Genomic DNA, 57,671 nt, shown 5'->3' on the forward strand with positions numbered 1-57,671 from the left:
CAGGCTGGCACCATCCAGCCCGTCCGGCGTTTGAGGACGAGCGCGTTCAGCGCGATGCGGGGGTTCGGGGGCGGAGCCCCCGAGGATGGGACGGGTAGGGGCGGCGGGGGCGAAGAAACACCACGCCAAACCGTCCTACCAGCCACCCCCACCACTCCACCCCGGACAAACAACCCCACCCCCTCCCCGCCCTACCGTGTACCCATGACCTCCACGCCGCCCGTCACCCACGCCTTCTGGCTCGCCGGCCGTCAGGCCGCCGGCGAGACCACCTTCGACGTCACCTCCCCCTGGGACGGACGCCTCGTCGGCAAGGTCGGCGTGCCGACCGAGGCCCAGGTCGAGGAAGCCGTCGCCGCAGCCCACGCCGTCCGCGACGAGTTCGCCGCCACCCCGGCCCACGTCCGCGCCGCCGCCCTCGACCACGTCAGCCGCCGCCTCGTCGAGCGCACGGAAGACATCGCGCAGCTCATCTCCGCCGAGAACGGCAAGCCGATCAAGTGGGCCCGAGGCGAGGTCGGCCGCGCCGTCTCCGTGTTCCGGTTCGCCGCCGAGGAAGCCCGGCGCTTCAACGGCGGCGAGGCCCAGCGCCTCGACACCGACCTCGGCGGACAGGGCCGCCTCGCCCTCACGCGCCGCTTCCCGAAGGGCGTAGTCCTCGGCATCGCCCCCTTCAACTTCCCCCTCAACCTCTGCGCCCACAAGATCGCCCCCGCCATCGCCGCCGGCGCCCCCATCATCCTGAAGCCGGCCCCCGCCACCCCCCTCTCCGGCCTCGTCATCGGCGAACTCCTCGCCGAGACCGATCTGCCCGCCGGCTCCTGGAGCATCCTCCCGGTCGCCAACGACCGCATGCCCGCCCTCGTACAGGACCCGCGCCTGCCCGTGATCTCCTTCACCGGCTCGGAGAAGGTCGGCTACGCGATCATGGACTCCGTGCCGCGCAAGCACTGCACCCTCGAACTCGGCGGCAACGGCGCGGCGGTCGTCCTCGCCGACTACGCCTCCGACGCCGACCTCGACTGGGCGGCGACGCGTATCGCCACGTTCTCCAACTACCAGGGCGGCCAGTCCTGCATCTCCGTGCAGCGGGTCATCGCGGACGCCTCCGTGTACGACCGTCTGCTGCCCCGGATCGTCGCCGCCGTCGAGGCCCAGGTGACCGGCGACCCGGCCGACGGCGCCACCGACGTCGGGCCGCTGGTCAGCGAGGACGCCGCCAAGCGGGTCGAGACGTGGGTCGACGAGGCCGTGAAGGCCGGCGCCAACCTTCTCGCCGGTGGCAAGCGTGACGGTGCCTCCTACGCGCCGACCGTCCTCACCGACGTACCCGCCGACGCCACGATCTCCTGCGAGGAGGTCTTCGGGCCGGTCCTCACCGTGCAGAAGGTGGACGGCGAGACCGCGGCCTTCGCCGCCGCCAACGACTCCAAGTACGGCCTCCAGGCAGGGGTGTTCACCCATGACCTCCAGGCCGCCTTCCGTGCCCACCGCGCCCTGGAGGTCGGCGGTGTCGTCATCGGCGACGTGCCCTCCTACCGCGCCGACCAGATGCCGTACGGCGGTGCCAAGCAGTCCGGTGTCGGCCGCGAGGGCGTCAAGTTCGCGATGGACGACTACACGTACGAGCGTGTCCTCGTACTGACCGGCCTTGCCCTCTAGCTAATGGGAACCGTTTTCACATACACTCACCGATGACGCGAACGCGCCGTCAAGAAAGGGCCCGGCACCGATGCCTTCCGGTGCCGGGCCCCTTCCATGCCCTCTTCCATGCCCCTTTCCATGTGCCGACCGCTCCGGACAGGCCTCAGCCGGAGAAGCCGACGTGCGCCAGTCGCAACGGGCCGCGCAGCCTGACACGTACGTCGCGCACGCCGTCGATCGTGAGCGCCGCCCGCCCCGTCGTGTAGTCGTACGGGCCCTCGGTCGGCGTCGGTGTCAGTGCGGCCACCACCGCGCGGTCGTCGAGTACGACCTCCACCTCCACGGCTCCCTCGCCCGCCGTCGTCACCGTGACCGCCGTGACCCCCGCCCCGAAGTCGCAGTCCCGGTAGAGGAGTTCGGCCTCTCCGTTCCCCGTGGGCGTCACCGCGTCGCCCGACACCTTCGTACGGTCGACGATCCCGGCGCCGCTCTGCTCGTCGAAGTCGGCCGCCGCCAGGCCGAGTTGGCGGACCGGACGGGGCGTCGACGGCGTGCCGGTCACCTGGACCGTCGTACGAGCGCGGATGTCCTCGCTCGACGTGCCCGCCAGGAGTTCGTACGAGCCCGGGGCGAGGCGCCGGCCGCCCACCGCCACGTCCCAGAACTCCAGGCAGCTGAGCGGGAGTTCGAAGGACATGGCCGCCGATTCTCCCGGTGACAGGGTGATTCGGCGGTGGGCCACCAGCTCCCGGCGCGGGCGGGCGACCGGCGAGTCCGGCGCCTTCGTGTACAGCTGCGCCACCTCGTCCGCCGTGACCTCCCCGGTGTTGGTGACCGTGAACGACACCCGCAGGGTCGTCTCGTCGTCCGCCGTCTCGGCCGTCAGGTCGCCGTACGCGAACGTCGCGTACGACAGGCCGTGGCCGAAGGGGAACAGGGGGGTGCCCTCGAAGTAGAGGTACGTCTGCTGGGCGCCGATCACGTCGTAGTCGAGCAGGTCGGGGAGGTCGGCGTCGTCCGCGTACCAGGTCTGGGGGAGGCGGCCCGCCGGTGAGACGTCGCCCGCCAGGACGCGGGCCAGCGCCGTGCCCGCCGCCTGGCCGCCGTGCGCGGTCCACAGGGCCGCCGGGAGGTCCGTGACGTCCACCGCGTACGGGTATGCCGAGGTCAGGGTCAGGATCGTTCGCGGGTTCGCCTCGCGGGCCGCCGTCAGCAGGCGCTGCTGGTGGGCGGGGAGGTGGAGCGTCGTGCGGTCCTCCGTCTCGCGGCCGTTGATGTGCGGGTCGTTGCCCGCGACCACCACGACCACGTCCGCCCGCGCGGCCACTCTCTTCACCGACTCCTCACCCTGCTCGGTGACGATCAGGTTGAAGATCTCCGGAGACCTCTCCTTCTCGTCGGCCTCGTCGGCAACCTTTACGCCGTCGGCGGCGACGGAGACGTAACGACCCGTACCGACATGCCTGAGGAGGTGGTGGTTTTGAGACGAATTAGGGGAGTTGTGGGGCTCCAGGCGGAATGTTTCCTGGACCACCCAGCCGCCGGGCTGGTCCGCCGATGCCCGTACGTAGCCGTCCTCCGCGACCGAGAGATACCGGCCGTCGGGGGCCCGCAGCGTCAGGACCCCCTCGCCCCAGTCGATCAGCGCGAACTCGGTGCCCTCGGCCTCGGCGGTGAGCGGGGGCAGGTCGGTGCGGCCCGCGAGGAGGGCCGGGTCCAGCGCGCCCTCGGCGCCCCGGGCGACGTCCGGCGCGTCCTCGGCGGGCGGTACGTGCAGGAACGTACCGGCCGACGTCCGCAGCCGTACGCGGTCCACGCCCTCGGCGAACTCGACGCGCTCGGCGCCGAAGCGCTCGTACAGGGCCTCCAGCGGTGTCGAGCGGTGGATGAGAGTGCCGCTGTACCAGTCGGCCTTGCACTCGTCGGCGAGCAGGCCGACGACCGCGATCCGGGTGTCGGCGGCCAGGGGGAGCGTGCCGTCGTTCTTCAGCAGGACGATCGCCTGCTCCGCCGCCTCCTGGGCGAGGGCGCGGTGGGCCGGGGTGTCGAAGTCCTTGGTGTCGGCGTACGGGTCGTACTGCGGGTCGAACTCGCCCAGGCGGAAGCGGACCGAGAGCTGGCGGCGGACCGCCCTGTCGATGTCCGCCTCCGTCAACAGGCCCTGGGACAGGGCTCCTTGGACGCGGGCGATGATTTTCGTGGAGTCCGTTCCGTGGTCCGTGAAGCTGTCCACGCCGGCGATCAGCGCGGCGGCCGTCGCCTCCTCGTGGGTGTCGAAGTAGTGCTCCGAGTCGACCAGGTTGGAGGGCGCGGCGGCGTCCGAGCAGACCAGCAGATCGGCGTCCGTCCAGGCGCGCAGATGCTCGCCCAGGAGCGGCGAGACATGGTTGGGGCGGCCGTTGACCAGGTTGTACGCGGGCATCACCCCGGCCACCGCACCCGCCTCGACCGTCTCGCGGAAGGCGCGCAGGTCGTACTCGTGCAGGACGCGCGGGCGGACCGAGGAGGAGGTCGTGTCGCGGTTCGTCTCGTTGTTGTGGGCCAGCCAGTGCTTGAGGACCGGGGCCGTACGCCAGTACGCGGGATGGTCGCCGCGCAGGCCGCGCGTGTACGCGGTGGCGATCGCCGAGGTCAGCTTCGGGTCCTCCGAGTAGCCCTCCTCGTTGCGGCCCCACAGCGGGTGGCGCAGCAGATTGACCGTGGGCGCCCAGACGTTGAGGCCGACGCGGTCGTCGCGGGCGCGCATCGCGCGGACCTCCTTGGACACCGCCTCGCCGACGCGGTGCACGAGTTCCTCGTTCCAGGTCGCGCCGAGACCGACCGCCTGCGGGAAGACGGTCGCCGGGCCCATCCACGCCACGCCGTGCAGCGCCTCCTGGCCGGTGCGGAAGGCGGCGATGCCGAGGCGCTCGACGGCGGGCGCGAACTGGTGCAGGAAAGCGACCCGTTCGTCGAGGGTCAGGCGCGACAGCAGATCGTCGATGCGCTTCGCGGTCGGCAGCTGCGGATCGCGGAATGGCGGCGAAGACGGCGTTTGTGCGGTCACGTGGGATTCCCTTTGCGATGGAGCGGCGCGGCACTTTCGAAGCGCTTCGATGCTCATTCGACGTGGGGGTGGGTGTCAAGAGACCCAGGCGCAACAACTCCGTTTCCCTCCCGTGATGTCAAGCGGCATACGGGGGTGGTTCGGACCGCCGGGCAGGGCCTCACACCTCGGAGGAATCTTGGGGCCGACCCTTGTGCACCCTCAGGTGTTCACTTAACCTCGCAGCAACATCGAAGCGCTTCGACTAACTGGGAGCCACCGGGAGCCCCTCCTGGAACGCCATCCGGGAAGAGCAGTCCTCCGCAGTCATCCGAGGACTCCTTCGTCTCGGCCAGTCACGCCAGTAACACACAAGACACCGCAGCCGACGGCTCCACCGCCGGGTGTCCTGGTGCGCCATGAAGGGTTGACGCAATGACGCCGAATGCCTCCTCCGCCTCCTCCGCACCGAGCCGGAGAAGCTTCCTCGCCTCCACGGCGGTCGCCGCCGCCGCGGTGGCGGGCGGGATGCCGCTGCTCGCCGCCTGCGGTGGCTCCGGCGGCGGTTCCAAGGACGGCACCACCTCGGGCAAGGACGCGAAGAAGATCCTCCCGACCTTCGTGGCGCAGAACGTGGTGACGCCCGACATCCCGTCGAAGAACGGCTCGTCGATCGGCTTCAGCAGCAAGCTGGACCTGGCCACCCTCAAGACCTCGGTGCCGCAGAAGCTCGGCAAGGGCGGCAGCGTCAAGATCATGTCGCCGTTCTGGGGCACCCCGCCGAAGGGCGACAACCCGTACTACTCGGCGATGAACGCCCTGACCGGCGTCGACGTCTCCTGGCAGAACCAGGACGGCAACACCTACGACGAGAAGCTCGGCGCGGTCCTCGCCTCCAGCGACATCCCGGATGTCGTCGTCATCCCCGGCTGGAACATGGGCGGCAAGATACCCAGCGCCATCAACAGCAAGTTCGCCGACCTCGGCCCGTACCTCTCCGGCGACGCGGTCAAGGAGTTCCCGAACCTCGCGGCCATCCCGACGGAGGCCTGGCAGCGCTCGATCTTCGGCGGCGCCCTGCGTGGACTGCCCATGCCGGCCTCGTACGTCGTGAACATCGTGCCGTACTACCGCCAGGACATCTTCGAGGCGAAGGGCTACGAACTCCCCACGTCCGCCGACGAGTTCCTCGCGCTGGCCAAGGAGATCACCAACGCCAAGGCCAAGGTCTGGGCGTGCGACGACATGAAGTGGACGGCGTTCAACGTCTTCGGGGTGCTCTCCGGTGGTGAGAAGTCCCTCGGCTGGAACCTCGTCGACGGCAAGCTGGTCTACCGCGTCGAGACCCCCGAGTACCTCGAAGCCCTGGAGTGGACGCGGAAGTTGTACGCCGCCGACGTCGTCCACCCCGACGCCAAGGCGCAGAACCAGGGCGACTCGGGCCTGCGCTTCACCTCGGGCGAGGTCCTCATCTTCAACAACGACATCTCGACGTGGTGGGGCAAGACGGCCGAACAGGCCACCCAGAACAAGGAGTTCCGCATCGGGGGCATGGACATCTTCGGCCACGACGGCGGAGACCCCACCCTGTACGCCGTCCAGCCCGCCGGCATCTTCGCCTTCGTCAGCAAGAAGGCCTCCGAGAAGACGATCCGTGACGTCCTCGCCGTCGCCAACGTGACCGCGGCCCCGTACGGCACCAAGGAGTACATGCTCACCAACTACGGGGTGGAGGGCACGCATTACTCGGTGAAGGACGGGGTGCCCACGAAGAACGACAAGGGCAACCAGGAGGTCACCAACGCCTTCGTGATGGTCGCCAGCCCCGCCTCGACCATCGCCCACCCCGACTTCCCGGACATCGCCAAGGCGCAGGTCGAGTGGCAGCAGCGGATGGGCGCGTTCACGAAGAAGACGCCGTTCTTCGGCATGCAGGTCGTCGAGCCGACCCGCTGGACCAACCTCTCCAACGACTTCGAGCAGCTGGAGGACGACATCGTCCGCGGCCGCAAGAAGATCAGCGACATGCAGCAGGCGGTGTCCGACTGGAAGAGCCAGGGCGGCGACCAGCTGCGCGACTGGTACCAGAAGCTGCTGGACACCAACGGCGCGGCGAAGTGACCCGGAGCTGAGGCAAGGAGACGGCCGTGTCCCACAGCACGGTGCCTCGCGGCGGTTCCGAGGCAGAGAACCAGAAGAAGCAGAGGACGGCCCGGTCGGCGGCCCGGACGACGGCCGGGAAGGTGATCGGGATCGGGAAGCAGGCCGGGACTTCGGAGACGTCCGGTGACGCTTCCGCCGGGTCCGGTGCATCCGGCGCACCCGGGCCCGCTCGCCCCTCGGGCAAGCTGCGCCTGCGGCTACGGCTCAGACGCGACCGTACGCTCCTGCTGATGACCGTGCCCGCGCTCGCGCTGGTCCTGGTCTTCAACTACATCCCGATCCTGGGCAACGTCGTCGCCTTCCAGGAGTACGACCCCTACGTCAGCGACAACGGCTTCGTCGCGATCTTCCACAGCCCCTGGGTCGGCCTCGAACAGTTCCAGCGGATCTTCGAGGACTCCGCGTTCTGGGACGCCGTACAGAACACGCTCGTCCTCTTCTCCCTCCAGCTGCTCCTCTTCTTCCCCATCCCGATCCTGCTCGCGCTGCTCATCAACAGCGTGATCAGGCCCCGGATCCGGGCGGTCTCCCAGGCGATCCTCTATCTGCCGCACTTCTTCTCCTGGGTGCTGGTCATCACCGTCTTCCAGCAGATCTTCGGCGGCGCCGGCATCATCGCGCAGACCCTGCGACAGCACGGGTACGAGGGCTTCGACCTCATGACCGACCCCGGGATCTTCAAGTTCCTGGTCACGGCGGAGGGCGTCTGGAAGGACGCCGGCTGGGGCATCATCGTCTTCCTCGCCGCGCTGGCCTCCGTGAGCCCCGACCTGTACGAGGCCGCCGCGATGGACGGCGCCGGCCGCTGGCGCCGCATGTGGCACGTCACGCTGCCCGCGCTGCGCCCGGTGATCGCCCTGCTGCTGGTGCTCCGCGTCGGTGACGCCCTCACGGTCGGCTTCGAACAGATCCTGCTCCAGCGCGACGCGGTCGGACCGGGCGCGGCGGAGGTCCTCGACACCTTCGTGTGGTGGAACGGCGTACGCAACCAGGACTTCAGCTACGCCGCCGCCGCGGGCCTGGTCAAGGGTGTGGTGAGTCTCGGTCTGGTCCTCGCGGCGAACAAGGTGGCCCATCTCATGGGCGAGCAGGGGGTGTACAAGAAGTGAGCGCCACGACCGATGAACGTCCCCGTGCCGCAACCGGGCGGAGTACGGCGGCCCCGAGCCGCTGGGCCGCCCCGCCCCGTCCCGCCTGGGAGGACGAACCCAGCAAGGCCGGGCTCGCCGGCAAGGGCATCGTCCTGGTGGGCGCCTGCCTCGGGGTCCTCTTCCCGCTGTGGATCGTCGTCGTCACCAGCCTGTCCACGAAACAGACCATCACCGAGGCCGGCGGTCTCGTGATGATCCCCAAGGGCATCACCTTCATCGCCTACCAGGAACTGCTGAGCGGCGGCCAGGTCACCCGGGCCAGCATCGTCAGCCTGGGCGTCACCCTCGTCGGCACGCTGTTCTCCATGACGGTGTCGATCCTCGCGGCGTACGGCCTCTCCCGCGTCGGCTCGGTGGGCCACCGCTGGATCCTGATGACGTTCCTCGCGACGATGTTCTTCGGCGCCGGCCTCATCCCGACCTATCTGCTCGTGCAGTCCCTGGGCCTGACCGACACGTACCTCGCACTGATCCTGCCCAGCGCGATCAGCGTCTTCAACATCCTGGTCCTGCGCGGGTTCTTCATGGGGATATCGCCGGAACTCATCGACAGCGCGCGTATCGACGGGGCCGGTGACTGGCGGATCCTGTGGACGATCGTGATGCCGCTGTCCCGGGCCGTCATCGCCGTCATCACGCTGTTCTACGCGGTCGGTTACTGGAGTGCCTGGTTCAACGCGTCGATCTATCTGAGCGACCAGGACATGATGCCGCTGCAGAACGTGATGATCCAGCTGGTGCAGAAGCAGGAACCTCCGGTGGGGATGGGGCAGGCGATCAAGACGGGGCAGCTTTCCGCCCTTGCCGTGCAGATGGCTGTCATGACGTTGGCGTTGGTGCCGGTGGCTGTGTTGTCGCCGTTTGTGCAGCGGCACTTCAAGAAGGGCATGTTGACCGGGGCGATCAAGGGCTGACGGTCGGTTTTCTTCACGGACCGGGGTGCCTCTTGCGGTTCGTTGGTGGCTGCGGGTGCGTTGTGGTTGATCGCGCAGTTCCCCGCGCCCCTATCGGGCGCGTTTTCCTCCCCCTCTCTTTTCAGATCGAGGTAAGTCATGTCTTCGTTGCGGCCTAGTAGACGTGCCGTTCTTGCTGCTACCGCTGCCGTTGCTGCGGTCTCCGCTGTACCTCTCTCCGGTACGGCGGCCCAGGCAGCAGCTGCTCCCGCCTATCGGTGGCGTACCGCCGTCATCGGCGGCACCGGATTCGTCACCGGCGTGCTCTTCCACCCCTCCGTCCGCGGTCTCGCCTATGCCCGTACCGACATCGGCGGTGCTTATCGGTGGGACGAGCGGGCCGGGCGGTGGATCGCGCTCACCGATCATCTCGGGTGGGACGACTGGAATCTGCTCGGGGTGGAGGCCATCGCCGTCGACCCGGCGCACCCCGACCGGGTGTATCTGTCCCTCGGTGCCTACGCCCAGTCGTGGGCCGGAAACGGTGCCGTTCTGCGGTCCGAGGACCGGGGGGCGACCTGGGCGCGTACCGATCTGGGCGTGAAGCTCGGGGCCAACGAGGACGGGCGCGGTGCTGGTGAGCGGCTGCTCGTCGACCCGCGTGACAGCGACACCCTGTGGCTGGGCACCCGGCACGACGGGCTGCTCAAGTCGACGGATCGAGGCGCTACTTGGGCAGCCGACAGCGCCTTCCCGGCCGTCCCTAGCGCGACCGGGCAGGGCGTCACCTTCCTGGTCGCCGTCGGCCGTGCCGTCTACGCCGGGTGGGGCGACGGTGACGGCAACGGGACCGCCGGTACGGCCAACCTGTACCGCACCTCCGACGGCACGACCTGGGAAGCGGTGCCCGGGCAGCCCGTCGGCGCGACCTCCGCCAAGGTCCCGATCCGCGCCGCCTACGACCGGCACACCCGCGACCTGTACGTGACGTACGGCAACGCGCCCGGGCCCAACGGCCAGTCCGACGGCAGCGTGCACAAGCTGCGCACCACGAGTGGCCGTTGGACGGACGTGACCCCGGTCGAGCCGGGCGGGACCACCGCCGACGGCTCCGCCGACACCTTCGCCTATGGCGGAGTCGCCGTCGACGCCTGCCGGGCCGGCACCGTCGTCGTCTCCACCAACAACCGCTGGGCCGACATCGACACCCTGTTCCGCTCCACGGACGGCGGCCGTACCTGGACGTCCCTCAAGGACGCTGCTGTGTTCGACGTGTCCGAGACTCCTTTCCTCAAGTGGGGTGGTGACAAGCCGAAGTTCGGCTGGTGGATCCAGGCTCTCGCCATCGATCCGTACGACTCCAAGCACGTGGTGTACGGGACCGGCGCGACCCTCTACGGCACCCGTGACCTCAAGTACTGGGCCCCGCAGATCCGCGGCCTGGAGGAGACGTCCGTGCGCCAGCTGATCTCGCCCCCGGTCGGGGAGGCGCACCTGCTCAGCGGACTCGGGGACATCGGCGTGATGTACCACGAGCGGCTCACGGCGTCTCCGTCGCGCGGCATGGCGTCGAACCCCGTGTTCGGGTCGGCGACGGGACTCGCCCAGGCCGCGGCCAAGCCGTCGTACGTCGTCCGGACGGGGTGGGGCGACAACGGCAACGGCGCCTTCTCGAACGACGGCGGGCGGAGCTGGGCGCCCTTCGCTGCCCAGCCCGACATCGCCAAGAACGCACCGGGGCCGATCGCCACCAACGCCGACGGCAGCGTGCTGCTGTGGACCTTCGTGCACTGGGACGGCACGAAGTACCCAGCCCACCGCTCCACGGACAACGGCACGACCTGGTCCGAGATCTCCTCCGTTCCGAAGGGCGCCACGCCGGTCGCCGACCCGGCCGACCCGACGCTCTTCTACGCATACGACACCGACACAGGAACGCTGTACGCCAGCACTGACAGTGGCCTCTCGTTCACTGCGCGTGCGGGCGGGCTGCCCTCCGGCGACAGCCAGTTCGAGCTGGTCGCGGCCCCCGGCAGGTCCGGTGACCTGTGGCTGAGCGTCAAGTGGAACGGGCTCCACCGGTCCACCGACGGCGGCGTCACCTTCACCAAGGTCGCCAGCTGCTGGGCCTCGTACACCCTCGGGTTCGGACGCGCCGCCGAGGGCGCCGCCTACCCGGCGATCTACCTGGTCGGCTCCACCGAGACCATCACCGCCGTCTACCGCTCCGACGACGAGGCGAAGACCTGGACGCGGATCAACGACGACGCCCATCAGTGGGGGTGGACCGGCGAGGTGATCACCGGCGACCCGCGCATCCACGGCCGCGTCTACCTCGCGACCAACGGGCGGGGCATCCAGTACGGGGAGCCGGTCTGATGCCGAACCTCAGCGACGCCACCCGGGGGCGCATCCTCTTCGGCGGCGACTACAACCCCGAGCAGTGGCCCGAGGAGACCTGGCCCGAGGACGTCCGGCTGATGAAGGACGCCGGCGTCAACTCCGTCACCCTCGGCGTCTTCTCCTGGGCGAAGCTCGAACCCCGGCCCGGGGCACGGGAGTTCGGCTGGCTGGACCGGCTGATGGACCTGATGCACGACAACGGCATCGGTGTCGTCCTCGCCACGCCCACCTCCTCGCCGCCGCCCTGGATGGGCCGGCTGCACCCGGAGACCCTGCCCGTCGCCGAGGACGGCCGGATCGAATGGTGGGGCGGGCGCCAGCACTTCGCGCACTCCAGCGCCGCCTACCGCCGCTACGCCGCCGCCATCACCGAGGACCTGGCCGCCCGCTACGGCGGCCACCCCGCCCTCACCATGTGGCACATCAACAACGAGTACTGCACCTACGACTGGGGCGACGAGTCGGCCGCCGCCTTCCGCCGCTGGCTCCAGGAGAAGTACGGCACGCTGGACGCCCTCAACACCGCCTGGGGTACGGCCTTCTGGAGCCAGGGCTACGGCGACTGGTACGAGATCCTGCCGCCGCGTCTCCCGCACTACATGCGCAACCCCACCCAGGTACTGGACTTCAAGCGCTTCACGTCCGACGCGCTCCTGGAGTGCTACCTCGCCGAACGTGACATCGTCCGCCGCCACACCCCGCACCTCCCGGTCACCACCAACTTCATGCCGATGTGGGCGGGGCAGGACGCCTGGCGCTGGGCCGAGGAGGAGGACGTCGTCTCCGTCGACATCTACCCCGATCCCCGCGACCCGTTCGGTGCCCAACAGGGCGCGCTCGTACAGGACATGACGCGTTCGCAGGCGCGCGGTCCGTGGATGCTGATGGAGCAGGCGGCCGGTCCGGTCAACTGGCGGGGCGTCAACCATCCCAAGCCGCGCGGCCTCAACCGGCTCTGGTCGCTCCAGGCGGTGGCACGCGGCGCCGACGCCGTCTGCTACTTCCAGTGGCGCCAGTCCCGGCAGGGCGCCGAGAAGTTCCACTCCGGCATGGTCAGCCACGCGGGTGAGCAGGGGCGCACGTTCCAGGAGGTCAAGCAGCTCGGCGCCGAACTCGCCGCCATCAGCGGTGAGGTGACGGACAGTCACACCGGCAACGACATCGCCGTGCTTCATGACTGGCACGCCTGGTGGGGCGGTGCCCAGGACGGGCGGCTCTCCTCCGAGGTGGATCACCCGCAGGTCGTACGGGCCTGGCACCGGGCCCTGTGGGAAGCGCACCTCGCGACGGACTTCGCCCACCCCGAGCACGACCTCTCGGCCTACCGGCTCGTCGTCGTACCGCAGTTGTACCTGCTCACGGACGCGGCGATCGACAACCTCGTCGCGTACGTACGCGACGGCGGCACCCTCGTCTGCGGCTTCCTGACCGGAGTCGCCGACGAGGACGACCGGGTACGCCCCGGCGGCATGGACGCGCGGCTGCGCGAGCTGTTCGGGCTGCGCACCCTGCACGAGTGGTGGCCGCTGGACGCCGGTGAGACCGTCGAAGTGGACGGCTTCCGGGGCCAGTTGTGGTCCGAGGAGCTGGAGGCCGACGGCGCCGACGAGGTCACCCCCTACAAGGGCGGCGAGCTCGACGGGCTCCCGGCGGTGCTGCGCAAGGGGCGCGCCTGGTACGTTTCCACGCTCCCCGAGCCCGACGCGCTCCGGGATCTCCTCGCCCGGATCGGCGCCGACGCGGACGTCCGGCCGGTGCTGGAGGGGCTGCCCGACCGGGTCGAGGTGGTCCGGCGAGGTGAGTTGCTCTTCCTCCTCAACCACGGCACCGACCCCGTGACCGTCCAAGTGCCCGGCGTGCACCGGGACTTGCTGACCGGGGACACCGTCACGGACGCGATCCGGCTCGGCCGGTACGGAGTGGCGGTGCTGAAGCCATGACGACCGGCGGACCCGTCCAAGGCACCCGGGAACCACGAACCGGCGGACCCGTCCACGGCACTTGGGAGCCACGCCCCGCCGCCCGCTGGGAGGACGGCTACCTGAGCGGCAACGGCCGCCATGGCGCCTTGGTGTTCGGCGACCCGGACAGTGACCGTGTCGTCGTCACGCACCACACCCTCGTCCGCCCGAACGGCAGCGAGCACGCACGACCACCACAGCTCGCGGATCAACTGTCCGCCCTCCAGGACCGGTTGCTGGCCGGGGACACCACGGCCGCCGAGAGCTTCACCGACGGGCGGGAGCTGCAATGGGTGCAGCCCTTCCACCCGGCGTTCCAGGTCCGGCTGAGGGGAGGCGCGCCCAAGGGGGAGCAGCGGGACTACCGGCGATCCGTCGACTTCACCACCGGGGTCACCGAGGCCGCGTGCGAGGGCTGGCACAGCCGGGTCGTCGTGTCCCGCGCGGACGACGTCATCGTCCAGTACGTCACCGGCGGCACCCGCACCAAAGCCGGCACTGCCCCCGGCCTCACCCTCGACATCGACCTCGACCACCGACTCCCGGGAGCCCCGGCCGAGTTGGGCGTCGGCCAGAGCGTGGTGCGCACCCCCGAGGGCGCCCTGCTCACCCTCCGCGCCCGCTACCCCGACAGCGACCGCGCGTACACCGGGGTGACCCTCGTCGTCCCCACCGGCGGCGGTACGACCCTCACCCCGCCCGGCGTCCGGGTCGAGGGCGCGGAGTCCGTGCTGCTGCTGACGCGAGTCGTCCGGCACGTCGGCGAACTGGACACGGCGGAGCACACTCGCGCCCTGCGTGAACTGCTCCCGGACGCGGACGACGAGCAGCCGTCGGGAGAGCGGACGTACGACCGCCTCCTCGCCCGCCACACCCCCCTCCACCGCACCGCCTACGACCGCGTCACCCTCGACCTCGCCGCCGACGACGCCGAACGCGCCCTGTCCGGCGCCGAGTTGCTCACCCGCACCAAGAGCCCCGCCCTCCTGGAACGCCTCTTCGCCGCCGGCCGCTATCACCTGCTCTCCGCCAGCGGGATGTTCCCGCCCCGCCTGGTCGGCCTGTGGACCGGCGACTGGGGCACGGCGTGGGCGGGAGCGTTCACCAACGACGCCAACGTCAACCTCCAGACCGCATCGGCTGCGGCCGGTGCCCTCCCCGAAGTCACGGAAGCGCTCGCCTCCCTGATCCATAGTCAGCTCGACGACTGGCGCGAGAACGCCCGCACCGTCTTCGGCGCGCGGGGTGTCATGGCGCCCGCGCACACCGACGGCGAGTCCGGGCTGACGTACCACTTCAGCCGCGAGTATCCGCTGCACCTCTGGACGGCCGGCGCCGACTGGCTGCTCAAGCCGCTCGTCGACCACGACGACACCCGCGGCGAGCAGGACGCGCGCACCGCACACGCCCTCGCCGAAGTCGCCCTGTTCTACGAGGACTTCCTCACCCGGACCGACACTGACGGCCACCTCGTTGTCGTCCCCTCGTACTCGCCCGAGAACCGTCCGGCCAACGCGAGCTGGGGCGCGATCAACGCGGCGATGGACCTCTCGGCGGCCCGGCACGCCCTGCTCACCGCCGCCAGGTACCACCCGGAACGGGCGGATCGCTGGCGTGCCCTCGCCGGCCGGCTCCCGCCCCACCGGATCAACGCCGACGGCGCGCTCGCCGAATGGGCCTGGCCGGGACTGGACGACACCTACGACCACCGCCACCTCAGCCATCTCTACGGTGTCTGGCCGCTCGACGAGATCAACCCGTACGACACCCCCGACCTCGCCGCAGCCGCGTACCGCGCCCTCCAACTCCGGGGCGCCGAGAACGACTCGGCCCACGGCCATCTGCACCACGCCCTGATCGCGGCCCGCCTCCGCGACGGCGAACGGGTCACCCACGCCCTCGGCCAGGTGCTCGACGGCGACTTCTTCCACCCCTCCCTGATGAGCGCGCACTACCCGGAACGGGACGTCTACAACGCGGACGCCGCGCACACCCTGCCGGCGGTGCTCATCGAGGCGCTCATCCAGTCGACCCCCGACCGGCTGGTCCTCCTGCCCGCGCTCCCGGCGGCCTGCCCGACCGGCCAACTCCGGGGCGTACAGACGCGGTTCGGCGCGGAGGTGGACCTCGACTGGGGACCGGGGCGGGGCCGGGCCGTCGTACGCCCCACCCGGACCCACCGCATCGACCTCAGGACTTCCTCCGGCGCACGCACGCTCGACCTCGTCGCCGGAGAAGACCGCGTCCTCGAACTGGGGCCGCGGTAACCGCACCAAGGAACAGCGCAGCCGACAACAGCAGACAACCCCCCCCACCACCCGCATCTCCCCCCCACCCATGGAAGGAACGGAACCCCATGGCAACAAGCACCCGCACCCGTACCCGCACTCGCACGCTGAGCCGGATCACCAAGGTCCTGCTGGCCCCCGCTCTCGCGCTCGGCGCCACGATCGGTCTCGCCTCCGCCCCCGCCTCGGCCGCCGTCTGGAACTCCTGCGACCAGTGGGGCAACACCTCGCTGAACGGCTACACCCTCTACAACAACATCTGGGGCTCCGGCGCCGGCAGCCAGTGCATCTGGGCCAACTCCGGTACCAACTGGGGAGTCTGGGCCAACCACCCGAACACCGGCGGCATCAAGTCGTACCCCAACTCCAAGAAGGTGATCAACAAGACGATCACCTCGCTCGGCTCGCTCTCCAGCAGCTACAACGTCACCGTCCCGTCGTCCGGCGCGTACAACACGTCGTACGACATCTGGGACACCGACTACGACTACGAAATCATGCTCTGGGTCAACTACAACGGCGCCGTCGGCCCGTTGGGCACCTCGCAGGGCAACGTCACCCTGGGCGGCCACACTTGGACCGTCTACAAGGGCAACAACGGCGCCAACGAGGTCTTCTCGTTCCTGCGTACGTCGGACTCCACCTCCGGCACCGTCAACGTCCTGCCGATCCTCAAGTGGATCAAGGACACCAAGGGCTGGTTCGGCAACGAGACCATCGGTGACGTGCAGTTCGGGTTCGAGGTCACCTCGTCCTCCGGCGGCCTGGACTTCACCACCAACAACCTGACCGTCAGCAGCAGCTGACGATCCGACAGGGGCCGGGGCCGGTCGTGCCGTTCAGGCGCGGTCGACCTCGGCCCGCAGGGCGTTGTAGTCGGTGAAGGCCGCCTCGACGTCGGCCTTGCTGAGGCCGTAGCGGGCCAGGTCGTAGCGGTGGGGGCGGCTGCCCCTGAGGTGGGTGGAGACCGTGGGAAGCCGGGCCGCGTCCGCCTCCGTCCAGTCGGCTCCCACGGCGCCGTAGAGCTTCGGGGCGCCCGCGGCGGGGTCGGTGCCGAGCCAGGAGTACGGCACGTCCACCACCGCCTCGCGCGGGAACCCGGCCCGGGCCGCGAGCCCACGCCGCACGGAACGGCTCAGCAGGTCGAGCCAGGTGGCGCCGAGGGCGTCCAGATCGACCCTGCGCCGGGAGAGGGCCATCCCGCACTCGACCAGACTGCAGAACGAGGCCACGGCGGTCGCCGGGTCGCGGTGCGTCCACACGAGGGTGGCGTCGGGGAACACGCTGAGCAGGGCGTCCAGATTCCCGGTGTGCATGGGGGACTTGAGGATCCAGCGGCGCCGCTGCCGGCCGTACTGGAGCACCTGGAAGCACTCCTTGAGATGGCGGTAGTCGGGGACGAAGTCCCGCGTGAACTGCTGGGCGTGGTACTCGGGCAGCCGCGCCTGGGACAGCGGCACCAGGGCGTGCGGCAGCAGGAAGGTGTCCTCCTCGGGGCCCTCGGCGGTCATGGGGTGGATCTCGCGGAAGCGCGGCGAGAGCAGATAGGTACCGTCGAGCATCCGGCGCGCGGCCGATACCGCCTTCTTCCGCTCCCGGGCCGACGGTTCGAGACCGGGGGCGAGCAGTTCCCACAGCCGAGGGCATCGGTGTTCGTCGGAGAGGGACAGCACGCCGTGGGTGAGCGTGGTGGCGGTACGCGGAAGACCGACCACGAACACCGGCTTCTCGACGGTCTCCTGAGCGATGGCGGGGTTCTCGGCGATCAGCCGCCCGATCCGGGCCCGGTTGGTCAGATGCCGCCGGACATGCGCCTGCGCCGACTGCCAGCCGACCGGCGACAACTCCTCGTCGCTCGCCCACTCCCGCAACAACGCCCGGAAGCTGTCGACGAACCACTCGTCCCCGTCCACCAACTCCGCCTTCTCGGCGATCCGATCGAAGACCCGATCCGGATCCCGCCGAGAACCGAAAGCGGGCCGCAGCACCAGATTGGCCAGCGTGAGGGGGAGGGGAGCAGCAGACACGGGACGGGGTTCCTTTCCGCCGGGGACAGGGAAACACGCCGAACTAGTGTGCGCCCCAGAGGGGCGCGGGGAACTGCGCGACAAGCCACGAAGCATCCGTACTTGCCCGCGAGCCGCACCCCCCCGATAGGGGCGCGGGGAACTGCGCGACAAGCCACGACGAAGCCGCACCCGCCCACGAGCCGCACCCCACCCCCCCCGAAGGCGCCCCCACCCACTACTCGGCGATAGGCAACCGAGCCCCGTCCCGCAAGAACACCGGAATCCGATCCAACGGCGCATCCACAGTCACCGCCACCCCGCCCTCATACACCTCACCAGTCCACGCATCCGTCCACCTCACCCCCGCCGGCAAATAAGCCGTACGAGCCGTCGCCCCCGCAGTCAGCACAGGCGCGACCAACACATCAGGCCCGAAGAGATACGAGTCGTCGACCGACCAGGCCGCCGGATCGTCCGGGAACTCCAGGAACAGCGGCCGCATCACCGGCAACCCCTCCTCATGCGCCTCACGCATCACCCGCAGCACATACGGCTTCAGACGCTCACGCAACCGCACATACCGCTCCAGAATCGCGCCCGCCTCCTCCCCGTACGACCACACCTCGTTGGGCCCGCCGGTCATGTCGGGACCCAACGGCATCCCCGGGTCACGGAACCCATGCAGCCGCATCAGCGGCGAGAACGCGCCGAACTGGAACCACCGGACCATGACTTCGCGGTACGCGGGATCGTCCGGGTCGCCGCCGTGGAAGCCGCCGATGTCGGTGTTCCACCAGGGGATGCCGGACAGGGCGGTGTTGAGACCGGCCGCGATCTGGCGGCGCAGCGTCGGGAAGTCGACGCCGATGTCACCGGACCACAGGGCGGCGCCGTAGCGCTGACTGCCCGCCCACGCCGAGCGGTTGAGGCTGATCACCTCGTCCTCGCCGGACGCGATCAGGCCCTCGTAGAACGTGCGGGCGTTCTCGACCGGGTACAGGTTGCCGACCTCCAGGCCGGGGCCCGCCCAGTACCGCAGGTTCTCCGGGAAGCCCGGCTTCAGCTCCGGCTCGCAGGCGTCCAGCCAGAAGGCCGTGATGCCGTACGGGGCAAGGTAGTTGTCGCGGATCCTCGACCAGACGAACTCGCGTGCCTCCGGGTTCGTGGCGTCGTAGAAGGCGACCTGGACGGTGGAGGCGACGCCCTTGTCCGGCCAGTCGGCGTGCGCCATCGGGCCGTACTGTGTGCCGATCAAGTAGCCGCGCTGCTCCATGAGTTCATGGTTCTCGGAGAGCGGCGACACCGAAGGCCACACGGAGACGACGAGTTTGACGCCCATCTCCGCCAACTCCTCGACCATGGCGGCCGGGTCGGGCCACTCGGTCGGGTCGAACTTCCAGTCGCCCAGATGCGTCCAGTGGAAGAAGTCGCACACGATGGCCCGCAGCGGCAGCCCGCGCCGCTTGTACTCCCGTGCCACATCGAGGAGTTCGTCCTGGGTGCGGTAGCGCAGCTTGCACTGCCAGAAGCCCGCCGCCCACTCCGGCAGCATCGGCGTACGGCCCGTCACCGCGCTGTAGCGCCGCTGGGCGTCGGCCGGCTGCCCGGCGGTGATCCAGTAGTCGATCTGCCGGGCCGAATCCGCCACCCAGCGCGTCCCGTTGCCCGCCAGCTCCACCCGCCCGATCGCCGGGCTGTTCCACAGCAGGGTGTAGCCGCGGCTGGAGGTGAGCACCGGCACGGACACCTCGGCGTTGCGCTGCACCAGGTCCAGCACGACACCCTTCTGGTCGAACAGACCGTGCTGGTGCTGGCCGAGGCCGTACAGCTTCTCGTCCTCGTAGGCGGCGAACCGCTGCTCAAGCCGCTGGTAGCCGTTGCCGACGGCCGTGTAGAGGCGCGAGCCCGGCCACCAGAAATGCGCCCGCTCCTCGGCGAGCAGCTCGGCCGAGTCGTCGGTCCGCAGGAAGCGGATCAGACCCTCGGCGCTCACCTCGACGGTCAGCGCGCCGACCGTCAACTGCCCTTGCCCGTCCTCGATCTTGACGGTGTACGCCGTCGAGGGCGGCTCGTCGAGCAGGGCACCCGGCAGCCCCTCCAGGACCGGCCCGCCGAGCCGCGTCCGGACCCGGACCGCGTCCGGACCCCAGGGCTCTATCCGTACGGTCTCCTGACGGCCGCTCCACTCCAGCGCGCCGTCCCGCTCACGGAACGTGCCGACGGTGGGGGAGGACTGCGCGAGGCTGACCGCGCCTGACGGGGGCCGGGTTTCGGCGGGCTGGTTCACGTGGCGGCTCCTGAAGGAAGGAGTGGGGGAGGGGTGCCAGGACAGGCAGGGGTCCCCAACGGCCCCGAGACGGCGGGGGTATTGGGTATCCAGGTGCAATTCAGTGCTGGTAGCTGCGACGGACGTCACAGCTGTGTCTGGGTGTCACAGCCGCGGCTGCGGCTCAGGAAACGACAGGCGCCGGCCCCGTACTGGCCCGGACCGTCAACTCGGGTGCGATCAGCGCGACTTCGTCGCCCCCTCGCCCGTCGAGCTTCGCCATCAGCAGTTCCACCGCGCGCCGCCCCATCTCCTGCGCGGGAATGGCGACGGACGTCAGCCGCACCGAGGCCTGGGTGGCGACATGGTCCGGGCAGACGGCGATGACCGACACGTCCTCCGGCACCGCCCGCCCCTGCTGGCGCAGCAGCGCGAGCAGCGGTTCGACCGCCGACTCGTTCTGCACGACGAACCCCGTGGTGCCCGGCCGTTCGTCGAAGATCCGGGCCAGGGTCACGGTCATCGCGTCGAACCCGCCCTCGCACGGACGGTGCAGCACCCGTACCCCCAACTCCCGTGACCGGGACCGGAGTCCGTCGAGCGTGCGCTCGGCGAAACCGGTGTGCCGTTCGTAGACCGCGGGCGCCTCGCCGATGACAGCGATGTCACGGTGCCCCAGCCGCGCCAGGTGCTCGGCGCACAGCGCACCCGTGGCCCCGAAGTCGAGGTCGACGCAGGTCAGGCCCTCGGTGGCGGCCGGAAGTCCGATGAGTACGGACGGTTGGTCCGTGCCGCGCAGCAACGGCAGCCGCTCGTCGTCGAGTTCGACGTCCATCAGGATCATCGCGTCGGCGAGCCCGCTGCCGGTGACCCGGCGCACGGCGTCGGGACCCTCCTCGCCGGTGAGCAGCAGGACGTCGTACCCGTGCGTGCGGGCGCTGGTGGCGACCGCGATGGCGATCTCCATCATCACCGGCACGTACATGTCCGTACGCAACGGGACCATCAGGGCGATGATGTTGGAGCGGCTGCTCGCCAGCGCCCGGGCGCCCGCGTTCGGGTGGTAGCCGAGCTGTTGGATGCTCTGCTCGACCCGCTGCCGGGTGCCCGCGGAGATGGACCGCTTGCCGCTGAGGACATAGCTCACCGTGCTCGCCGAGACTCCGGCGTGCTGGGCGACCTCGGCGAGGGTGACCATCCAGCTCTCCAAGCATTGTGTGAAGCGCTTCGACAGTGCGCGTAACGGATAACGGCGACGGATACCGGCGAGTGAGGGTGGAACGACAGTAACCCCACCGGGGGTGGGTGTCCATATGTTGTCGAAGCGCTTCGACGAGGTTTCTCGGAACTCTGTCGGGTCTCTCCCGGATGTCTCTCGGAGCTTTCTCGAAGCTTTGTCGGCCAGCATGGCAACTTTCCCACCCCACGGCGGCCACTGAGGAGTGCTCCGCGAATCGTCGCCCGGAAGGACCCCCATGCAACACCGCAGACCGCGCCTCTCGAAGAAGGCGAAGACCTTCGCCTCCGCCCTGGTCGCCCTCGCTGCCGCCGCCGGCGTCACCGTCGCGCAGGCGGGCGAGTCGAGCAAGAAGTGCGCGGCCTTCGACACCGTCACGCTCGGCAAGTACTACGTCAACAACAACCTGTGGAACCAGGAGAAGGCCGTCGGCTCCCAGTGCGTCTGGGACAACTCCCGGTCCGGCTCGACCATCTCCTGGGGCACGAACTACAGCTGGGCCAACAGTGCCACCGGCAAGGACTACGACGTCAAGACGTACGCCAGTACGGTCCTCGGCTGGCACTGGGGCTGGAAGACCGACAAGGCCGCCACCCAGCTGCCGATCCGCGTCGGCGACCGCAAGCCGGTCAGGACCACCTGGGACTTCACGGTCAGCTCGAACCCCGGCGTCATGAACGTCGCCTACGACCTGTGGCTGCACACCAAGAACACCGCGGACTGGCAGGACCAGCCCACCGACGAGATCATGATCTGGCTCAACCGCCAGGGCGGCGCGGGTCCGCTCGGCACCAAGACCGCGAGCGTCAGCCTCGGCGGCGCGATGTGGGACATCTACGAGGGTGACATCGGCTGGAAGGTCCACTCCTTCGTCCGCCGCGCCAACACCACCAAGGCCACCCTCAATCTCGACGACTTCACCCAGGCCCTGGTCCGCCGCAAGCTGCTCACCAATGACAAGTACGTCTCCGGCATCGAGGCGGGCACCGAGGTCTTCAAGGGCACGGGCCGCCTGGACAGCAAGGCCTACTCGGTCGACATCGGCTGACGGGCGAGGGGTGTGCGGGGGCTGTACGGCCCCACCGGCCGCGCGAGGACTGGTGGGGTCGCCCGTAATCGGGTACCAACGATCGAGTAGCACCGATCAGTAACGTACGGTCCCCAAGATCCCGATTCGCGGCGAGGTGTGCCTCATGTCCGCAAGCCCAGTCAAGCCCTCAGTCAAGCCCTCAGCCAAACCCACCGTCACCGAGCGGGAAGCCCGTCAGGTGGCGGAGGCCGCCCGGGAGCAGGGCTGGCGAAAGCCCAGCTTCGCCAAGGAACTGTTCCTCGGCCGCTTCCGGCTCGACCTCATCCACCCGCACCCGCTCCCGCCCACCGAGGACGCGCGGCGCGGCGAGGAGTTCCTCGCCGAGCTGCGCGACTTCTGCGAGACGAAGATCGACGCCGCCCGCATCGAACGCGAGGCGCTGATTCCCGACGAGGTCGTCAACGGGCTCAAGGAGCTGGGCGCCCTCGGGATGAAGATCGACACCAAGTACGGCGGCCTCGGCCTCACCCAGGTGTACTACAACAAGGCCCTCGCCCTGGTCGGCTCCGCGAGCCCGGCGCTCGGCGCGCTGCTCTCCGCCCATCAGTCGATCGGCGTACCGCAGCCGCTGAAACTCTTCGGCACCCAGGAACAGAAGGACGAGTTCCTGCCGCGCTGCGCCCGCACCGACATCTCCGCGTTCCTCCTCACCGAGCCGGACGTCGGCTCGGACCCGGCGCGGCTCGCCACCAGCGCGGTGCCGGACGGCGACGACTACGTCCTGGACGGGGTCAAGCTGTGGACGACCAATGGGGTCGTCGCCGACCTCCTCGTCGTCATGGCCCGCGTCCCGAAGTCCGAGGGCCACAAGGGCGGCATCACCGCGTTCGTCGTCGAGACCGTCTCCGAGGGCGTCACCGTCGAACACCGCAACGCCTTCATGGGCCTGCGCGGCCTGGAGAACGGCGTCACCCGCTTCCACCAGGTGCGGGTCCCGGCCGCCAACCGGATCGGCCCCGAGGGCTCGGGCCTCAAGATCGCTCTGACGACCCTGAACACCGGCCGGCTGTCGCTGCCCGCGATGTGCGTCGGCGCCGGGAAGTGGTGCCTGAAGATCGCCCGGGAGTGGTCGGGCGTACGGGAGCAGTGGGGCAAGCCGGTCGCGCTGCACGAGGCGGTCGGCGCGAAGATCAGCTTCATCGCGGCCACCACCTTCGCCCTGGAAGCCGTCCTGGACCTCTCCTCCCAGATGGCCGACGAGAACCGCAACGACATCCGCATCGAGGCCGCCCTCGCCAAGCTGTACGGCTCCGAGATGGCCTGGCTGATGGCCGACGAACTCGTCCAGATCCGCGGCGGACGCGGCTTCGAGACCGCCGAGTCGCTCGCCGCCCGCGGGGAACGCGCGGTCCCCGCCGAACAGGTGCTGCGCGACCTCCGGATCAACCGCATCTTCGAGGGCTCGACGGAGATCATGCATCTGCTGATCGCCCGCGAGGCGGTCGACGCCCATCTGTCGGTCGCGGGCGACCTCATCGACCCGGACAAGTCCCTGTCGGACAAGGCGAAGGCGGGCGCGAACGCCGGTGTCTTCTACGCCAAGTGGCTGCCGAAGCTAGTCACGGGCGCGGGTCAACTACCCGGCTCGTACGCCGAGTTCAAGCACGAGGTCGACCTCTCCCCGCATCTCCGGTATGTCGAGCGCAGTGCCCGCAAGCTGGCCCGCTCCACCTTCTACGCCATGTCCCGCTGGCAGGGCCGGATGGAGACCAAGCAGGGCTTCCTCGGCCGGATCGTCGACATCGGCGCCGAACTGTTCGCGATGAGCGCGGCCTGCGTACGGGCCGAACTCCTGCGCGCCCAGGGCGAGAACGGCCGCGAGGCCTACCAACTCGCCGACGCCTTCTGCCGTCAGGCCCGTGTCCGCGTCGAGGAACTCTTCGGCCGCCTGTGGACCAACACGGACGACGTCGACCGCGCGGTGGTCAAGGGCGTCCTCGCCGGCACGTACACCTGGCTGGAGGAGGGCGTCGTCGACCTCTCGGGGGAGGGCCCCTGGATCGCGGACGCCACACCGGGCCCGACGAAACAGGAGAACGTCCACCGCCCCATCCGCTGACACCTGCCCAACGGCGTTTCTTTTCCCGGGAATTCACTGTCGTCCCCGGCGTCATTCTGTTGCTTGCCACACCGAAGAGGCGCGTCAACAATGGAAAGAATGGCGAACGGGGACGGCATCATATGCGCCGAGGTGCGGGGAAAAAGATCGGTGAGGAATTCGGTCGTGGATTTCCGGGGCTGCTGACGCATGCCCGTCGGCAGCTCGTAGAGGCCGATCTGGTGGGCGCGTTGAGGACCGTACGCAACGAAGTGCTGCCCCTCGCCGAGAAGTTGCGCGCGACCCAACCGGCCACTCTCGACGTGCACCGGGACGAGCTGGCGGTGCTCCTGAACGACTGCGCGCTCGCCGTGGTCGACGGCGAACCGAGGGCTCCGCTGCCCACCTTCGACCCGCCGTTCGTCCGGCGGATCGACGTCCGGGACGTCGACGGTCTGCTCGACGCCGGACGGCCGGGCGAACGGCCCGTGATCCAACAACTCTTCCGCAGCGCGACGGAGTACGTGAAGGACCCCGTACTGCGCGAAGTGATCAGAGCGAATCAGCAGGGCGTCCACATTCTCCAGCGGGCCAACCACTGGATCAGCATGCTGACGGACGCCGTGTAAGCGGAGTACCGGATGAACAGCTCGGTGTAGTGGGGGTAATTCCAGTGCCGGCTCTCGGACTCGACAACATCACCGGCCGCATCATGCGGGCCGGCGAGGGGCGGGTGCTGCGCAGGCTGCAGCGCACCGCCGAACAGGTGGCATCCCTCGAAGGAGACTTCGAGTCCATGACCGACGAGGAACTGGCCGCCGTGACCCCGGAGTTGAGGGAGCGCCACGCCGCCGGAGCCAGCCTCGACGAGCTGCTCCACGAGGCCTTCGCCGCCATGCGCGAGGCCGCCCGGCGCACCCTCGGCATGCGTCACTTCGACGTCCAGGTGATGGGCGGCGCGGCCCTGCACGAGGGCAACATCGCCGAGATGCACACCGGCGAGGGCAAAACCCTGGTCGCCACGCTCCCCGCCTACCTGAACGCCCTGTCCGGCAAGGGAGTTCACCTCGTCACCGTCAACGACTACCTGGCCCGGCGCGACGCCGAGTGGATGGGCCGGGCGTACGCGTTCATGGGCCTGACGGTCGGTGTGGTCCGCTCCGAGTCGACCCCGGCCGAGCGGCGGGCGGCGTACGCCTGCGACATCACGTACGGCACCAACACCGAGTTCGGCTTCGACTACCTGCGCGACAACATGGCCTGGTCGAAGGACGAACTCGTGCAGCGCGGCCACCACTTCGCGATCGTCGACGAGGCCGACTCCATCCTCATCGACGAGGCCCGCACCCCGCTGATCATCTCCGGCCCCGCCGACCAGGCCACCCACTGGTACGAGGCGTTCGCCCGGATCGTGAAGTCCATGCGGGGCACGGCCATCCAGGAGGAGCAGTTCATCAGGCTGGAGGACAAGGAGCGCCTGAAGGAGCTGCGGGCCGCCTACGACTACGAGTTCGACCCCAAGAAACGCACGGTCGCGATCCTCGACCGGGGCGTGGAACACGTACAGGACCAGCTCGGCATCGACAGCCTCTACGAATCCGACCACACCCCCCTCATCGGCCACCTCAACAACGCCCTCAAGGCGAAGGAGTTGTTCCGCAGGGACCAGGAGTACGTGGTCGTCGAGGGCGACGTCATGATCGTCGACGAGCACACGGGCCGTATGCTCGCCGGCCGCCGCTACAACGAGGGGCTGCACCAGGCGATCGAGGCCAAGGAGGGGGTCCGGGTCAAGGAGGAGAACCAGACCCTCGCGACCGTCACCCTCCAGAACTTCTTCCGCCTCTACGACAAGCTCTCCGGCATGACCGGCACCGCGATGACGGAGGCCGCCGAGTTCCACCAGATCTACGAACTCGGCGTCGTCCCCATCCCCACCAACCGCCCGATGGTCCGCACCGACCGGTCCGACCTGATCTACCGCACCGAGGTCGCGAAGTTCGAGGCGGTCGTCGACGACATCGCCGAGAAGCACGAGAAGGGCCAGCCGATCCTCGTCGGCACGACCTCGGTGGAGAAGTCCGAGTACCTCTCGCGCCGGCTCGCCAAGCGGGGCATCCGGCACGAAGTGCTGAACGCCAAGCAGCACGACCGGGAGGCGACGATCGTCGCCCAGGCGGGCCGCAGGGGCGCGGTCACGGTCGCCACCAACATGGCAGGACGCGGTACGGACATCATGCTCGGCGGCAACCCGGAGGCGCTGGTGGCGGCCGAGCTGCCCGAGGACGCGAGCCCCGAGGACCGCCAGGCGGTGCTCGACCGGGTGGCCGCCGAACGCCAGGAGGTCACCGACCTCGGCGGCCTCTACGTCCTCGGCACCGAACGCCACGACTCCCGCCGCATCGACAACCAGCTCCGGGGCCGCTCCGGCCGCCAGGGCGACCCCGGCGAGTCCCGCTTCTACCTCTCCCTCCAGGACGACCTGATGCGCCTCTTCCAGGCCCAGCTGGTCGACCGGGTGATGTCGGCGGCCAACCTCCCCGAGGACGTCCCCATCGAGAACAAGGTCGTCACGCGTGCCGTCGCCTCGGCCCAGGCCCAGATCGAACGCCAGCACTTCGAGTCCCGCAAGGACGTACTGAAGTTCGACGAGGTCCTCAACCGCCAGCGCACCCTGATCTACGCAGAGCGCCGCCGCGTCCTGGAGGGCGGCGACCTGCGCGAACAGCTCCACCACTTCATGGACGACACCGTCCGCGCCTACGTCCGCCAGGAGACGGGCGAGGGCTTCCCGGAGGAGTGGGACCTGGACCGCCTCTGGGGCGCCCTCCGCCAGCTCTACCCGGCGAAGCTGACGGTGGAGGCCCTGGAGGACGAACTGGACGGCCTCGCCAACCTGACGGCCGACCACCTGGCCGACGCGGTCGTCGCGGACATTCACGCCCGCTACGACGACCGCGAGCGGGAACTCGGCGCGGACACGACCCGCGAGCTGGAACGCCGAGTAATGCTGTCCGTCCTGGACCGCAAATGGCGCGAACACCTGTACGAGATGGACTACCTGCGCGACGGCATCGGCCTGCGCTGGACCCTCGGCCGTGAACCGATCGTCGAGTACGAGCGCGAGGGCTACGACATGTTCGGCGCGATGACCGACGCCATCAAGGAGGAGTCGGTCGGCTTCGTCTTCAACCTGGAGATCGAAACGACCCCGACCGACCTGCAACCGGACCCCCACCGCACCGACTCCCTCCACTTCACCGCCCCCACACTGGACACGGCGGATGGAGTGGTGGAGCGGGACGCGCGCAAGCGCCCCTGAGGGGCGCGGGGAACTGCGCGACAAGCCCCCACGCGCCCGCAGCCAAAGAACTACCTATCCAGCGAAGCGCTCAGCACTTCTTGTCACTGGGATCACTGGTCGTCCACTTGCAGTCATCCACCTTCGACCCGTTCGCTCTGGTCAGAATCGCCGTGTCACTGGTGTTGTTCCAGACATACCAACCCCGCTTCTGGAACTTGGTCGCCGCCGTATCCGTCCCCTTGCCCGTACGGATCTTCATCGTCTTGCCGGCACCGATCTTCAGGTTGCCGAACGTGTACTTGTGATTGGCGACGTCCTTCAGAATCCAGCCCTTGAGCGAGATCGCCGCCGAGCTGGTGTTCTTGATCTCCACCCACTCCCCGTTGAGGGAGGCGTTGGAGCCGTTGTCCGAGCCCGGACTGTCGAACCACACGTGCCGGATGACCACACCCCCGGCCGCCTCGGCCGGAGTGCTGAGAACCGCGCCGGTCAGGGCGACCGCGCCCACGAGCGCGGGCAGGGCTGTACGTCGGATGTGCATCGAGATCCCCCCAGGATTTCGTCCACGACTGACCGGTCGTCCACCGGTCAGGCCAGAAGAGATATCACATGATCTGTATGTCGGTTTCACTTATGGACGCTCACCCGAGGGACGCACTGTCCTCACTGTCGGTGGTTGCGGCCACAATGGAGAGATGACCGACAGTCCAGCCCCCCTCGCAGACCCGCACCTCGTCTTCGACCCCGTCGCCGGAGACGGCCCGCGGGATGTGGCGATCCTCGGTTCCACCGGGTCGATCGGCACCCAGGCCATCGATCTCGTGCTGCGCAACCCGGACCGCTTCCGGGTCACCGGGCTCTCCGCCGCGGGCGGCCGGGTCGCGCTCCTCGCCGAGCAGGCGCACCAGCTGCGCGTACGCACGGTCGCGGTCGCCCGCGAGGACGCCGTACCGGCCCTGCGCGAGGCGCTGAGCACGCGGTACGGCGCCGGGGAGCCGCTTCCCGAGATACTCGCCGGACCGGACGCGGCCACCCACCTCGCCGCCGCCGACTGCCACACGGTGCTGAACGGCATCACCGGCTCCATCGGCCTCGCCCCGACCCTCGCCGCCCTGGCGGCGGGCCGTACCCTCGCGCTCGCCAACAAGGAGTCGCTCATCGTCGGCGGCCCACTGGTCAAGGCGCTCGCGAAGCCGGGCCAGATCATCCCGGTCGACTCCGAGCACGCGGCCCTGTTCCAGGCCCTGGCGGCCGGCACCCGGTCCGATGTGCGCAAGCTCGTGGTCACGGCGTCCGGCGGCCCCTTCCGCGGCCGTACGAAGGCACAGCTGGCCGACGTGACGGTCGAGGACGCCCTCGCGCACCCCACCTGGGCGATGGGCCCGGTGATCACGATCAACTCCGCGACCCTCGTCAACAAGGGCCTGGAGGTGATCGAGGCACACCTCCTCTACGACATTCCCTTCGAACGCATTGAGGTGGTCGTGCACCCGCAGTCGTATGTCCACTCGATGGTTGAGTTCACGGACGGATCGACACTGGCCCAAGCCACGCCCCCCGACATGCGCGGCCCCATCGCGATCGGCCTCGGCTGGCCGGAGCGCGTACCGGACGCGGCACCCGCGTTCGACTGGAGCAAGGCGTCGACGTGGGAGTTCTTCCCGCTCGACACCGAGGCGTTCCCGTCGGTCGGCCTCGCCCGGCACGTCGGGCAGCTCGCGGGCACGGCTCCGGCAGTGTTCAATGCGGCGAACGAGGAGTGCGTGGAGGCGTTCCGGAGCGGCGGACTGCCCTTCAACGGGATCATGGAGACCGTGACGAAGGTGGTCGAGGAGCACGGCACCCCTCGTACGGGAACTTCCCTGACCGTCGCGGACGTCCTTGAGGCGGAGTCGTGGGCACGGGCGAGGGCCCGTGAAGTGACACGACAGACGAAGACGACCAAGACACAGCAGCAGTCGAAGACCCAGCAGACGAAGGCAGAGCAAGCCATGGCGACCGCGGAGGCCCGTGCATGACGACACTGATGATGATTCTCGGCATAGTCGTCTTCGTGATCGGCCTGTTGGTGTCGATCGCCTGGCACGAGCTGGGGCATCTCTCCACGGCGAAGCTCTTCGGCATCCGCGTACCGCAGTACATGGTCGGCTTCGGCCCGACGATCTGGTCGCGCAACAAGGGTGAGACCGAGTACGGCATCAAGGCGATCCCGTTCGGCGGCTACATCCGCATGATCGGCATGTTCCCGCCGGGCCCGGACGGCCGTATCGAGGCCCGCTCGACCTCCCCCTGGCGCGTGATGATCGAGGACGCGCGCGCCCAGTCCTTCGAGGAGCTGCTGCCGGGCGACGAGAAGCGCCTGTTCTACACACGCAAGCCGTGGAAACGGGTCATCGTGATGTTCGCGGGCCCGTTCATGAACCTGATCCTCGCGGTGGCGCTGTTCCTGACCGTCCTGATGGGCTTCGGCGTCTCCCAGCAGACCACCAGCGTCAGCTCGGTCTCCAAGTGCGTCATCGCCCAGAGCGAGGGCCGCGACGACTGCCGCAAGACCGACGTGGCCTCCCCGGCCGCCGCGGCCGGCCTCCAGGCGGGCGACAAGATCCTCTCCTTCGGCGGGGTCCAGGTCGACAACTGGAACAAGCTCTCGGACGAGATCCGCGCCAACCCCGGCAAGGACGTCGCGATCGTCGTCGAACGCAAGGGCGAGCAGCTCACCCTGAACGCGAAGATCGCCACGAACCAGGTCGCGAAGAAGGACTCCAGCGGCCAGATCGTCGAGGGCCAGTACGTCACGGCCGGCTTCCTCGGCTTCAGCGCGGCCACCGGCATCGTCCGCCAGGACTTCGGCGACTCGGTGACCTGGATGGGCGACCGCATGGGCGAGGCCGTCGACTCCATCGCGAGCCTGCCCGGCAAGATCCCCGCCCTGTGGAACGCCGCCTTCGACGGCGGCGAACGCGAGGCGGACTCCCCGATGGGCGTGGTCGGCGCGGCCCGCGTGGGCGGCGAGATCTTCACCCTGGACATCCCGCCGACCCAGCAACTGGCGATGGCATTGATGCTGGTGGCGGGCTTCAACCTGTCCCTCTTCCTCTTCAACATGCTCCCGCTGCTGCCGCTCGACGGCGGCCATGTCGCGGGCGCGCTGTGGGAGGCGCTGCGCCGGAACACGGCGAAGGTGCTGAAGCGCCCGGACCCGGGTCCGTTCGACGTGGCGAAGCTGATGCCGGTGGCCTATGTGGTGGCGGGCATCTTCATCTGCTTCACGCTCCTCGTCCTGGTGGCGGATGTGGTCAACCCGGTGCGCATCTCGTAGCCACACAGGGTTCGCCCCGGAGTTCGTGACGGCCGGGCACAGTGGGAGGACCCCACGGTGCCCGGTCGTTCCCCAATGAGTGGGTTTACGTGCGGGATGTGCTCGGGCTTGGGCGGGTGCCGTAATCTCGAAGCTCGGAGCCCGCTGTTCCCGGGACCGGACCTTGAACCACAACTTGGGGTTGCACAGCAGATGACTGCGATTTCTCTCGGCATGCCGTCCGTTCCGACCAAGCTCGCCGAACGCCGGAAGAGCCGGCAGATCCAGGTCGGTTCGGTGGCCGTGGGCGGAGACGCGCCGGTGTCGGTGCAGTCGATGACGACGACGCGTACGTCGGACATCGGCGCCACGCTTCAGCAGATCGCCGAGCTGACGGCGTCCGGCTGCCAGATCGTGCGGGTGGCGTGCCCGACGCAGGACGACGCGGACGCCCTGGCGACGATCGCGCGCAAGTCGCAGATCCCGGTGATCGCCGACATCCACTTCCAGCCGAAGTACGTGTTCGCCGCGATCGAGGCGGGCTGTGCGGCGGTGCGGGTGAACCCCGGCAACATCAAGCAGTTCGACGACCAGGTCAAGGAGATCGCGCGCGCCGCGAAGGACCACGGCACGCCGATCCGCATCGGCGTGAACGCGGGCTCGCTCGACAGGCGGCTGTTGCAGAAGTACGGCAAGGCGACGCCGGAGGCGCTCGTCGAGTCGGCCCTCTGGGAGGCATCCCTCTTCGAGGAGCACGACTTCCGGGACATCAAGATCTCGGTGAAGCACAACGACCCGGTGGTCATGGTCAACGCCTACCGCCAGCTCGCGGCTGCCTGCGACTACCCGCTGCACCTGGGTGTGACGGAGGCGGGCCCGGCGTTCCAGGGCACGATCAAGTCGGCGGTGGCCTTCGGCGCGCTGCTGAGCGAGGGCATCGGCGACACGATCCGCGTCTCGCTGTCCGCGCCGCCGGTCGAGGAGATCAAGGTCGGCAACCAGATCCTGGAGTCCCTGAACCTCCGCCAGCGCGGCCTGGAGATCGTGTCGTGCCCGTCGTGCGGGCGCGCGCAGGTCGACGTCTACAAGCTGGCCGAGGAGGTCACGGCGGGCCTGGAGGGCATGGAGGTCCCGCTGCGCGTCGCGGTCATGGGGTGCGTGGTGAACGGTCCCGGCGAAGCGCGGGAGGCGGACCTCGGCGTCGCCTCCGGCAACGGCAAGGGGCAGATCTTCGTGAAGGGCGAGGTCATCAAGACGGTGCCCGAGTCGAAGATCGTGGAGACGCTGATCGAGGAGGCGATGAAGATCGCCGAGCAGATGGAGGCGGACGGAATCGCCTCGGGCGAGCCGTCGGTGTCCGTGGCGGGCTGATTTCGCCCCCGCCGCCCCTACCCGTCCCATCCCTGGGGGCTGCGCCCCCAGACCCCCCTTTCGGCCTGAACGGCCTCGTCCTCAAACGCCGGACGGGCTGGGTGGGAAACCCGGCCTGGGGTGGACGGGCGGTGCCTCTCGAACGGCGGACAGGTTGAGCCACCCAGCCCGTCCGGCGTTTGAGGACAAGGCCCCGTTCAGGGCCGGAGCGGGGGTCTGGGGGCGGCAGCCCCCAGGGACGGCCACCAAAACCGACGGTTCCGACAAGGCAACGGCACCGGATACAGGGCGGCGCCGCTCAGCTTCCGCAGGTACAGTGCGGAGATCAGCAGACCGCATGGTGAGGCCCGCACGTGTTGACGCAGACCACCTCCCGGGTGCTCGAACCGGGCGACCTGGACGCCGCACTCGCTGTCCTCGGCCGCGAGCCGGTCGCGAACGCCTTCGTGACCTCCCGCGTCCAGATCGCGGGCCTCGACCCCTGGCGCCTCGGCGGCGAGATGTGGGGCTGGTACGAGGACGGCATGCTCACCAGCCTCTGCTACGCGGGCGCCAACCTCGTCCCGATCTGCGCCACCCCCCGCGCCGTACGCGCCTTCGCCGACCGCGCCAGGCGAGCGGGCCGCCGCTGCTCCTCCATCGTCGGCCCCGCCGAGGCCACCACCCAGCTGTGGCGGCTCCTCGAACCGAGCTGGGGCCCCGCCCGGGAAGTCCGCCGCCACCAGCCCCTCATGGTCACCGACCGGCTGCCCGACCCCTCCCTCATCGCCCCGGATCCCTACGTCCGCCGCATCCGCAAGGACGAGCTAGAGACGATCATGCCGGCGTGCGTGGCGATGTTCACCGAGGAGGTCGGCATCTCGCCGCTCGCCGGTGACGGCGGCCTCCTCTACCAGGCCAGGGTCGCCGAACTGGTCGGCTCCGGCCGCTCCTTCGCCCGCCTCGACGAACACGGCAGGGTCGCCTTCAAGGCCGAGATCGGCGCCGCGACCTCACAGGCCTGCCAGATCCAGGGCGTCTGGGTGGCCCCCGAATACCGGGGCCAGGGCCTCGCCGCCCCCGGCATGGCCGCCGTACTGCGCTACGCCCTCGCGGACGTGGCCCCGGTCGTCAGCCTGTACGTGAACGACTTCAACACCCCCGCCCGCAGGACGTATCTGAGGGTGGGCTTCCAGGAAGTCGGCGCGTTCATGAGCGTCCTGTTCTGAAACGACCCGGGTAGTCCGAAACAACCCGAGTCACCTGGGCGCACGGGCCTCAGCCACATCCGCCGCGCACCAGCGAAGCACCCTCCACACCCCCTGTAGTCTCCCGACATGCCGCGCTTCCCCGGTCATGGCCGCCATCACTCCCGCCCCCACGACGTGGTCGTCGGCCCTCTCGACCTCACCGCCCGGGTCGACGAGGCGCTCGCCGTCCAGGCCGTGGCGTTCGGACTCGGCGCCGACGAGGTCGCCGTACGCAGGCAGATCGTGTTGCGGCACCTGACCTACCCCGGCGCCCGCGCACTCGGCGCGACCACCCCCGACGGACGGCTCGCGGGGTTCGTCTACGGCATGCCGAACGACCGTACGCACTGGTGGTCCACCGTCGTCGAGCCGTATCTGCGCAGACAGGGCCACGACGGCTGGCTCGACGACTCCTTCGTGATCACCGAGCTGCACGTCCACCCGAGCTTCCAGAACGTCGGTGTGGGCCGCGCCCTGATCACCGCCATCACCGACAGCGCCGCCGAGCCCCGCTCGATCCTCTCCGCGATCGACACCGACAGCCCGGCCCGCGGCCTCTACCACTCCCTCGGCTACGAGGACCTGGCCCGCCAGGTCCTCTTCCCCAGCGCCCCGAAGCCGTACGCGGTGATGGGCGCCCCGCTTCCCCTGCGCAGGCGGTAGCGGGACCGTCCGGTCGATTTCCACAGCCCCGCACCCCCCGGCTAACCTCCTGCCATCACCCTTACGCAGCAGGAGTCGAGAATCATGGCCCAGGCCCAGGTCCAGCGCATGTCCCGTTTGATGGTCAAGACACTGCGTGACGACCCCGCCGACGCCGAGGTGCTCAGCCACAAGCTGCTGGTCAGGGCCGGTTATGTGCGCCGTACCGCCGCCGGACTCTGGTCCTGGCTGCCGCTCGGCAAGAAGGTCCTGGCCAATGTGGAGCGGGTCGTCCGCGAGGAGATGGACGCCATCGGCGCCCAGGAGGTCACGCTCCCCGCGCTGCTGCCGAGGGAGCCGTACGAGGCGACCGGTCGCTGGGAGGAGTACGGCCCCGAGCTGTTCCGCCTCAACGACCGCAAGGGCGGCGACTACCTCCTCGGCCCGACCCACGAGGAGATCTTCACCCTCCTGGTCAAGGACCAGTGCTCGTCCTACAAGGACCTGCCGGTGATCCTCTACCAGATCCAGAACAAGTACCGCGACGAGGCCCGCCCGCGTGCCGGCATCCTGCGCGGCCGTGAGTTCCTGATGAAGGACTCGTACTCCTTCGACACGGAGGACGAGGGCCTGGCCCAGTCGTACGCCCTGCACCGCGAGGCGTACCAGAAGATCTTCGCGCGACTCGGCCTCGACTACCGCATCTGCGCCGCCACCGCGGGCGCCATGGGCGGCTCCAAGTCCGAGGAGTTCCTCGCCCCGGCCGCCGCCGGCGAGGACACCTTCGCCGACTGCCCCAACTGCGACTACGCCGCCAACACCGAGGCGATCACGTACGCGCTCCAGCCGGTGGACGGTTCGGCCGTCCCCGCCCTCGAAGAGATCCCCACCCCCGAGACCCCGACCATCGAGACGCTCGCCGCGTACCTGGAGGTCCCCGCCTCCGCCACCCTCAAGAACCTCCTCGTCAAGGTGGACGGCGAGATCGTCGCGATCGGCGTCCCCGGTGACCGTGAGGTCGACCTGGGCAAGGTCGAGGCGCACTTCGCGCCCGCCGCCGTCGAACTCGTCACCGCCGAGGACTTCACGGGCCGCGACGACCTCGTACGCGGGTACGTCGGCCCGCAGGGCCTGGAGAAGGTCCGCTACTTCGCAGACCCGCGCATCGCCCCCGGCACCGCCTGGATCACCGGCGCCAACAAGGAGGGCCTGCACGCCAGGAACGTCGTCGCCGGCCGTGACTTCGAGGTCGACGAGTACATCGACTCCGTGGTCGTCCAGGAAGGCGACCCGTGCCCCGCCTGCGGCACCGGCCTCAAGCTGGACCGCGCCATCGAGATCGGCCACATCTTCCAGCTCGGCCGCAAGTACGCCGACGCCCTCAGCCTCGACGTCCTCGGCCGGCAGGGCAAGCCGGTCCGCGTGACCATGGGCTCGTACGGCATCGGCGTCTCCCGCGCGGTCGCGGCCCTCGCCGAGCAGCACGCCGACGAGCAGGGCCTGTGCTGGCCGAAGGAGATCGCGCCGGCCGACGTCCACGTCGTCGCCGCGGGCAAGGCCCTCCAGACCGAACTGGCACTCGACGTCTCCGACAAGCTGGCCGCGGCCGGCGCCCGGGTCCTGGTCGACGACCGCGCCGGCGTCTCCCCGGGCGTCAAGTTCACGGACGCCGAGCTGATCGGCGTACCGAAGATCCTGGTGGCGGGCCGCCGTTCGGCCGAGGGCGTCCTGGAACTGAAGGACCGCCGGACGGGCGAGCGCGAGGAACTGACGGTGGACCAGGCGATCGCCCGCCTGACCGCCACCGCCTGATTATTTAAATCCCGCTCTCAGAGAGTTCTCGGGAGGCGTATGGGCGCCTCACAGACTTCTCTCAGGCCGTTCCCCGAACGTAGGACGTGACACAGAGTCACGCCTACGGAGGGGAACGGCCATGACGGGCAGGGAGCGGGAGCGGAGAGCCGCCGCGGCGGTGCGCAGAGGGGTACGGCGTACGGCGGCCGTGGCGGCGGCGGTCTCACTGGCCGCGGCGGCCGGGGTGTTCGCCCTCGTCGGCACGATGGAGTCGGACGCGACGACGGCCGCGGGCAGTACGTCGGACTCGACGTCCAGTTCGACGTCCTCCAGTTCGAGCACCAGCACGGACACGAGCACCAGCACCGACACCAGTACAGACACGTCGTCCTCGTCGACGGACTCGTCCACGACGGACAGCTCCTCCTCGGACACCTCGGACTCCTCGTCGTCCAGCGACCTCCAATCCTCTTCCGACGACGTCACCTCCACCGACTCCAGCGGCTCCGCCGACTCCACCTCGGGGGCGTCGTGATGACGACCGCCGTCCGCCCCACGGCCGCCGCCGACTGGCGTGCCCTCGGTACCAGCGTCCGGCTCGTCACCACCGACCCGGCCCTGCTGGACTCCTGCAACCTGCTCCTGGCCCGCCAGCTGGCCGAGGTCGACGCCACGTGCAGCCGCTTCCGCGCCGACTCCGAACTCGCCGCCCTGGACGACACCGACGGCTGCCCGACCCGGGTCAGCCCGCTGCTCGCCGAGGCCCTGGCGGTGGCCCTGCGCGCGGCCGAGGCGACGGACGGAGCCGTGGACCCGACGGTCGGCTCGGCGCTGGAAGCCCTGGGCTACGACCGCGACTTCACCCTCGTCCAGGAGGACGACCGCCCGGTACGGCTCACCGTGCGGCGCGTCCCCGGCTGGCGCCGGATCCACCTGGACCGGGCGACCGGCACGGTCACCGTCCCGTCCGGTATCCGCCTCGACCTGGGCGCCACCGCGAAGGCCTGGGCCGCCGACCGGGCCGCGCGCACGCTGGCCGAGGCCGCCGGCTGCGGAGTCCTGGTGAGCCTCGGCGGCGACACAGCGGTCGCGGGCGAGCCCCCGGCCGGCGGCTGGCGCATCCGCGTCCAGGACATCACCGGCCCGGTGGACGAGGCGCCCGCCCAGGGCCCGTACGCCACGATCGGCCTCCACAGCGGCGGCCTTGCCACCTCCGGCACGGCCGCCCGCCACTGGCGCCGGGGCGAACACACCCTCCACCACATCATCAACCCGGACACGGGCCTCCCCGTCCACACCCCCTGGCGCACGGTCTCCGTGGCAGCGGCGAACTGCGCCGACGCCAACGCGGCGAGCACAGCGGCCTTGGTGAAGGGGAGGGGCGCGGAACGCTGGCTGACCGGGCTTGGCCTCCCTGCCCGGCTGGTGGCGGCGGACGGCACGGTCGTGACGACACCGGGCTGGCCCAGTTCGCCTGTCGGAGGCGGGTCTTCGGCACTTCTCAGCGCCACCCAGGCATCTTCAGCCTGTCCGGCGTTTGAGGACGAGGCCGTCCAGGCCGAAGGGGGGCCTGGGGGCACAGCCCCCAGCACCACCCGCACCACGACGGACCCGGAGGCAGCGGAATGAGCTCCGAGACCCTCTGGTACGCCAACCGCGCGACAGGCGCCGTATGTCTGGTCCTCTTCACCGTCGTCGTCCTCCTCGGCATCGCGGTGAGACTGAGAGGCAGGCTCCCGGGCCTGCCTCGATTCGGCACCGTCACCCTCCACCGCACCCTCTCCCTCTCCGCCACCGCCTTCCTCACGCTCCACATAGCCGCCGCAGTGATCGACGGCTACGTCGACATCACACTCCTCGACGCCGTCGTCCCCTTCGTCTCCGACTACCAGCCCCTCTGGCTGGGCCTGGGCACGGTCGCCCTCGACCTGATGCTCGCGGTGCTGATCACCAGCCTCCTCCGCGCCCGCCTCGGCCACCGCACCTGGCGTGCCGTGCACTGGCTCGCGTACGCGTCCTGGCCGATCGCCCTCGTCCACGGCATCGGCATCGGTACGGACACGGGTGCCGACTGGATGACCTGGCTGACCGTGTCCTGCGTCGCCGCCGTACTAGCCGCCTTCGGCATCCGCACGGCCCACGCCGTACGCGCCTCCCACCGGACCCCAACTGCCCTGCTCCGCACACCGGAACGCCCGCTCGAAGGGGCCCGCTCATGACCGCCACCTACACCGACATCTTCATGCCGCCCCGTCTGCTGGCCCCCGGCGGCGCCCCGGCCGACTTCGCGACGCACGAGCAGCGGTACGGGCCCGTCTCGTACGGCAACCCGGCCCAACTCCTGGAAACTGTCGGCCAGTCGGGCCTCACCGGTCGCGGCGGAGCCGCCTTCGCCACGTACCGCAAACTCGTCTCCGTGGCCGACGCCGGCCGCCGCACAGGCCGTGCCCCGGTGGTCGTGGCCAACGGCGCCGAGGGCGAACCCGCGAGCCACAAGGACAAGACGCTCCTCCAACTCTCGCCCCATCTCGTCCTGGACGGACTCCAGTTGGCGGCCGAGGCGGTCGGCGCGGGGGAGGCGTACCTCGCGGTGGAGGCGGGCGCGAGCTACCTGGAGGCGGCCCTCGCCGAGCGCCGCCGCGACCCGCTGACGGTGAAAGTCGTCCGCGTTCCCAAACGGTTCCTGTCGGGCCAGTCCTCCGCCCTCACCTCGTACGTCTCCGGCGGCGCCGCCCTTCCGCAGCACCAGCGCCCGCCGGTGCGGGAGCGCGGGGTGAACCGGGCCCCGACCCTCGTCCAGAACGTCGAGACCCTGGCCCACCTCGCCCTGATCGCCCGCTACGGCGCCGACTGGTTCCGCGCCGCGGGCACACCCTCGGAACCCGGCAGCGCACTCTGCACAGTGCATGTGCCCGGACGCGAAGTCCGGGTCGTCGAGGCCCCGTTCGGGATGCCGATCGGCAGACTGCTGCCACTGGGCCCCACGGGAGCGGTCCTGGTCGGCGGTTACCACGGCACCTGGATCCCGGCGTCGGAGGCAGCCCAACTCCCCCTGACCACGTCCTACTTGGGCGCAGGCGTACTCGCGATGCTCCCCGCCGACCACTGCGGCCTCGCCGAAACCGCCCGCGTCCTGCGGTACTTGGCCCTGGAGTCGGCCGGCCAGTGCGGCCCCTGCCTCAACGGCCTGCCCCGAATCGCCGCAGCCTTCCAGGCTCTGGCAACCCCGGGCCCCCAGGGCACGACCCGCACGGACATCGCCCGCTGGTCCGGCCTGGTCGAGGGCCGCGGCGCCTGCCACCACCCCGACGGCACGGTCCGCCTGGCCCGCTCGGCCCTGACCACCTTCGCCCCCGAACTGGACGCCCACGCAAGGGGCTTCTGCACGGCAACGACCCAAACCCCCCTGCTGCCAGTCCCCAACGACCGGACCTGACATGACCCACGAGACGACAACGATCGACATCGACTGGACGGCTTGCCAGGCCCACGGCCTGTGCGCCGAACTACTCCCGGAACACATCACATTGGACGAGTGGGGCTACCCACTCATAGACGGAGCCCCGATCCCCACCCGCACATTGAAACGAGCCCGCAGAGCAGCGACAGACTGCCCCGTCCTAGCCCTAAAACTGACGGCGAGGTGACCCACCTCAGGGGCGCGGGGAACTGCGCGACAAGCCACGACGCTCCCGCAGCCGACAACGAACCCTCAACCCTCAAAGCCACCCAGCAAACTCCAGCAACAACTCAGCATCCCGAGGCCGCCCCACCCGAAGCGCCCGAACCCCGGACTCCACAGCCCGAAACAACGTCCACCCCCGCAACCGCTCCTGATCCACATCCAACGACTCAGCAAGCCTCTTCACCCGCCGCCGAGTAATCGCAGCCCCCGAAGACGAAGCGATCAGATCCTCCACCCGATCCCGAACCAGCCGAGCAAGATCGAACGCACACTCCCCGACCACCGGATCAGGCCCCACCGCCAACCACGGCACCCGCTCACCGGCCAACACCTTGCTCTGCCGAAACGTCCCATGCAGCAACCGAACCTCGGGCGGCGCAACCAACAACTCCTCACGAGCCGCAAGTGCGGCCGAGACCAGCGGCGCCACCTCCGCACCGGCGCTCGCCGACATCACCTCGGCCTGCCGCCCGGTCCGAGAGGCCACCGTCTCGAACACCCCCTCCGAACCCGCAGGCGGCTCGACCCACAGCCGCCGCAACGTCCCCGCCGCCTCCAGCAGCGCCTTCGCCTCGGGCAACGACCGCACCGAAACATCCGGATGCAACCGCTCCAGCAACAGCACACCCTCCTCGGCGGAGTCGGCGGAGTCGGCGACCGGTTCCAGCAACTGCACCGCACCCACCCCACCCCAGTGCGCCAGCGCGACCCGCTCACTCTCCGGCCGGGCCCGGCGCGGCGCGAGCTTCAGGACGGCGGGCGTACCGTCCGCCCGCCGCACCAGCACCACCAGACTGCTCCGACCACCCGGAACCTGTACCCGCTCCACGGTCAACACGCGTAGATCCACGGCCTGTTGAGCCGCCGCAGGCACCCGCGCCAGCCAGTCGTCACCGTCCGGTGCCGTCTCGCCGAGCGCCCTCACCAGACGGGGCGGCGGTGCGAATGCCATGCGTGAGTCGTTTCCTTCCGGTACTCGGGACGCGGTACGCGGGATGCCGTACGGGCTACCCCGTGGGTGTCGCCGACGCCGACGCCGACACGGTGCTCGCCCGCTCGGCGAGCCCAGGGAAGGGTACGCTCCCGCCCCGCCACCGCACCGCCCGCACCGCGGCCTCCCGCAGTCCGTCGGCGCCCGTCCGGCGCCGCTCGCCCCCGGCTGCCCGGACCAGGTCGGAGTACACCCCGGCGACCCGCTCCTCCAGCTCGGCCGCGAGCCGGACGGCGGCGTCCGAGTCGGTCACCGCGAACGGCAGCGCGTACCCGGCGGAAGCCGCCACCGGTGTGCCCCCGAGGGCCCGCACCGCGCGCGCCAGCTCGTCGCGCCGGGCCCGATGGGCGTCGTACGCGGCCCGCGCCTCGCTCCGGCGGGCCTCGCCGATCAGCCCGCCGACGACCCCGTACCCGTACACCGCCGCGTGTTCGGCGCTGAGGGCGGCCTGGAGCGCGGTCAGCTCGGCGGTGTCCTTCTCGTCCTTCTTCGACTTCGCTCCGCTCACTTCGCGCCCTCCGTCAGCAGATACACATGCGCGGCCCCGGCCGCCGCCACCGAGGCCAGCAGCCGCGCCAGCTCGCCCGGTACTTCGAGGAGCGCCTTCGTACGCCGGTCCACGAGGATCCGCTCGGCGGCGGCGAGCCCGGCGAGGGCGTCCTGCTCGGTCGGCGGCGCCGTCGAAGCCGAAGCTGAAGGCGAGGCGGAGGTCGGTGTCGATGCCGGCGTCGGCTCGGTGCCCCCGAAGGCCTGCGCGTGCCGTACGACCTCGGCCCGTAGCTCCGACAGCCGCTCCGCCAGCACCGGGAACGCGGTGATCGCCGTGTCGTACTGCTGTACGAGCCCGGTGCTGTCGCTCGCCGCACGCGCGCGCGTGCGCTCGGCGACCGACGGGCTGCCGGAACTCGTGGCCGTCGAGTCGGACTCGGAGGTGCAGCCCGTCAGGAGGGCGGCGCCCGCGGCCGAGGCGAGCAGGGTCCTTCTGCGCGGACCCGCGGGGACTCCCAGCGGGGTGCGCGAGGGCGGGGGGAACGGCACGGCAGACGTCCTCGGAGGGCTCGTACGAACGGAGAGACCGCGGAATATTACGCAAGGGCAGCACGCCCGTGATCACCGTACCCGCGCCCCGGCCCGGCACCCGCCACCGGCGCAGCCGGGCCACCGACGGCGTTCCGGTGGACGGCAACACCCCCCGGGACCGGATACCCTTTGACCTGACACGCGACCTACCCACAACAGCACACGCGGCCGAGGAGTCACCCGGATGAGCACCACCCAGAGCGAGAGGCTTCGAGAGCTCCTGGAGCCGCTCGTCAGCTCGCAGGGTCTCGATCTCGAAGAGATCGCAGTGGAGTCCGTCGGGCGCAAGAGAGTGCTGCGGGTCGTCGTCGATTCCGACGACGGTGCCGATCTGGACGCGATCGCCGATGTGAGCCGCGCGCTCTCGGCGAAGCTCGACGAGACGGACGCGATGGGCGCGGGGGAGTACACCCTGGAGGTCGGCACCCCCGGCGCCGAGCGCGAACTCACCGAGCACCGGCACTACGTACGCGCCGTCGAGCGGCTGGTCAGGTTCCAGCTCACCGAGGGCGGCGGCGAAGTGGTCGGCCGAATCCTGACCGTGGACGACGAGGGCATGGACCTCGAAGTGCCGGGCGTGAAGGGCCGCAAGGCCACCGCCCGCCGGCTCGCCTTCGCCGACATCGACAAGGCCCGCGTCCAGGTCGAGTTCAACCGCAAGGACACCAAAGACAAGCAGGACATGACGGAAGAAGAGGAGGCGTAGCCGTGGACATCGACATGAGTGCCCTGCGGGGCTTGGTGCGGGAGAAGGAGATCTCCTTCGACCTGCTGGTCGAGGCGATCGAGTCGGCCCTCCTCATCGCCTACCACCGCACCGAGGGAAGCCGCCGCCACGCGCGTGTGAAGCTCGACCGGGACACCGGTCATGTGACCGTGTGGGCGAAGGAGGACCCCCAGGAGCTGGAGGAGGGGCAGGAGGCACGTGAGTTCGACGACACCCCGTCGGACTTCGGCCGGATCGCCGCCACCACCGCCAAGCAGGTCATCCTGCAGCGCCTGCGCGACGCCGAGGACGACGCGACGCTCGGCGAGTACGCGGGCCGCGAGGGCGACATCGTCACCGGTGTCGTCCAGCAGGGCCGCGACCCGAAGAACGTCCTCGTGGACATCGGCAAGCTGGAGGCCATCCTGCCGGTGCAGGAGCAGGTCCCCGGGGAGACCTACACGCACGGGCTGCGGCTGCGGTCGTACGTCGTACGAGTGGCGAAGGGCATGCGCGGTCCGTCCGTCACCCTCTCGCGCACGCACCCCAACCTGGTGAAGAAGCTCTTCGCGCTGGAGGTGCCCGAGATCGCCGACGGTTCCGTGGAGATCTCGGCCATCGCCCGTGAGGCCGGTCACCGCACGAAGATCGCCGTGCGGTCGACGCGCAGCGGTCTGAACGCCAAGGGGGCCTGCATCGGCCCCATGGGCAGCCGGGTGCGCAGCGTCATGGCCGAGCTGAACAACGAGAAGATCGACATCGTCGACTGGTCGGACGACCCGGCCGAGATGGTGGCGAACGCGCTGTCCCCGGCCCGGGTCACCAAGGTCGAGGTCGTCGACCTCGGGGCCCGCTCCGCGCGCGTGACGGTTCCCGACTACCAGCTGTCGCTGGCGATCGGCAAGGAGGGCCAGAACGCCCGCCTCGCCGCCCGGCTGACCGGCTGGCGCATCGACATCCGCCCGGACACCGAGCAGCCGTCCGAGCGGCCCGCCGAGCGGCCCCGCGACTAGGGCCGTCCCGCAGGTCGGCTGTGGGCTGTCCTGCGGGGGAATAGATCCAAGCCGCAGGTGGCTGAGATCACGACAACAACCGTTCGATCCTTATCTCGAATGAGTGAGGTCCGTACGGGGAGGTAGACTTAGGAGTGTCTGGCCGGACGCGAGCCCGCGTATGCCCTGAACGCACCTGTGTGGGGTGTCGGGAGCGAGCGGCCAAGAAGGATCTGCTGCGCATCGTGGCGATCGAGGGTGAATGCGCCCCCGATCATCGCGGTACGCTGCCCGGCCGGGGTGCGTATGTGCACCCCGCCCTGGTCTGTCTCGACCTGGCGGTTCGCCGCCGGGCGTTCCCAAGGGCACTGCGTGCCCCGGGAGCGCTCGACACGGCGACGTTGCGCCGGTACGTCGAGCAGGCAACACCGTAAGACGCGTCGCACGGAACCCCTGTGCGGCTCTGGTACCCCCCGCGAGTTGGAAGTAGGTCGAGATTGCGATGAGCACTCGATGAGCACGCGATGAGTACGCCCATGAAGTAGCGACGGTCCGGACGCAACCCGGACCTAAAAGGAGCGAAGTGGCTAAGGTCCGGGTATACGAACTCGCCAAGGAGTTCGGGGTGGAGAGCAAGGCTGTCATGGCCAAGCTCCAGGAACTCGGTGAATTCGTCCGATCGGCATCCTCGACGATCGAGGCGCCCGTAGTACGCAAGTTGACAGACGCCTTCCAGGGCGGGGGCAACGCCAAGCCCGGCGCCCCGCGCAAGGCTGCCCCCAAGCCCGGCGCGCCCTCCCCGGCGCAGTCGGCCCGTCCGGCTGCCCCGCGGCCGCCGGCTCCCAAGCCCGCCGTGGCCGAGCGCCCCGCGGCGCCCGCCGCGCCGAGTGCGCCGGTCACCCCGGTGACTCCGGCCCCCCAGGGTTCCCGTCCGACGCCGGGCCCCAAGCCCGCGCCGAAGCCGGCCCCCGCGGCACCCACCACGCCGGAGTTCACCGCTCCGCCGTCGGCGCCGGTCACTCCGGCCGCCGCCCAGGCTCCGCGTCCCAACACCGGTGCCCGTCCCGGCGCCCCGCGTCCCACCGGTGCCCGTCCTTCGGGTCCCGGTCAGGACCGGGGACAGGGCCAGGACCGCGGTCAGGACCGTGGCCAGGGCCGTGGTGAGCGTCCGGGCGCCTCGCGTCCGGGTGGCCAGGGCGCTCCGCGTCCCGGCGGTGCCCGTCCGTCCGGTCCGCGTCCGGGCAACAACCCCTTCACGTCCGGTGGCTCCACCGGCATGGCGCGTCCCCAGGCGCCCCGTCCGCAGGGCGCTCCGCGTCCCGGCGGCCAGGGTGGCCCCGGTGGCGCTCCCGGTGCCGGCGCTCCGCGTCCGCAGGGTGCGGGCGGCGGCCAGGGTGCTCCCCGTCCGCAGGGTGCGGGCGGCGGGCGTCCGAGTCCGGGCGGTATGCCTCGTCCGCAGGGTGGTCCCGGTGGCGCTCCGCGTCCCGGTGGCGGTCCCGGCGGCAACCGTCCCAACCCCGGCATGATGCCGCAGCGTCCCGCTGCGGGCACCCCGCGTCCCGGCGGTGGCCCTGGTGGCCGCGGTCCCGGTGGCGGTGGCGGTGGCGGTCGTCCGGGTGGTCCCGGCGGTGGCGGCGGCGGTCGTCCCGGTGGCGGTGGCGGCGGTTTCGCCGGTCGTCCCGGTGGCGGCGGCGGTGGCTTCGCCGGTCGTCCTGCCGGTCCCGGCGGTGGCGGTGGCGGCGGTTTCGCCGGCCGTCCCGGTGGTCCCGGTGGCGGTGGCGGCGGTCGTCCCGGCTTCGGCGGTCGTCCCGGTGGTCCGGGTGGCCGTGGTGGCACGCAGGGCGCCTTCGGTCGTCCCGGTGGTCCCGCGCGTCGTGGTCGCAAGTCGAAGCGGCAGAGGCGCCAGGAGTACGAGGCCATGCAGGCCCCGTCGGTCGGCGGCGTGATGCTGCCGCGCGGCAACGGACAGTCCGTCCGCCTGTCGCGTGGTGCGTCCCTCACCGACTTCGCCGAGAAGATCGGCGCCAACCCGGCGTCGCTCGTCGGCGTGATGATGAACCTCGGCGAGATGGTCACTGCCACGCAGTCCGTCTCCGACGAGACGCTGAAGCTCCTCGCGGACGAGATGAACTTCGTCCTCGAGATCGTCAGCCCCGAGGAGGAGGACCGCGAGCTGCTCGAGTCCTTCGACATCGAGTTCGGTGAGGACGAGGGTGGCGAGGAGTTCCTCGTCGCGCGTCCGCCGGTCGTGACCGTCATGGGTCACGTCGACCACGGCAAGACCCGTCTCCTCGACACCATCCGCAAGACGAACGTCGTCGCGGGCGAGGCCGGCGGTATCACGCAGCACATCGGTGCGTACCAGGTCGCGACCGAGGTCAACGGCGAAGAGCGCAGGATCACCTTCATCGACACCCCGGGCCACGAGGCGTTCACCGCCATGCGTGCCCGTGGTGCCAAGTCGACCGACATCGCGATCCTCGTGGTGGCGGCCAACGACGGTGTGATGCCCCAGACGATCGAGGCGCTGAACCACGCCAAGGCGGCCGACGTGCCGATCGTGGTCGCGGTCAACAAGATCGACGTCGAAGGTGCCGACCCGACCAAGGTGCGCGGTCAGCTGACCGAGTTCGGTCTGGTGGCCGAGGAGTACGGCGGCGACACGATGTTCGTCGACATCTCCGCCAAGCAGGGCCTCAACATCGAGAGCCTGCTGGAGGCCGTGGTCCTCACCGCGGACGCCTCGCTCGACCTGCGGGCCAACCCGGAGCAGGACGCGCAGGGTATTGCGATCGAGTCCCACCTGGACAAGGGCCGCGGTGCCGTCTCGACGGTCCTGGTCCAGCGCGGCACGCTGCGTATCGGCGACACGATGGTGGTCGGCGACGCTTACGGCCGCGTCCGGGCGATGCTCGACGACAACGGCAACAACGTCGAAGAGGCAACTCCGTCGACCCCCGTCCTGGTCCTGGGTCTCACCAACGTCCCGGGCGCAGGCGACAACTTCCTGGTTGTCGACGAGGACCGTACGGCGCGTCAGATCGCCGAGAAGCGGGCGGCGCGCGAGCGCAACGCCAACTTCGCCCGGCGTGGAGTCCGGTTCTCCCTGGAGAACCTGGACGAGGCGCTCAAGGCCGGTCTGGTGCAGGAACTCAACCTCATCATCAAGGGCGACGCGTCCGGTTCGGTGGAGGCTCTCGAGTCCTCGCTGCTCCAGCTCGACGTCGGCGAAGAGGTCGACATCCGCGTTCTGCACCGCGGTGTGGGTGCGGTCACCGAGTCGGACATCGACCTGGCGACCGGCTCCGACGCGATCGTCATCGGCTTCAACGTCCGCGCTGCGGGCCGCGCGGCCCAGATGGCGGAGCGCGAGGGCGTCGACGTCCGCTACTACTCGGTGATCTACCAGGCCATCGAGGAGATCGAGGCAGCCCTCAAGGGCATGCTCAAGCCGGAGTACGAAGAGGTCGAGCTGGGTACGGCGGAGATCCGCGAGGTCTTCCGCTCGTCCAAGCTGGGCAACATCGCCGGTGTGCTGGTCCGCTCCGGCGAGGTCAAGCGCAACACCAAGGCGCGGTTGCTGCGCGATGGCAAGGTCATCGCGGAGAGCCTCACCATCTCCGGTCTGCGTCGCTTCAAGGACGACGTCACCGAGATCCGCGAAGGGTTCGAGGGTGGTATCAACCTCGGCAACTTCAACGACATCAAGGTCGACGACGTCATCGCGACGTACGAGATGCGGGAGAAGCCGCGCGGCTAAGCGGTAGGTAGTGCGTGCAGTCCAGCTGGCCGGCAGGGAGAAGTCCCCGCCGGCCAGCTGGACGTCTGCCGGGGGCTTGCCGCCCCCAGACCCCCGCTCCGGCCCTGAACGGGCCTTGTCCTCAATCGCCGGACGGGCTGGGTAGTCAGCCCGTCCGGCGTTTGAGGACAAGCGCGTCCAGCGCGAAAGGGGGGTCTGGGGGCGCAGCCCCCAGGGGATGGGACGGGTAAGGGCGGCGGGGGCGAGGAAACTCACCCCTGAACCGGCGGCGCCACGCCCTCCTCCGCATCCCGGGGCCCGAACAACGCCGTCAACCCCAGATGCATCACCAGCGCCGCCACGGACCACACCAGCAACGCCCCCTTCGCCCCCAACTTCAACGGCGCCGAGAACGTAACCCCCTTACCCGCGGACTTCGCCGCAGCGATCACATCCTGGGCGGGCCCGAGCCACACCCCCAGCCGCCACGCCAGCACCGACCCGAGCAGCCCCCCGACCGTCAGCCCGACCACCAGCGGCACACCTCCACGACGCCGGAAGAGAAACACCCCCAGCGCACTCACCGCCCCCAGGGCCAACGCCAGCAGAGTGAACGTTCCGTCGACCCCGATCGCCTGCTCGCCCTCGCTGTCCTTGACGTACACGACCCAGCGGTTCTCGACGATGTTCCCGACCAGCGGCACACTCGGCGCCAGCCACCACCACAGCAGCCCGAGCAGCACCCCACCGAGCGCTACCGCGACCGTGACGACAGCGGCCTCCCGCACTTCCGTCTTCATCCCGGGGCCGTCCTGTCCGTACGCCGCTCCGAACCCGCCCCCCGCAGACGCGGCCGGCGCCGGCCAGTCCTGCCAGGACCGGCTGTCCGGAGCCTGCTGGAGCGAGGGCTGCTGCTGCAAGGGCTGCTGGGGCCGTGAGGCCTCTTCACGTTCACGCGAGGGCTCTTGGTGCGGCGGCGGAGGCGGAGTCAGCGGTGCGGTCACCCTGACATCGTGCCAGGCCCGTCTGTGCGGCGCGTCACCGGACGGCCGCCCGGCGGTACGCCCAGGTCGCGACGGCCAGCGAGACCACCCCGACCCCCGCGCACACGGCCAGGTCACCGAAGACGAAGGCCCAGTCGGGGTCGGGCCCGAAGGTCCGGGCGAAGGCCTCCACGCCGTACGTCGAGGGCAGCAGATCCCGCGCGAACCGCACCACCCCGGGCATCCGGTCGGCCGGCAGCACCCCCAGCAGCAGCGCCGCCGACATGCCCAGCTGCCCGAGCAGCGTGGCCAGCTCCGGCCGCGGCGCGAGCAGCCCGAACGCGGCACCGAGCCCGGCGAGCGCGGCCCCCGCGAGCGGGATCACCAGGGCGAGCACCCACAGATGCGCCAGCGGCAGCCCGTACAGCAGACACCCGAACACGGCCGTCACGACGGTCCCTGGCACGGTGAAGGAGGCGTACGCCCCCGCCGCGCCCAGCACCACGGCGGCGGGCGGCACGGGCAGCGTGGCGTAGTGATCGAGCCCACCGCTGGCCCGCAGCTGCCCGAAGTACTGAGCGAGCAGGTTCAACGCGACAAAAGCAACAACGAGAACAGACGCCCCGGCCACCACGGCCCGGGCCTCCCCGCCCCCCTCCACGACCCCGCGCATCAGGATCATGATCCCGATGGACTGGAAGGTCGCCACGAAGAGCAGCGGAATCCGCGCGACCCGGGCCCGGGACAGCTGCGCCCGGTACACCGCGACCAGCGCGGGCCACAGCCGGGCACGCGGCCCCAGCTCGGCCGTCGCGCGGCGCGCGGGCGCCTCCTCCACGGCCAGGGCTGTGCCCGGCAGCGCTTCCGCGGGTACGACACTCACGTCGAGCTGCTCCTCTTCGTCCCGGTCACGACAGCCGCCCTCTCCCCCGCCAGCACCCGCACCCGCGCCCTTTCTCGCATCCGTACGCATACACGTACGGATCGGAAGTCCCCCGCACTCATGCCGATCACGCCTTCACCAGCCCCTGCACATTCCCCCCGAGCGCCAGATACACGTCCTCCAGGCTCGGTGTGGCCAGCGTGAAGTCGTCCAGCGCGGTGAACGCGGCCCCGCCGGTGACGGTGGCGACGGCCGCGCGGGCCTCCTCGGGGGCCAGCCGCAACGTCCATCTGCGCCCCGACTCGACGGCCCGGTCCCGCAGGGCGGCGACCTCGGGGACGTGCAGGGGCGCCGACTCCCGCCAGACGAGATCGACGCGCACCTCCCCCGCGACCTGCTCCTTCAGCCCGGCCGGGGTGTCGCAGGCGATCACGCGCCCCCGGTCCAGGACAGCGACCCGGTCGAGAACCGTCTCGGCCTCGATCACGTTGTGCGTCACCAGCAGCACCGTCGTACCGCGCTCCGCGCGCCGCCGGTCGACCGCCGACCACACCGCACGCCGGGCCACCGGATCCATCCCGGTCGTCGGTTCGTCGAGGACGAGCAGCGGCCGTTCCCCGACCAGCGCGGTGGCGAAGCAGGCGAGCCGCCGCTGTCCGCCGGACAGCTTGCGGATGGGCCGGGCGGTCAGTGCGGTGAGCCCCAGTTCCTCCAGGACGGCGTCCCGTTCCGCCCGCGCCTGCCGTACCTCCAGGCCGCGCAGCCGCGCGGTGGTCTCGACGGCGAGCGACACGGTCAGTTCGTCGAGGGCGCTGGACTCCTGGCCGAGGTAGGCGAGGATGCGCGCCGCCCGCTCCGGGTGGCGCACGATGTTGTGGCCCAGGATCTCCACGCTGCCCCGGTCGGGGCGCATCAGGCCGGTGATCTGCCGGACGAGGGTCGACTTGCCGGCGCCGTTGGGCCCGAGCAGTCCGAAGATCTCACCGCGCCGGACGTCCAGATCGACAGCGTCGGTGGCCTTCACCTCGGGTGTTCCGGGGGAACCGCGCCGGCCGCGTACCGCCCGATAGGTCTTGGTGAGATCGCGCACCGCGCACACGACATCGTCACCGTGTCGGGCTGCGTGTGCCGTGCGCGTACTCACGAAGGCGAGAGTACGGGGTGCCCGACTCCGCCAGAAATCCAACCCCCTGCCATCGGGGGCCGGCTCACTCCCCCGCGGGCGCGTGCTCCGCGGCCGTACGGACGTCGATCTCGCGCCAGAAACCGGCCCTGATCGCGTACCGGTCGTGCTCGTCGATCTGGTCGTCCTTGTGCGCGAGCAGACCGAAACGGGCGGCGTAGCGCAACAGCTCGCCGTCGATGCGGTGCGGGATGCGGGGGTACATCGTGGACAGTTTCTGCAGGTTGGCGGGCTCGGGGAGGCGCTCCATCCAGCGGCGCGCGAACACCTGTCCGACCTCGTACGGATCACCGCCGACCGTGGTGATGTCCTCCTCGCGGTCCGCCCAGCGCTGCTCGGCCGAGGTGAGCTGGGCGAGCGTCGGCATGGCGGCGACCTCGGGGGGCTCGGCGGACACGCCCGGCCGGTCGACCCAGCCCTTGTCGGAGGACCAGCGCAGGGTCGCGTTCGCGGGCTGCTGAGCGGGCTGGGCGCCGGGGGCCCGCAGCGCGGCCAGGTCCTTGGGGGTCGGTACGCCCTTGGGGGCGGGCACACGCTCCTGCGCGCCGTTCTGCTCGGCGGGCGCCGTCGCATGCTCCTGCTGCTCGTCGGCGGCCCGCTCGGCGCCTTGCCCGAGCGCCGACTCGGGCAGCGGCGCGGACAGGATCGCCGCGATCTCGGGGCGGGGCGCGGGCGGCGGCGCACAGACCCCGCCGAGGTCCTTGGCGCGTACGGCCTTGGTGATCCACGTACGGTCGAGGACGCGCCGCTCGTCGGCCTCGGCGACCAGGTCCTCGGACTGGTTGTAGTCGCCGTCGGCGGCCTGCACGGCCCACAGGTGTACGGCGACTCCGTGCTCCTTGGCGGCCATCATGCCCGGCAGCAGATCGCCGTCGCCGGTGACGAGGACGATGTCGGAGCAGGCGCGGTTGCGGGCCAGCTCGGTCAGCTCGGCGTGCATGGCGGCGTCGACGCCCTTCTGGGCCCACCGTCCGTCGCTGCGGGTCAGGGCGCCGAGGCGGACGGTGACCCGGGGCATCACGCGCAGCCTGCGGTGCTCGGGCTGCGGGACGCGGTCGGGGGCGCCGTCGAACCAGTAGATGCGCAGCAGCGGCCGTTCGGTGTCCGACTCGGCGCGTTCGCGAAGGCCCTGGATGAGGGCGGGGTGGTCGACGGTGATCCGGGACCGCGAGGGCTCTCCGGCGAGCAGACTCGCCGCCGCCCCGAGCAGATACCCGGCATCCACCAGGACGATGCAGCGGTCCACGCGATCCACCCTCTTTCCGGGAGGTTTGCTTCGGGCTTGCTTCGAGTCTGCCCGACCGCGCGGAGGTTAACGGCCCGAACTCGATCTTCGGCGTGGCGTTTCCCCCGTCGGTCGAGGGTCTCACCGCACCACAAGACCTTATTACGCAGGGTAATTCTCCGACATGCACGCTTTGTCGGGCCGTGTGAATCTGAAGTCGGTCCTGGTCCCTAGATCCCCCTCAGGAGGCAGATCACCATGGCCAAGAACAAGAAGCAGAGTCGCCAGCAGCACCAGGCGTCCCAGGCCGAGCGCGGTGCCGAAGAGGCTAAGTCCTCCTCGATGGAGTCGCAGGCCGAGCAGCGCGCCACCCAGGTGACTCCCGGTGATATGGCACGCAAGGGCCGGCAGAAGCGCTTCGGCCACAACTGAACCGTTGTTGAAGCTCAAGCACCGCGAGGGGCGCACCCGTTCAGGGTGCGCCCCTCGCGCACGTCAGTTGATCAACCGGCCAGACAGGACGGGCCGAGCAGCACCTTCAGATCGCCGAAGAGGGCCGGATCCGGCTTCACCCGGTGCCGGTCGAGCCGCAGCACCGTCGTCTTGCTCGGTCCCTGGAGCCTGATGCGGACCTCGCTCTCGCCCTTGTGGTGGCTGAGGATCTCGCCGAGCCTGCTGATCATCGGCGGGGTGATCTTCAGCGCGGGGATGGTGAGGATCACGGGCGCGTTGGTGCCCGCGTTCGACAGGTCGGGGACCTGGAGTTCCATCGCGACCAGCCGGGGCACGTCCTCGCGCTTGTCGAGGCGTCCCTTGACGAACACGACGGCGTCCTCGACGAGTTGGGTCGACACCAGCTGGTAGGTGGCCGGGAAGAACATGCACTCGATGGAACCGGCGAGGTCCTCGACGGTGGCGATGGCCCAGGCGTTGCCCTGCTTGGTCATCTTGCGCTGGAGGCCGGAGATGATCCCGCCGATGGTGACGACCGCGCCGTCGGCGTGCTCACCTCCGGTGAGCTGGGAGATACCGGCGTCGGCCTTGTCGGAGAGGACGTGCTCCAGACCGAAGAGCGGGTGGTCGGAGACGTACAGGCCGAGCATCTCCCGCTCCTGGGCGAGCAGATAGGCCTTGTCCCACTCGTCGGTGGTGAACTCGATGTCGAGGCCGAAGCCGGGCTCGCTGGTGTCCGCCTCGCCCATGCCGCCGAAGAGGTCGAACTGCCCCTCGGCCTCTTTCCTCTTCACCGCGACCACGTTGTCGATCATCGGCTCGAAGTGCGCGGTGAGGCCCTTGCGGGTGTGCCCCATGCTGTCGAACGCGCCGGCCTTGATCAGCGACTCCGTGGTCCGCTTGTTGCAGACGACCGCCTCGACCTTGTCGAGGTAGTCGGGGAAGGAGCCGTACTTCCCCTTGGCGTTGCGGGACTTGATGATCGACTCGACGACGTTCGTACCGACGTTGCGCACCGCGGAGAGGCCGAAGAGGATCACGTCGTCGCCCTGGGCGGCGAAGTTGGACATCGACTCGTTGACGTTCGGCGGGAGCACCTTGATGCCCATGCGCCGGCACTCGTTGAGGTAGATCGCGGACTTGTCCTTGTCGTCCTTGACCGAGGTGAGCAGTCCGGCCATGTACTCGGCCGGGTAGTTGGCCTTGAGGTAGGCGGTCCAGTACGAGACCAGGCCGTACGCGGCCGAGTGGGCCTTGTTGAAGGCGTAGCCGGCGAAGGGGACCAGGACATCCCACAGGCCCTGGATGGCCTCGTCGCTGTAGCCGTTCTTCTTGGCGCCGGCCTGGAAGATGGTGAAGTTCTTGGCCAGTTCGTCGGGCTTCTTCTTGCCCATCACGCGGCGCAGGATGTCGGCCTCGCCGAGGGAGTACCCGGCGATGATCTGGGCGGCCTTCTGCACCTGCTCCTGGTAGACGATCAGACCGTAAGTAACTGCCAGAACCTCTTCGAGGGGCTCCTCCAGCTCCTTGTGGATCGGGGTGATCTCCTGGAGCTTGTTCTTGCGCAGGGCGTAGTTGGTGTGCGAGTCCATGCCCATCGGGCCGGGACGGTAGAGCGCCGAGACGGCGGAGATGTCCTCGAAGTTGTCGGGCTTCATCAGCCGCAGCAGGGAGCGCATGGGCCCGCCGTCGAACTGGAAGACGCCCAGGGTGTCGCCGCGCTGGAGCAGTTCGAAGGTCTTCGGGTCGTCGAGCGGCAGGCCCAGCAGGTCGAGTTCGATGCCCTTGTTGAGCTTCACCATCTTGACGGCGTCGTCCATGATGGTCAGGTTGCGCAGGCCCAGGAAGTCCATCTTGAGCAGGCCGAGCGACTCGCACTGCGGGTAGTCCCACTGCGTGATGGTCACGCCGTCGGTGTGCCGCACCCAGATCGGGGCGTGGTCGACGATGGGCTCGCTGGACATGATGACGCCGGCCGCGTGCACACCCATCTGCCGGACCAGGCCCTCGACGCCCTTGGCGGTGTCGATGACCTTCTTCACGTCGGGCTCGTTCTCGTACATCGACCGGATCTCGCCGGCCTCGCTGTAGCGCGGGTGCGAGGGGTCGGTGATGCCGTTGAGGTCGATGCCCTTGCCGAGGACGTCGGCGGGCATGGCCTTGGTGAGCCGGTCGCCCATCGCGTACGGGTAACCCAGCACGCGCGCGGAGTCCTTGATGGCGTTCTTGGCCTTGATCTTGCCGTAGGTGCCGATCATGGCGACCTTGTCGGCGCCGTACTTCTCCGTCACGTACCTGATCACCTCGACGCGCCTGCGCTCGTCGAAGTCGATGTCGACGTCGGGCATGGAGACGCGCTCGGGGTTGAGGAACCGCTCGAAGATCAGCCCGTGCGGGATCGGGTCGAGGTCGGTGATGCCCATGGCGTACGCGACGATCGAACCGGCCGCGGAACCACGGCCCGGACCGACCGCGATGCCCTGCTTCTTGGCCCACATGATGAAGTCGGCGACGACGAGGAAGTACCCCGGGAACCCCATCTGGATGATGACGTCCATCTCGTACTCGGCCTGCTTCTGGCGGTCCTCGGGGACGTTGCCGTTGAAGCGGCGGTTCATGCCGATCCGGACTTCTTCCTGGAACCAGGTGACCTCGGTGAAGCCGTCCGGGATGTCGAACTTCGGCATGAGGTTCTTCGCCTCGAACATGCCCGCGGTGTCGACCTGTTCGGCGACCAGGAGGGTGTTGGCGCAGCCTTCCTGCCAGGCGTCCGACTGGTCGATGGCGTACATCTCGTCCGTGGACTTCAGGTAGTAGCCGGTGCCGTCGAACTTGAAGCGGTCCGGGTCGGAGATGTTCTTGCCGGTCTGGATGCACAGCAGGGCGTCGTGCGCGACCGACTCGTGCGCGTACGTGTAGTGCGAGTCGTTGGTGACCAGCGGCGGGATGCCGAGCTTCTTGCCGACCCGGAGCAGGTCCTCACGGACCCGGTGCTCGATGTCGATGCCGTGGTCCATCAGCTCCAGGAAGTAGCGGTCCTTGCCGAAGATGTCCTGGTACTCGGAGGCCGCCTTCACCGCCTCGTCGAACTGGCCCAGCCGCAGCCGGGTCTGCAGCTCGCCGGAGGGGCAGCCCGTGGAGGCGATGAGGCCCTCGGACCACTGGGAGATGGTCTCCTTGTCCATGCGCGGCCACTTCTGCAGCCAGCCCTCCGCGTACGCGTCCGAGGACAGCCGGAACAGGTTGTGCAGGCCCGTGGAGTTGGCCGCCCAGATCGTCTTGTGGGTGTAACCGCCGGAACCGGACACGTCGTCGCGCTTCTGGTGCGGCTGGCCCCACTGGATCTTCCGCTTGTTGCGCCGGGACTCGGGCGCCACATACGCCTCGATGCCGATGATCGGCGTGACCCCCGCCTTCTTGGCGGTGTGGAAGAAGTCGTACGCCCCATGGAGGTTGCCGTGGTCGGACATGGCGATATGGGTCATGCCCATCTCGTTGCACGCGTTGAACATGTCCTTGAGCCGCGCGGCACCGTCCAGCAGCGAGTACTGGGTGTGGACGTGCAGGTGCGTGAACGGCGGCTTTGACACGGCGTGGCCTCCATGGAAAACACTCGGCGACAGGCTGCGGGCAGTCTGGGGGGACAGCGACGAAGTCTATGCCTCGGCACTGACAGCGGGTGGGGTCTCCCCCCTACCTTGATGCGTGGGTCGCGGGCACTCAGGCGTACCTTCGAACGTTGGAGGGGGCACGGAGTGGTCCGGCCCGCCGGGCGGCCCGTCCGGCCCCATTTGTCATGCACCACCTGCACCAGGAGGCACCCAGCGATGTCGGTTCCGCAGCTCAGCGCCGAGCACCGCGGCGAGGAGATCCTCACCGTCTTCGACACCGCGTTCGGCCAGCTCCTGGCCGCCGACCCGGCCGCGTTCCGCGTGAAGTTCCGCAAGATGGCGGCCTCGGCGTTCGCGTTCTACCGGGGCACGGCGTGCCTCTTCTACCACGACCTCGACGAGGAGAAGCGGGGCGGGCCCTACCTGGACGACCGCACCGCGCGCGTGTGGATCCACGGCGACCTGCACGCGGAGAACTTCGGCACGTACATGGACGCCCAGGGCCGGCTGATCTTCAACGTCAACGACTTCGACGAGGCGTACGTCGGCCCCTTCACCTGGGACCTCAAGCGCCTCGCCGCCTCCCTGGCCCTCATCGGGTACGCGAAGGCACTCTCCGACGAGCAGATCAGCGAACTCGTGCGGACGTACGCGGGCGCGTACCGCGAGCGGATCCACGCCCTCGCGACCGGCGCGAAGAGCGACGAGGTGCCGCCCTTCACCCTGGACACCGCCGAGGGGCCGCTGCTCGACGCGCTGCGCGACGCCCGCTCGCTGACCCGCTTCGGGCTCCTCGACTCCATGACGGAGATCCGTGACTTCGAGCGCCGCTTCGCACCGGGCGGCGGCTCCATCGAGCTGGACGCGGCCACGCGCTACAAGGTGCTGGCCGCCTTCGACGGCTACCTGGAGACCCTGCCGGAGTCGTCCCTGACCCGCCCGGACTCGTACCGGGTGAAGGACGTCGTCGGCCGGCGCGGCATCGGTATCGGTTCGGCCGGTCTGCCCTCGTACAACATCCTTCTGGAGGGCGCCACGGACGCCCTGGAGAACGATGTGGTGATCTACATCAAGCAGGCCCAGACCCCGGCGGTCTCCCGGCACATCACCGACCCGGCGATCAGCGGCTACTTCCAGCACGAGGGCCACCGCACGGTGATCTCGCAGCGCGCCCTCCAGGACCACGCCGACCCGTGGCTGGGCTGGACCGAGCTGGACGGCCAGGGGCAGCTGGTCGCCGAGGTGTCGCCGTACGCCGTGGATCTGGACTGGGGCGACATCGACGACCCGGAGGAGATCGCGGCCGTCGTCGCCGACCTGGGCCGGGCGACGGCCACGATGCACGCGGCGGCGGACGACCAGTCCGGCGAGTCCCTGGTGCCGTTCTCCACGGAGCGGGCCATCGACGCGGCGATCGCGGCCGACGAGGCGGGCTTCGCGGACATCCTGGTGGACTTCTCCCACGAGTACGGCGCACGCGCGCGTGCCGACCACCAGATCTTCGTGGACCTGTTCCGCAACGGCCGGATCCCGGGCCTGTAGACACGCCTGGGGACACCTCCCGGAGGCCCCTTCCGGACCCCCTGTGGACCGTACTCGCGCTCACAGGGACCTTTTAGGGGCCTCTTACGGGAGTCCGTGACACACTTCCCCCGCTATGGACATATCCGGGACCCAGCTCAGAGCCGTACGCGCGGCACTGTTCACGGCACTCGTCGTGACGCTCAGCAGCGCGTCGCACGTGCTGCTGTCCCGGGTTCCGCTGCCGATGGGGACGGTGGCCGTGATCGCCGCCGCCGTCTTCGTCGTCGCGTACGCGCTGGCCGGCCGTGAGCGCGGCTTCGGCCGGATCGCGGCCCTGCTGATCCCGCTGGAGCTGGCCGCCGACACGGTCTTCACCACCGGCCAGACGGTGTGTTACGGCCGGGCGGGCGGCCCGGTCGCCGGCCCGCTGCGTTCGGTCGGCTTCGACGTGCTGTGCGCCGGCGACGGCGTGGGCACTCCGCTGGCCCGGGTGGCCGACACCGACCGGGTCGGGGCGCTGCTCGCCCACGCCGACCCGTCGACCGCCTGGCTGCTGCTGGCCGCGCACATCGGCGTGGGGCTGGTGGCCGCCGCCTGGCTGCGCCGGGGCGAACGGGCCCTGGGCCGGCTGCTGGACGCGCTCACCGCCGCCGGCTTCCGCCCCCTGCTGCTGGCCGCCGCCGTGGTGACCGTCCGGTCCGCCCCGGCGGTACGCCGCCTGCCGCGACCGGCGCAGCGCGTCGCGACTCCCCGCGCGCGTCTGCTCGTGCACTCCCTGGGACGACGAGGACCGCCGAGTCCGCTCGCCTT

General features: G+C 70.0%; 42 protein-coding genes and 1 pseudogene (1 of these 43 running past the window's edge). 29 read left to right on the plus strand and 14 right to left on the minus strand.

Annotated features, from left to right (window positions below):
- Window positions 1–204 precede the first annotated feature (204 nt).
- On the plus strand, window positions 205–1,662 hold the full coding sequence (locus tag ACWDR4_RS28030) for an aldehyde dehydrogenase family protein (RefSeq protein WP_450412831.1): 1,458 nt from the start codon (window positions 205–207) through the stop codon (window positions 1,660–1,662).
- 145 nt (window positions 1,663–1,807) lie between these two features.
- Here the strand turns inward: ACWDR4_RS28030 and ACWDR4_RS28035 are convergent, their stop codons facing one another.
- Complete coding sequence (locus ACWDR4_RS28035; protein WP_450412833.1) at window positions 1,808–4,690, minus strand: glycoside hydrolase family 3 C-terminal domain-containing protein; 2,883 nt, start codon at window positions 4,688–4,690, stop codon at window positions 1,808–1,810.
- 414 nt (window positions 4,691–5,104) lie between these two features.
- Here ACWDR4_RS28035 and ACWDR4_RS28040 point away from each other — a divergent pair, with 414 nt between their 5' ends.
- The 7 genes from ACWDR4_RS28040 to ACWDR4_RS28070 all read left to right on the plus strand — a co-directional run bounded on the left by ACWDR4_RS28040 (window position 5,105) and on the right by ACWDR4_RS28070 (window position 16,334).
- The gene (locus tag ACWDR4_RS28040) at window positions 5,105–6,790 is read left to right on the plus strand and encodes an extracellular solute-binding protein (RefSeq protein WP_450412835.1); all 1,686 of its coding nucleotides are present in this window, start codon (window positions 5,105–5,107) and stop codon (window positions 6,788–6,790) included.
- 26 nt (window positions 6,791–6,816) lie between these two features.
- On the plus strand, window positions 6,817–7,941 hold the full coding sequence (locus tag ACWDR4_RS28045) for an ABC transporter permease (protein ID WP_450412837.1): 1,125 nt from the start codon (window positions 6,817–6,819) through the stop codon (window positions 7,939–7,941).
- Window positions 7,938–8,897 (plus strand): carbohydrate ABC transporter permease, encoded by a 960-nt coding sequence (locus ACWDR4_RS28050; protein ID WP_450412839.1) that lies wholly within the window; start codon window positions 7,938–7,940, stop codon window positions 8,895–8,897. Before ACWDR4_RS28045 ends, ACWDR4_RS28050 begins: the two co-directional genes overlap by 4 nt.
- 138 nt (window positions 8,898–9,035) lie before the next feature.
- Window positions 9,036–11,255 carry a 1,4-beta-glucanase gene (locus ACWDR4_RS28055; protein WP_450412841.1) on the plus strand — a complete coding sequence of 740 codons (2,220 nt, stop codon included), beginning with the start codon at window positions 9,036–9,038 and terminating at the stop codon, window positions 11,253–11,255.
- Window positions 11,255–13,219, plus strand: coding sequence for a beta-galactosidase (locus ACWDR4_RS28060; RefSeq protein WP_450412843.1), 1,965 nt, complete (start codon window positions 11,255–11,257; stop codon window positions 13,217–13,219). The genes ACWDR4_RS28055 and ACWDR4_RS28060 overlap by 1 nt, the downstream gene beginning before the upstream one ends.
- Window positions 13,216–15,507 (plus strand): glycosyl hydrolase family 95 catalytic domain-containing protein, encoded by a 2,292-nt coding sequence (locus ACWDR4_RS28065; protein ID WP_450412845.1) that lies wholly within the window; start codon window positions 13,216–13,218, stop codon window positions 15,505–15,507. The genes ACWDR4_RS28060 and ACWDR4_RS28065 overlap by 4 nt, the downstream gene beginning before the upstream one ends.
- A gap of 89 nt (window positions 15,508–15,596) precedes the next feature.
- Window positions 15,597–16,334 (plus strand): glycoside hydrolase family 12 protein, encoded by a 738-nt coding sequence (locus ACWDR4_RS28070; RefSeq protein WP_450412847.1) that lies wholly within the window; start codon window positions 15,597–15,599, stop codon window positions 16,332–16,334.
- 33 nt (window positions 16,335–16,367) lie between these two features.
- Here the strand turns inward: ACWDR4_RS28070 and ACWDR4_RS28075 are convergent, their stop codons facing one another.
- From ACWDR4_RS28075 to ACWDR4_RS28085, 3 genes are all read right to left on the minus strand, one after another.
- On the minus strand, window positions 16,368–17,555 hold the full coding sequence (locus tag ACWDR4_RS28075; RefSeq protein ID WP_450412849.1) for a sulfotransferase family protein: 1,188 nt from the start codon (window positions 17,553–17,555) through the stop codon (window positions 16,368–16,370).
- Between the two features lie 217 nt (window positions 17,556–17,772).
- Window positions 17,773–19,824: a glycoside hydrolase family 31 protein gene (locus ACWDR4_RS28080; protein ID WP_450412851.1), complete on the minus strand. Its 2,052-nt coding sequence runs from the start codon at window positions 19,822–19,824 to the stop codon at window positions 17,773–17,775.
- A 163-nt stretch (window positions 19,825–19,987) separates the two neighbouring features.
- Window positions 19,988–21,001: a LacI family DNA-binding transcriptional regulator gene (locus tag ACWDR4_RS28085; protein WP_450412853.1), complete on the minus strand. Its 1,014-nt coding sequence runs from the start codon at window positions 20,999–21,001 to the stop codon at window positions 19,988–19,990.
- A 277-nt stretch (window positions 21,002–21,278) separates the two neighbouring features.
- Here ACWDR4_RS28085 and ACWDR4_RS28090 point away from each other — a divergent pair, with 277 nt between their 5' ends.
- The 4 genes and pseudogenes from ACWDR4_RS28090 to secA all read left to right on the plus strand — a co-directional run.
- The gene (locus ACWDR4_RS28090; RefSeq protein ID WP_450412855.1) at window positions 21,279–22,088 is read left to right on the plus strand and encodes a GH12 family glycosyl hydrolase domain-containing protein; all 810 of its coding nucleotides are present in this window, start codon (window positions 21,279–21,281) and stop codon (window positions 22,086–22,088) included.
- 145 nt (window positions 22,089–22,233) lie between these two features.
- Window positions 22,234–24,189 carry an acyl-CoA dehydrogenase family protein gene (locus ACWDR4_RS28095; RefSeq protein ID WP_450412857.1) on the plus strand — a complete coding sequence of 652 codons (1,956 nt, stop codon included), beginning with the start codon at window positions 22,234–22,236 and terminating at the stop codon, window positions 24,187–24,189.
- 122 nt (window positions 24,190–24,311) lie between these two features.
- A complete protein-coding gene (locus ACWDR4_RS28100; protein ID WP_450412859.1) occupies window positions 24,312–24,797 on the plus strand; it encodes a hypothetical protein in 486 nt (161 codons plus the stop codon).
- An 83-nt stretch (window positions 24,798–24,880) separates the two neighbouring features.
- A pseudogene (gene secA / locus ACWDR4_RS28105) lies at window positions 24,881–27,364 on the plus strand (preprotein translocase subunit SecA); the annotation flags it as partial.
- 196 nt (window positions 27,365–27,560) lie between these two features.
- Here the strand turns inward: secA and ACWDR4_RS28110 are convergent.
- Window positions 27,561–28,013 (minus strand): lamin tail domain-containing protein, encoded by a 453-nt coding sequence (locus ACWDR4_RS28110; RefSeq protein ID WP_450412861.1) that lies wholly within the window; start codon window positions 28,011–28,013, stop codon window positions 27,561–27,563.
- A 154-nt stretch (window positions 28,014–28,167) separates the two neighbouring features.
- Here ACWDR4_RS28110 and dxr point away from each other — a divergent pair, with 154 nt between their 5' ends.
- The 6 genes from dxr to ACWDR4_RS28140 all read left to right on the plus strand — a co-directional run bounded on the left by dxr (window position 28,168) and on the right by ACWDR4_RS28140 (window position 35,824).
- Complete coding sequence (gene dxr / locus ACWDR4_RS28115) at window positions 28,168–29,490, plus strand: 1-deoxy-D-xylulose-5-phosphate reductoisomerase (protein WP_450412863.1); 1,323 nt, start codon at window positions 28,168–28,170, stop codon at window positions 29,488–29,490.
- A gap of 8 nt (window positions 29,491–29,498) precedes the next feature.
- Window positions 29,499–30,791 (plus strand): M50 family metallopeptidase, encoded by a 1,293-nt coding sequence (locus tag ACWDR4_RS28120; RefSeq protein ID WP_450412937.1) that lies wholly within the window; start codon window positions 29,499–29,501, stop codon window positions 30,789–30,791.
- Between the two features lie 192 nt (window positions 30,792–30,983).
- Window positions 30,984–32,141 (plus strand): flavodoxin-dependent (E)-4-hydroxy-3-methylbut-2-enyl-diphosphate synthase, encoded by a 1,158-nt coding sequence (ispG, locus tag ACWDR4_RS28125; RefSeq protein WP_105974985.1) that lies wholly within the window; start codon window positions 30,984–30,986, stop codon window positions 32,139–32,141.
- Between the two features lie 353 nt (window positions 32,142–32,494).
- A complete protein-coding gene (locus ACWDR4_RS28130) occupies window positions 32,495–33,349 on the plus strand; it encodes a GNAT family N-acetyltransferase (RefSeq protein ID WP_450412866.1) in 855 nt (284 codons plus the stop codon).
- A 108-nt stretch (window positions 33,350–33,457) separates the two neighbouring features.
- Window positions 33,458–34,033: a GNAT family N-acetyltransferase gene (locus ACWDR4_RS28135; protein WP_450412868.1), complete on the plus strand. Its 576-nt coding sequence runs from the start codon at window positions 33,458–33,460 to the stop codon at window positions 34,031–34,033.
- Window positions 34,034–34,117: 84 nt separating this feature from the next.
- Complete coding sequence (locus tag ACWDR4_RS28140) at window positions 34,118–35,824, plus strand: proline--tRNA ligase (RefSeq protein WP_450412870.1); 1,707 nt, start codon at window positions 34,118–34,120, stop codon at window positions 35,822–35,824.
- Between the two features lie 48 nt (window positions 35,825–35,872).
- Here ACWDR4_RS28140 and ACWDR4_RS28145 read toward each other — a convergent pair whose 3' ends face one another.
- Window positions 35,873–36,325 (minus strand): hypothetical protein, encoded by a 453-nt coding sequence (locus ACWDR4_RS28145; RefSeq protein WP_450412872.1) that lies wholly within the window; start codon window positions 36,323–36,325, stop codon window positions 35,873–35,875.
- Window positions 36,326–36,340: 15 nt separating this feature from the next.
- Between ACWDR4_RS28145 and ACWDR4_RS28150 the strand changes: the two genes are divergently transcribed.
- The 4 genes from ACWDR4_RS28150 to ACWDR4_RS28165 are packed head-to-tail and all read left to right on the plus strand — an operon-like array spanning window position 36,341 to window position 39,453.
- On the plus strand, window positions 36,341–37,435 hold the full coding sequence (locus ACWDR4_RS28150) for an FAD:protein FMN transferase (RefSeq protein ID WP_450412874.1): 1,095 nt from the start codon (window positions 36,341–36,343) through the stop codon (window positions 37,433–37,435).
- Complete coding sequence (locus ACWDR4_RS28155; protein ID WP_450412876.1) at window positions 37,432–38,025, plus strand: ferric reductase-like transmembrane domain-containing protein; 594 nt, start codon at window positions 37,432–37,434, stop codon at window positions 38,023–38,025. Before ACWDR4_RS28150 ends, ACWDR4_RS28155 begins: the two co-directional genes overlap by 4 nt.
- On the plus strand, window positions 38,022–39,242 hold the full coding sequence (locus ACWDR4_RS28160; RefSeq protein WP_450412878.1) for an NADH-ubiquinone oxidoreductase-F iron-sulfur binding region domain-containing protein: 1,221 nt from the start codon (window positions 38,022–38,024) through the stop codon (window positions 39,240–39,242). The genes ACWDR4_RS28155 and ACWDR4_RS28160 overlap by 4 nt, the downstream gene beginning before the upstream one ends.
- Before the next feature lies 1 nt (window position 39,243).
- Complete coding sequence (locus tag ACWDR4_RS28165) at window positions 39,244–39,453, plus strand: ferredoxin (RefSeq protein WP_450412880.1); 210 nt, start codon at window positions 39,244–39,246, stop codon at window positions 39,451–39,453.
- A gap of 72 nt (window positions 39,454–39,525) precedes the next feature.
- On the opposite strand, the gene ACWDR4_RS28170 is transcribed toward ACWDR4_RS28165, so the two are convergent.
- Genes ACWDR4_RS28170 through ACWDR4_RS28180 form a run of 3 tightly spaced genes read right to left on the minus strand, consistent with a single transcriptional unit; the run spans window position 39,526 to window position 41,520 of the window.
- Complete coding sequence (locus tag ACWDR4_RS28170; RefSeq protein WP_450412881.1) at window positions 39,526–40,443, minus strand: aminoglycoside phosphotransferase family protein; 918 nt, start codon at window positions 40,441–40,443, stop codon at window positions 39,526–39,528.
- 55 nt (window positions 40,444–40,498) lie between these two features.
- Window positions 40,499–40,990 (minus strand): ferritin-like domain-containing protein, encoded by a 492-nt coding sequence (locus ACWDR4_RS28175; RefSeq protein ID WP_450412883.1) that lies wholly within the window; start codon window positions 40,988–40,990, stop codon window positions 40,499–40,501.
- Complete coding sequence (locus ACWDR4_RS28180) at window positions 40,987–41,520, minus strand: hypothetical protein (RefSeq protein ID WP_450412885.1); 534 nt, start codon at window positions 41,518–41,520, stop codon at window positions 40,987–40,989. Before ACWDR4_RS28180 ends, ACWDR4_RS28175 begins: the two co-directional genes overlap by 4 nt.
- Before the next feature lie 226 nt (window positions 41,521–41,746).
- On the opposite strand from ACWDR4_RS28180, the gene rimP reads away from it, so the two are divergent.
- From rimP to infB, 4 genes are all read left to right on the plus strand, one after another.
- The gene (rimP, locus tag ACWDR4_RS28185) at window positions 41,747–42,268 is read left to right on the plus strand and encodes a ribosome maturation factor RimP (protein ID WP_450412887.1); all 522 of its coding nucleotides are present in this window, start codon (window positions 41,747–41,749) and stop codon (window positions 42,266–42,268) included.
- Window positions 42,269–42,270: 2 nt separating this feature from the next.
- Window positions 42,271–43,281 carry a transcription termination factor NusA gene (nusA, locus tag ACWDR4_RS28190; protein WP_450412889.1) on the plus strand — a complete coding sequence of 337 codons (1,011 nt, stop codon included), beginning with the start codon at window positions 42,271–42,273 and terminating at the stop codon, window positions 43,279–43,281.
- A gap of 134 nt (window positions 43,282–43,415) precedes the next feature.
- The gene (locus tag ACWDR4_RS28195) at window positions 43,416–43,694 is read left to right on the plus strand and encodes a YlxR family protein (RefSeq protein ID WP_450412891.1); all 279 of its coding nucleotides are present in this window, start codon (window positions 43,416–43,418) and stop codon (window positions 43,692–43,694) included.
- A gap of 149 nt (window positions 43,695–43,843) precedes the next feature.
- The gene (infB, locus tag ACWDR4_RS28200; protein WP_450412893.1) at window positions 43,844–47,020 is read left to right on the plus strand and encodes a translation initiation factor IF-2; all 3,177 of its coding nucleotides are present in this window, start codon (window positions 43,844–43,846) and stop codon (window positions 47,018–47,020) included.
- Between the two features lie 251 nt (window positions 47,021–47,271).
- On the opposite strand, the gene ACWDR4_RS28205 is transcribed toward infB, so the two are convergent.
- From ACWDR4_RS28205 to ACWDR4_RS28220, 4 genes are all read right to left on the minus strand, one after another.
- The gene (locus ACWDR4_RS28205) at window positions 47,272–48,003 is read right to left on the minus strand and encodes a hypothetical protein (RefSeq protein ID WP_450412895.1); all 732 of its coding nucleotides are present in this window, start codon (window positions 48,001–48,003) and stop codon (window positions 47,272–47,274) included.
- Window positions 48,004–48,037: 34 nt separating this feature from the next.
- Entirely contained in the window at window positions 48,038–48,865 is an 828-nt protein-coding gene (locus ACWDR4_RS28210) for an ABC transporter permease (RefSeq protein ID WP_450412897.1), read from the minus strand.
- A gap of 127 nt (window positions 48,866–48,992) precedes the next feature.
- Window positions 48,993–49,964: an ABC transporter ATP-binding protein gene (locus tag ACWDR4_RS28215; protein ID WP_450412938.1), complete on the minus strand. Its 972-nt coding sequence runs from the start codon at window positions 49,962–49,964 to the stop codon at window positions 48,993–48,995.
- A gap of 109 nt (window positions 49,965–50,073) precedes the next feature.
- Window positions 50,074–51,294, minus strand: a complete 1,221-nt coding sequence (locus tag ACWDR4_RS28220; protein ID WP_450412899.1) for an NYN domain-containing protein — start codon at window positions 51,292–51,294, stop codon at window positions 50,074–50,076.
- 237 nt (window positions 51,295–51,531) lie between these two features.
- On the opposite strand from ACWDR4_RS28220, the gene ACWDR4_RS28225 reads away from it, so the two are divergent.
- Window positions 51,532–51,705, plus strand: a complete 174-nt coding sequence (locus ACWDR4_RS28225) for a hypothetical protein (RefSeq protein ID WP_369035085.1) — start codon at window positions 51,532–51,534, stop codon at window positions 51,703–51,705.
- Window positions 51,706–51,776: 71 nt separating this feature from the next.
- Here ACWDR4_RS28225 and dnaE read toward each other — a convergent pair whose 3' ends face one another.
- On the minus strand, window positions 51,777–55,316 hold the full coding sequence (gene dnaE / locus ACWDR4_RS28230) for a DNA polymerase III subunit alpha (RefSeq protein ID WP_450412902.1): 3,540 nt from the start codon (window positions 55,314–55,316) through the stop codon (window positions 51,777–51,779).
- Between the two features lie 237 nt (window positions 55,317–55,553).
- On the opposite strand from dnaE, the gene ACWDR4_RS28235 reads away from it, so the two are divergent.
- Both ACWDR4_RS28235 and ACWDR4_RS28240 read left to right on the plus strand, forming a co-directional pair.
- The gene (locus tag ACWDR4_RS28235; protein WP_450412903.1) at window positions 55,554–56,879 is read left to right on the plus strand and encodes a DUF2252 domain-containing protein; all 1,326 of its coding nucleotides are present in this window, start codon (window positions 55,554–55,556) and stop codon (window positions 56,877–56,879) included.
- Window positions 56,880–56,994: 115 nt separating this feature from the next.
- Window positions 56,995–57,671 carry the 5' portion of a hypothetical protein gene (locus tag ACWDR4_RS28240; protein ID WP_450412904.1) on the plus strand. 7 nt of this gene lie beyond the right edge of the window, so only the first 677 of its 684 coding nucleotides appear in the window; it begins with the start codon at window positions 56,995–56,997; its stop codon lies beyond the right edge, outside the window.

It is taken from the genome of Streptomyces sp. NPDC000878, from assembly GCF_053599695.1.

Bases quoted from the DNA above. Each gene is read 5' to 3' on its own strand.
- ACWDR4_RS28030 (WP_450412831.1), top strand. From the start codon at position 205: ATGACCTCCACGCCGCCCGTCACCCACGCCTTCTGGCTCGCCGGCCGT.
- ACWDR4_RS28040 (WP_450412835.1), top strand. From the start codon at position 5,105: ATGACGCCGAATGCCTCCTCCGCCTCCTCCGCACCGAGCCGGAGAAGC.
- ACWDR4_RS28055 (WP_450412841.1), top strand. From the start codon at position 9,036: ATGTCTTCGTTGCGGCCTAGTAGACGTGCCGTTCTTGCTGCTACCGCT.
- ACWDR4_RS28060 (WP_450412843.1), top strand. From the start codon at position 11,255: ATGCCGAACCTCAGCGACGCCACCCGGGGGCGCATCCTCTTCGGCGGC.
- ACWDR4_RS28065 (WP_450412845.1), top strand. From the start codon at position 13,216: ATGACGACCGGCGGACCCGTCCAAGGCACCCGGGAACCACGAACCGGC.
- ACWDR4_RS28070 (WP_450412847.1), top strand. From the start codon at position 15,597: ATGGCAACAAGCACCCGCACCCGTACCCGCACTCGCACGCTGAGCCGG.
- ACWDR4_RS28085 (WP_450412853.1), bottom strand. From the start codon at position 21,001: ATGGTCACCCTCGCCGAGGTCGCCCAGCACGCCGGAGTCTCGGCGAGC.
- ACWDR4_RS28090 (WP_450412855.1), top strand. From the start codon at position 21,279: ATGCAACACCGCAGACCGCGCCTCTCGAAGAAGGCGAAGACCTTCGCC.
- ACWDR4_RS28095 (WP_450412857.1), top strand. From the start codon at position 22,234: ATGTCCGCAAGCCCAGTCAAGCCCTCAGTCAAGCCCTCAGCCAAACCC.
- ACWDR4_RS28100 (WP_450412859.1), top strand. From the start codon at position 24,312: ATGCGCCGAGGTGCGGGGAAAAAGATCGGTGAGGAATTCGGTCGTGGA.
- ACWDR4_RS28110 (WP_450412861.1), bottom strand. From the start codon at position 28,013: ATGCACATCCGACGTACAGCCCTGCCCGCGCTCGTGGGCGCGGTCGCC.
- dxr (WP_450412863.1), top strand. From the start codon at position 28,168: ATGACCGACAGTCCAGCCCCCCTCGCAGACCCGCACCTCGTCTTCGAC.
- ACWDR4_RS28120 (WP_450412937.1), top strand. From the start codon at position 29,499: ATGATGATTCTCGGCATAGTCGTCTTCGTGATCGGCCTGTTGGTGTCG.
- ispG (WP_105974985.1), top strand. From the start codon at position 30,984: ATGACTGCGATTTCTCTCGGCATGCCGTCCGTTCCGACCAAGCTCGCC.
- ACWDR4_RS28135 (WP_450412868.1), top strand. From the start codon at position 33,458: ATGCCGCGCTTCCCCGGTCATGGCCGCCATCACTCCCGCCCCCACGAC.
- ACWDR4_RS28140 (WP_450412870.1), top strand. From the start codon at position 34,118: ATGGCCCAGGCCCAGGTCCAGCGCATGTCCCGTTTGATGGTCAAGACA.
- ACWDR4_RS28150 (WP_450412874.1), top strand. From the start codon at position 36,341: ATGACGACCGCCGTCCGCCCCACGGCCGCCGCCGACTGGCGTGCCCTC.
- ACWDR4_RS28155 (WP_450412876.1), top strand. From the start codon at position 37,432: ATGAGCTCCGAGACCCTCTGGTACGCCAACCGCGCGACAGGCGCCGTA.
- ACWDR4_RS28160 (WP_450412878.1), top strand. From the start codon at position 38,022: ATGACCGCCACCTACACCGACATCTTCATGCCGCCCCGTCTGCTGGCC.
- ACWDR4_RS28165 (WP_450412880.1), top strand. From the start codon at position 39,244: ATGACCCACGAGACGACAACGATCGACATCGACTGGACGGCTTGCCAG.
- ACWDR4_RS28170 (WP_450412881.1), bottom strand. From the start codon at position 40,443: ATGGCATTCGCACCGCCGCCCCGTCTGGTGAGGGCGCTCGGCGAGACG.
- rimP (WP_450412887.1), top strand. From the start codon at position 41,747: ATGAGCACCACCCAGAGCGAGAGGCTTCGAGAGCTCCTGGAGCCGCTC.
- ACWDR4_RS28225 (WP_369035085.1), top strand. From the start codon at position 51,532: ATGGCCAAGAACAAGAAGCAGAGTCGCCAGCAGCACCAGGCGTCCCAG.
- ACWDR4_RS28235 (WP_450412903.1), top strand. From the start codon at position 55,554: ATGTCGGTTCCGCAGCTCAGCGCCGAGCACCGCGGCGAGGAGATCCTC.